The organism is Cupriavidus sp. UGS-1, assembly GCF_021213615.1.
Classification (GTDB): Bacteria; Pseudomonadota; Gammaproteobacteria; order Burkholderiales; family Burkholderiaceae; genus Cupriavidus.
Genome location: NZ_JAJQJF010000025.1, coordinates 1 through 50,014 on the forward strand (window position 1 = coordinate 1; position 50,014 = coordinate 50,014).

39 protein-coding genes and 2 tRNA genes are annotated in these 50,014 nt (G+C 66.8%); 14 read left to right on the plus strand and 27 right to left on the minus strand.

The window, feature by feature from the left end:
• The 6 genes from LRR16_RS22830 to truB all read left to right on the plus strand — a co-directional run.
• Window positions 1-240: hypothetical protein (locus tag LRR16_RS22830; protein ID WP_232207188.1), on the plus strand; the 240-nt coding region annotated here is incomplete at its 5' end.
• Window positions 241-535: 295 nt separating this feature from the next.
• Window positions 536-1,024 carry a ribosome maturation factor RimP gene (rimP, locus tag LRR16_RS22835; protein ID WP_006577323.1) on the plus strand — a complete coding sequence of 163 codons (489 nt, stop codon included), beginning with the start codon at window positions 536-538 and terminating at the stop codon, window positions 1,022-1,024.
• Window positions 1,021-2,496 carry a transcription termination factor NusA gene (nusA, locus tag LRR16_RS22840; RefSeq protein ID WP_006577322.1) on the plus strand — a complete coding sequence of 492 codons (1,476 nt, stop codon included), beginning with the start codon at window positions 1,021-1,023 and terminating at the stop codon, window positions 2,494-2,496. Before rimP ends, nusA begins: the two co-directional genes overlap by 4 nt.
• Before the next feature lie 75 nt (window positions 2,497-2,571).
• Window positions 2,572-5,448, plus strand: a complete 2,877-nt coding sequence (infB, locus tag LRR16_RS22845) for a translation initiation factor IF-2 (protein ID WP_023264588.1) — start codon at window positions 2,572-2,574, stop codon at window positions 5,446-5,448.
• Between the two features lie 107 nt (window positions 5,449-5,555).
• The gene (gene rbfA, locus LRR16_RS22850) at window positions 5,556-5,924 is read left to right on the plus strand and encodes a 30S ribosome-binding factor RbfA (RefSeq protein ID WP_006577321.1); all 369 of its coding nucleotides are present in this window, start codon (window positions 5,556-5,558) and stop codon (window positions 5,922-5,924) included.
• A gap of 74 nt (window positions 5,925-5,998) precedes the next feature.
• Window positions 5,999-6,970 (plus strand): tRNA pseudouridine(55) synthase TruB, encoded by a 972-nt coding sequence (truB, locus tag LRR16_RS22855; protein WP_232207189.1) that lies wholly within the window; start codon window positions 5,999-6,001, stop codon window positions 6,968-6,970.
• A gap of 245 nt (window positions 6,971-7,215) precedes the next feature.
• Here the strand turns inward: truB and LRR16_RS22860 are convergent, their stop codons facing one another.
• The 4 genes from LRR16_RS22860 to LRR16_RS22875 all read right to left on the minus strand — a co-directional run bounded on the left by LRR16_RS22860 (window position 7,216) and on the right by LRR16_RS22875 (window position 12,281).
• Entirely contained in the window at window positions 7,216-8,829 is a 1,614-nt protein-coding gene (locus tag LRR16_RS22860) for a DHA2 family efflux MFS transporter permease subunit (RefSeq protein WP_232207190.1), read from the minus strand.
• 2 nt (window positions 8,830-8,831) lie between these two features.
• Window positions 8,832-10,115 carry an HlyD family efflux transporter periplasmic adaptor subunit gene (locus tag LRR16_RS22865; RefSeq protein ID WP_232207191.1) on the minus strand — a complete coding sequence of 428 codons (1,284 nt, stop codon included), beginning with the start codon at window positions 10,113-10,115 and terminating at the stop codon, window positions 8,832-8,834.
• Between the two features lie 71 nt (window positions 10,116-10,186).
• Window positions 10,187-11,713, minus strand: a complete 1,527-nt coding sequence (locus tag LRR16_RS22870) for an AdeC/AdeK/OprM family multidrug efflux complex outer membrane factor (RefSeq protein WP_232207192.1) — start codon at window positions 11,711-11,713, stop codon at window positions 10,187-10,189.
• A gap of 94 nt (window positions 11,714-11,807) precedes the next feature.
• Window positions 11,808-12,281 (minus strand): MarR family winged helix-turn-helix transcriptional regulator, encoded by a 474-nt coding sequence (locus LRR16_RS22875; RefSeq protein WP_232207193.1) that lies wholly within the window; start codon window positions 12,279-12,281, stop codon window positions 11,808-11,810.
• 209 nt (window positions 12,282-12,490) lie between these two features.
• Here LRR16_RS22875 and typA point away from each other — a divergent pair, with 209 nt between their 5' ends.
• Window positions 12,491-14,311: a translational GTPase TypA gene (gene typA / locus LRR16_RS22880; protein WP_232207194.1), complete on the plus strand. Its 1,821-nt coding sequence runs from the start codon at window positions 12,491-12,493 to the stop codon at window positions 14,309-14,311.
• A gap of 107 nt (window positions 14,312-14,418) precedes the next feature.
• On the opposite strand, the gene LRR16_RS22885 is transcribed toward typA, so the two are convergent.
• The 4 genes from LRR16_RS22885 to LRR16_RS22900 form a co-directional block, all read right to left on the minus strand.
• Window positions 14,419-15,681: an FkbM family methyltransferase gene (locus LRR16_RS22885; RefSeq protein WP_023264593.1), complete on the minus strand. Its 1,263-nt coding sequence runs from the start codon at window positions 15,679-15,681 to the stop codon at window positions 14,419-14,421.
• A gap of 62 nt (window positions 15,682-15,743) precedes the next feature.
• On the minus strand, window positions 15,744-17,810 hold the full coding sequence (locus tag LRR16_RS22890) for a DUF6311 domain-containing protein (RefSeq protein WP_232207195.1): 2,067 nt from the start codon (window positions 17,808-17,810) through the stop codon (window positions 15,744-15,746).
• The gene (locus LRR16_RS22895; protein ID WP_043440379.1) at window positions 17,803-18,204 is read right to left on the minus strand and encodes a GtrA family protein; all 402 of its coding nucleotides are present in this window, start codon (window positions 18,202-18,204) and stop codon (window positions 17,803-17,805) included. The genes LRR16_RS22890 and LRR16_RS22895 overlap by 8 nt, the downstream gene beginning before the upstream one ends.
• On the minus strand, window positions 18,194-19,147 hold the full coding sequence (locus LRR16_RS22900) for a glycosyltransferase family 2 protein (RefSeq protein ID WP_083492640.1): 954 nt from the start codon (window positions 19,145-19,147) through the stop codon (window positions 18,194-18,196). Before LRR16_RS22900 ends, LRR16_RS22895 begins: the two co-directional genes overlap by 11 nt.
• Window positions 19,148-19,569: 422 nt before the next feature.
• On the opposite strand from LRR16_RS22900, the gene LRR16_RS22905 reads away from it, so the two are divergent.
• Window positions 19,570-20,295, plus strand: a complete 726-nt coding sequence (locus LRR16_RS22905; protein WP_006576031.1) for an acetyltransferase (isoleucine patch superfamily)-like protein — start codon at window positions 19,570-19,572, stop codon at window positions 20,293-20,295.
• Between the two features lie 17 nt (window positions 20,296-20,312).
• On the opposite strand, the gene LRR16_RS22910 is transcribed toward LRR16_RS22905, so the two are convergent.
• From LRR16_RS22910 to LRR16_RS22945, 7 genes are all read right to left on the minus strand, one after another.
• On the minus strand, window positions 20,313-20,747 hold the full coding sequence (locus LRR16_RS22910) for a hypothetical protein (protein WP_232207196.1): 435 nt from the start codon (window positions 20,745-20,747) through the stop codon (window positions 20,313-20,315).
• A gap of 33 nt (window positions 20,748-20,780) precedes the next feature.
• Window positions 20,781-21,389: a GNAT family N-acetyltransferase gene (locus LRR16_RS22915; RefSeq protein WP_006576033.1), complete on the minus strand. Its 609-nt coding sequence runs from the start codon at window positions 21,387-21,389 to the stop codon at window positions 20,781-20,783.
• Entirely contained in the window at window positions 21,373-22,005 is a 633-nt protein-coding gene (locus LRR16_RS24435; RefSeq protein ID WP_304524549.1) for a sugar O-acetyltransferase, read from the minus strand. Before LRR16_RS24435 ends, LRR16_RS22915 begins: the two co-directional genes overlap by 17 nt.
• 87 nt (window positions 22,006-22,092) lie before the next feature.
• On the minus strand, window positions 22,093-22,410 hold the full coding sequence (locus LRR16_RS22930; protein WP_232207197.1) for a DUF2188 domain-containing protein: 318 nt from the start codon (window positions 22,408-22,410) through the stop codon (window positions 22,093-22,095).
• A 58-nt stretch (window positions 22,411-22,468) separates the two neighbouring features.
• Complete coding sequence (locus LRR16_RS22935) at window positions 22,469-22,678, minus strand: DUF2188 domain-containing protein (RefSeq protein WP_006576036.1); 210 nt, start codon at window positions 22,676-22,678, stop codon at window positions 22,469-22,471.
• Between the two features lie 76 nt (window positions 22,679-22,754).
• Window positions 22,755-22,979 (minus strand): DUF2188 domain-containing protein, encoded by a 225-nt coding sequence (locus LRR16_RS22940; protein ID WP_023264595.1) that lies wholly within the window; start codon window positions 22,977-22,979, stop codon window positions 22,755-22,757.
• 140 nt (window positions 22,980-23,119) lie between these two features.
• Entirely contained in the window at window positions 23,120-23,500 is a 381-nt protein-coding gene (locus LRR16_RS22945) for a YkvA family protein (RefSeq protein WP_231906246.1), read from the minus strand.
• Between the two features lie 120 nt (window positions 23,501-23,620).
• On the opposite strand from LRR16_RS22945, the gene LRR16_RS22950 reads away from it, so the two are divergent.
• Window positions 23,621-23,899: a hypothetical protein gene (locus LRR16_RS22950; RefSeq protein WP_006576038.1), complete on the plus strand. Its 279-nt coding sequence runs from the start codon at window positions 23,621-23,623 to the stop codon at window positions 23,897-23,899.
• A gap of 49 nt (window positions 23,900-23,948) precedes the next feature.
• Here LRR16_RS22950 and LRR16_RS22955 read toward each other — a convergent pair whose 3' ends face one another.
• From LRR16_RS22955 to LRR16_RS22975, 5 genes are all read right to left on the minus strand, one after another.
• Window positions 23,949-24,938: an aldo/keto reductase gene (locus LRR16_RS22955; protein WP_156526374.1), complete on the minus strand. Its 990-nt coding sequence runs from the start codon at window positions 24,936-24,938 to the stop codon at window positions 23,949-23,951.
• Entirely contained in the window at window positions 24,935-26,743 is a 1,809-nt protein-coding gene (locus LRR16_RS22960; RefSeq protein ID WP_232207198.1) for an FAD-dependent oxidoreductase, read from the minus strand. Before LRR16_RS22960 ends, LRR16_RS22955 begins: the two co-directional genes overlap by 4 nt.
• A 208-nt stretch (window positions 26,744-26,951) precedes the next feature.
• Window positions 26,952-31,811 carry an NAD-glutamate dehydrogenase gene (locus LRR16_RS22965; RefSeq protein WP_232207199.1) on the minus strand — a complete coding sequence of 1,620 codons (4,860 nt, stop codon included), beginning with the start codon at window positions 31,809-31,811 and terminating at the stop codon, window positions 26,952-26,954.
• Window positions 31,812-32,064: 253 nt separating this feature from the next.
• Complete coding sequence (locus LRR16_RS22970; RefSeq protein WP_023263570.1) at window positions 32,065-33,057, minus strand: tripartite tricarboxylate transporter substrate binding protein BugE; 993 nt, start codon at window positions 33,055-33,057, stop codon at window positions 32,065-32,067.
• A gap of 236 nt (window positions 33,058-33,293) precedes the next feature.
• A tRNA-Lys gene (locus LRR16_RS22975) sits at window positions 33,294-33,369 on the minus strand.
• Between the two features lie 155 nt (window positions 33,370-33,524).
• Here LRR16_RS22975 and LRR16_RS22980 point away from each other — a divergent pair.
• Both LRR16_RS22980 and LRR16_RS22985 read left to right on the plus strand, forming a co-directional pair.
• Window positions 33,525-34,436: a LysR family transcriptional regulator gene (locus LRR16_RS22980; RefSeq protein WP_232207200.1), complete on the plus strand. Its 912-nt coding sequence runs from the start codon at window positions 33,525-33,527 to the stop codon at window positions 34,434-34,436.
• 173 nt (window positions 34,437-34,609) lie between these two features.
• Window positions 34,610-35,989, plus strand: coding sequence for an 8-oxoguanine deaminase (locus tag LRR16_RS22985; RefSeq protein WP_232207201.1), 1,380 nt, complete (start codon window positions 34,610-34,612; stop codon window positions 35,987-35,989).
• 101 nt (window positions 35,990-36,090) lie between these two features.
• Here LRR16_RS22985 and LRR16_RS22990 read toward each other — a convergent pair.
• Window positions 36,091-36,166, minus strand: a tRNA-Lys gene (locus tag LRR16_RS22990).
• A 213-nt stretch (window positions 36,167-36,379) separates the two neighbouring features.
• Here LRR16_RS22990 and LRR16_RS22995 point away from each other — a divergent pair.
• Entirely contained in the window at window positions 36,380-36,643 is a 264-nt protein-coding gene (locus tag LRR16_RS22995; protein WP_006579010.1) for a DUF1488 domain-containing protein, read from the plus strand.
• Window positions 36,644-36,734: 91 nt separating this feature from the next.
• Here LRR16_RS22995 and LRR16_RS23000 read toward each other — a convergent pair whose 3' ends face one another.
• The 6 genes from LRR16_RS23000 to LRR16_RS23025 form a co-directional block, all read right to left on the minus strand.
• The gene (locus tag LRR16_RS23000) at window positions 36,735-38,477 is read right to left on the minus strand and encodes a SulP family inorganic anion transporter (protein WP_232207204.1); all 1,743 of its coding nucleotides are present in this window, start codon (window positions 38,475-38,477) and stop codon (window positions 36,735-36,737) included.
• A 336-nt stretch (window positions 38,478-38,813) separates the two neighbouring features.
• Window positions 38,814-39,611, minus strand: a complete 798-nt coding sequence (gene xth, locus LRR16_RS23005; RefSeq protein ID WP_232207205.1) for an exodeoxyribonuclease III — start codon at window positions 39,609-39,611, stop codon at window positions 38,814-38,816.
• A 104-nt stretch (window positions 39,612-39,715) separates the two neighbouring features.
• Window positions 39,716-41,803 carry a M3 family metallopeptidase gene (locus LRR16_RS23010; RefSeq protein ID WP_232207202.1) on the minus strand — a complete coding sequence of 696 codons (2,088 nt, stop codon included), beginning with the start codon at window positions 41,801-41,803 and terminating at the stop codon, window positions 39,716-39,718.
• Window positions 41,804-41,949: 146 nt separating this feature from the next.
• On the minus strand, window positions 41,950-42,801 hold the full coding sequence (folD, locus tag LRR16_RS23015) for a bifunctional methylenetetrahydrofolate dehydrogenase/methenyltetrahydrofolate cyclohydrolase FolD (protein ID WP_006578227.1): 852 nt from the start codon (window positions 42,799-42,801) through the stop codon (window positions 41,950-41,952).
• 253 nt (window positions 42,802-43,054) lie between these two features.
• A complete protein-coding gene (locus tag LRR16_RS23020; RefSeq protein WP_006578226.1) occupies window positions 43,055-43,687 on the minus strand; it encodes a response regulator transcription factor in 633 nt (210 codons plus the stop codon).
• Between the two features lie 123 nt (window positions 43,688-43,810).
• Window positions 43,811-46,444 (minus strand): PAS domain S-box protein, encoded by a 2,634-nt coding sequence (locus LRR16_RS23025; RefSeq protein WP_232207203.1) that lies wholly within the window; start codon window positions 46,442-46,444, stop codon window positions 43,811-43,813.
• A gap of 394 nt (window positions 46,445-46,838) precedes the next feature.
• Here LRR16_RS23025 and aceE point away from each other — a divergent pair, with 394 nt between their 5' ends.
• Both aceE and LRR16_RS23035 read left to right on the plus strand, forming a co-directional pair.
• On the plus strand, window positions 46,839-49,526 hold the full coding sequence (gene aceE / locus LRR16_RS23030) for a pyruvate dehydrogenase (acetyl-transferring), homodimeric type (RefSeq protein WP_006578225.1): 2,688 nt from the start codon (window positions 46,839-46,841) through the stop codon (window positions 49,524-49,526).
• Window positions 49,527-49,702: 176 nt separating this feature from the next.
• On the plus strand, window positions 49,703-50,014 hold a 312-nt coding region (locus tag LRR16_RS23035), incomplete at its 3' end, for a biotin/lipoyl-containing protein (protein ID WP_304524550.1).

The following is a 50,014-nucleotide window of genomic DNA, read 5'->3' on the forward strand; positions in this document are numbered from 1 at the left end:
AAGGTCGGTCCCGCCGCCGACGCGGCGCAGGCGCACGCGTTCGGCGTGCTGCTGCAATACCCGGGCGTCAACGGCGACGTGGCGGACTACCGCGCGATCGCCGATGCGGTCCACGCGGCCGGCGGCCAGGGGCAGGGACGTCCGCAACGGCGCGGTGGCGAGCCCAATGGTAATGTGATGCCCAAGGCTGGCAAGCCGAGCGGCCCCGGGCGCGGACGCCCGCGCGGCGGCAAACGCTGAGGCGCGTGCGCGCCCGGCCGCAGGGTGGCACGGGGCGAGGGCGGGCACAGTCCGTGCCCCCTTCGCTCGGCTTTGCCTTTTGTGGCCCTAGCGCGTATAATGCGAGTCTATTCAAAAAGTCATCCTCCAAGGGGATGGGCGAATGATGGGCGTTCCGCCCATTTTTTTTTGGTTCGTCCGATCGTCCGAACACGCGGAAAATCGCGATGTGGGGCTCCGCCGGAGATGACGGCAGGCAGCCGGCCATTCGCCGCGGCCTCGCCCGGTAGTTTGATGGCCATTTTTCGGAACGACAGTGCATCTGGCAGATTTGATCGAAACCACACTGACCGGCATGGGGTATGAGCTGGTCGAACTCGAACGCGCCCCAGGCGGGTTGCTGCGCGTCTATATCGATCAGCCTGACACCGGCATTGCCATCGAGGATTGCGAAAAGGTCAGCCGCCAGCTGACCCACGTGCTGACCGTCGAGAACGTCGATTACGAACGCCTCGAGGTTTCCTCGCCGGGACTGGACCGTCCGCTGAAAAAACTGGCCGACTATGTTCGCTTTGCCGGCGAGGAGGTGCGCGTGACGCTGCGCCTGCCGATCGACGGCCGCAAGAACTTCGTCGGCATCCTGCAGCCGCCCACCGGGGAGCCCGGCGCCGAGAAGATCGGCCTGGAATTCGAGGGCAAGGATGGCCCGGCGCTGCTGGAATTTACCGTATCCGATGTCGACAAGGCGCGCCTGGTGCCGGTAATCGACTTCAAAGGAAATCAGAGAAAAGGGAACAAGCAATGAGCCGCGAAGTTCTGTTGCTCGTCGATGCGCTTGCGCGCGAGAAGAACGTCGACAAGGATGTGGTATTCGGTGCGCTGGAAGCGGCTCTCGCTTCGGCCACCAAGAAGCGTTTCGAGGAAGACGTCGATATCCGCGTGCACATCGATCGGGAATCCGGCGAGCACGAGACTTTCCGCCGCTGGCTGGTGGTGCCCGACGAGCAGGGCCTGCAGGAGCCGGACAAGCAGATCTTGCTGTTCGAAGCCCGTGAGCAGGATGCCAATATCGAACTGGGCGAATTCGTCGAGGAGCAGATCGAGTCGGTCGAATTCGGCCGCATCGGCGCGCAGGCCGCCAAGCAGGTGATCCTGCAGAAGATCCGCGACGCCGAGCGCGAGCAGATCCTCAACGATTACCTGGAGCGCGGCGAGAAGATCATGACCGGCACGGTCAAGCGCGCCGACAAGAAGGGCCTGATCGTCGAGTCCGGCCGCGTCGAGGCGTTGCTGGGCCGCGACCAGATCATTCCGAAGGAAAATCTGCGTACCGGCGACCGCGTTCGAGCGTATATCCTGAATGTGGACCGCACCGCGCGTGGCCCGCAGATCGAGCTGTCGCGCACCTCGCCGCAGTTCCTGATCAAGCTGTTCGAGAACGAAGTGCCCGAGATGGAACAGGGCCTGCTGGAGATCAAGGCGGCCGCCCGCGACCCGGGCGTGCGCGCGAAGATCGCGGTGGTCGCGCACGACAAGCGCATCGATCCGATCGGCACCTGCGTCGGCGTGCGCGGCACCCGCGTCACCGCGGTGCGCAACGAGATCGGCGGCGAAGCGGTCGACATCGTGCTGTGGTCGGAAGATCCGGCGCAGTTCGTGATCGGCGCGCTGGCGCCCGCGCAAGTGCAGTCGATCGTCGTCGATGAAGAGAAGCACAGCATGGATGTCGTGGTCGACGAGGAAAACCTCGCCGTCGCGATCGGCCGCAGCGGACAGAACGTGCGCCTGGCGTCCGAGCTGACCGGCTGGCAGATCAACATCATGACGCAGGAAGAATCGGCGCAGAAGCAGGCCGAGGAAAGCGAAGTGGTGCGGCGCCTGTTCATGTCCAAGCTGGACGTGGACCAGGAAGTGGCCGACATCCTGATCGAGGAAGGCTTCTCCTCGCTCGAGGAAGTCGCCTATGTGCCGATCAGCGAGATGATGGAGATCGAGGCCTTCGACGAGGACACCGTCAACGAGCTGCGCAATCGCGCCCGCGATGCGCTGCTGACGATGGAGCTGGCCCGCGAAGAGAAGGTCGAGTCGGTGTCGCAGGACCTGCGCTCGCTCGACGGGCTGACGCCGGAGCTGATCGGCAAGCTGGCCGAAGGCGACATCCACACGCGTGACGACCTCGCCGAACTGGCGGTCGACGAACTGGTCGAGATGACCGGGGTCAGCGAAGAAGAAGCCAAGGCGCTGATCATGAAAGCACGGGAACACTGGTTCAACTGAGGGACACGTTCGCATAGAGCGCGCTTTCCGCACAAGACTGTCCCGACGTAGAAACCGAGCATTGAAAGGGTTTGAATGGCAAGCACAACAGTTGCCCAACTGGCCGCAGAACTGAGTCGCAGCGCAGCTGCCCTGCTGGAACAATTGCAGGCAGCTGGGGTGGGCAAGTCCAAGCCTGAGGACGTGGTCACCGAGACCGACAAGGCCAGGTTGCTGGACTACCTGAAGCGTTCGCACGGTCAGGCCGATGACGGCTCGCGCAAGAAGATCACGCTGACCAAGCGCGAAACCTCGGAGATCCGCCAGGCGGATGCGACCGGGAAGACGCGCACGGTGCAGGTCGAGGTGCGCAAGAAGCGCGTGCTGATCAAGCGCGACGAGACGCCCGCCGATGGCGCGGCCGACGGCCAGGAAGTGTCCGAGCCGGTGGTCGACCAGGCCGAGCTGGCGCGCCGCGCCGAAGAGGAACGCCGCCAGGCTGAATTGCTGGCGCGCCAGGAAGCCGAGCTGAAGGCCCGCCAGGAGGCGGCCGAACGCGAGGAAGCCGAGCGCCGCGCACGCCAGGAAGCGCTGGAGGCGGAAGAGCGCCGCCAGGCCGAGCTGGCCGCCCGCAAGGCCGAGGAAGAGGCCGCGGCGACGCGCGCCGCGAGCGAGGCCAACGAGGACGCGGACCGCAAGAAGGCCGAGGACGACAAGACGCGTCTGGCGGCCGAACGCGCCGCCGCGCAGAAGGCCGCCGACGATGCGAAGGCCGCCGCCGACAAGGTGCGCGCCGAGCAGGACGCGGCCCGCAAGCGCCGCGAGGCCGCCGAAGCCGAGGCCCGCGCGATCCAGCAGATGCTCAATGCGCCGGCGCGCGTGCTGAAGGCACCGTCCGAGCGCAAGGCCGAGGAAAAGAAGGCCGAGCAGAGCGGCACGCTGCACAAGCCGGTCAAGCCGGCCGGCACGGTCGAGGCCAAGAAGGACGACAAGAAGCCCGCGGTGGCTGCCACGACGGTCGACAAGAAGACCGGCAAGGTGGTCAAGGGCTCGTCGACCTGGCAGGACGAGGGTTCGCGCAAGAAGGGCGGCGGCCTGAAGACCCGCGGCGATTCGTCGGGCGGTGTCGGCGGCTGGCGCGGCGGCCCGCGCGGCCGTGGCGGCAAGCATCAGCAGGACGACCGCAGCGGCTTCCAGGCGCCGATGGAGCCGGTGGTGCGCGAGGTCCATGTGCCCGAGACGATTTCGGTCGCGGACCTGGCCCACAAGATGGCCGTCAAGGCCTCCGAGGTCATCAAGCAGATGATGAAGCTCGGCCAGATGGTCACCATCAACCAGGTGCTGGACCAGGAGACCGCGATGATCGTGGTCGAGGAAATGGGCCACAAGGCGCTGGCGGCCAAGCTGGACGACCCGGAAGCGCTGCTGATCGAAGGCGGCGAGGACCAGTCGGACGCCGAGCAGCTGCCGCGTCCGCCGGTCGTCACCGTGATGGGTCACGTCGACCACGGCAAGACCTCGCTGCTGGACTACATCCGCCGCACCAAGGTCGCGGCCGGCGAAGCGGGCGGCATTACGCAGCATATCGGTGCCTACCATGTGGAAACCGATCGCGGCGTGATCACCTTCCTCGATACGCCGGGCCACGAGGCCTTCACGGCGATGCGCGCGCGCGGCGCCAAGGCGACCGATATCGTGATCCTGGTGGTGGCCGCCGATGACGGCGTGATGCCGCAGACCAAGGAGGCGATCGCCCACGCCAAGGCGGCCGGTGTGCCGATCGTGGTGGCGATCAACAAGATCGACAAGCCCGAAGCCAACCCGGACCGCGTCAAGCAGGAACTGGTGGCCGAGCAGGTCGTGCCGGAAGAGTACGGCGGCGATTCGCCGTTCGTGCCGGTGTCGGCCAAGACCGGCGCGGGCGTCGAAGAACTGCTGGAGCAGGTGTCGCTGCAGGCCGAAATCCTGGAGCTCAAGGCGCCGGTCGACGCGCCGGCCAAGGGCCTGGTCGTCGAAGCGCAGCTGGACAAGGGCAAGGGCCCGGTGGCAACGGTGCTGGTCAACAGCGGCACGCTCAAGCGCGGCGACGTCGTGCTGGCGGGCAGCGCCTACGGCCGTGTCCGGGCGATGCTCGACGAGAACGGCAAGCCGACCAAGGAAGCCGGCCCGTCGATTCCGGTCGAGATCCAGGGTCTGTCCGAAGTGCCGGCGGCCGGCGAGGAAGTGCTGGTGCTGCCCGACGAGCGCAAGGCGCGCGAAATCGCGCTGTTCCGCCAGGGCAAGTTCCGCGACGTCAAGCTGGCCAAGCAGCAGGCGGCCAAGCTCGAGACCATGCTGGAGCAGATGACCGAAGGCGAAGTGCAGACGCTGCCGTTGATCGTCAAGGCCGACGTGCAGGGTTCGCAGGAAGCGCTGGTGCAGTCGCTGCAGAAGCTGTCGACCGACGAAGTGCGCGTGCAGATCGTGCACGGCGCGGTGGGCGGCATCACCGAGTCGGACGTCAACCTGGCGACGGCATCGAAGGCGGTCATCATCGGCTTCAACGTGCGTGCCGACGCCGGTGCGCGCAAGCTGGCCGAGAGCAACGGCATCGACATCCGCTACTACAACATCATTTACGATGCGGTAGACGAGATCAAGGCGGCGATGTCGGGCATGCTGGCGCCGGAGAAGCGCGAAGTGACGATCGGCCAGGTCGAGGTGCGCCAGGTGTTCCGCGTGCCGAAGATCGGCGCGGTGGCCGGCTGTATGGTCACCGACGGTCTGGTCAAGCGTGGCGCCTTCGTGCGCGTGCTGCGCAACAACGTCGTGGTGTTCTCGGGCGAGCTCGATTCGCTCAAGCGCTTCAAGGACGATGTCAAGGAAGTCAAGCAGGGCTTCGAGTGCGGTCTGTCGATCAAGAACTTCAACGACGTTCAGGAAGGCGACCAGCTCGAAGTGTATGAAATCACCGAGGTCGCGCGCACGCTGTAAGGCGGCGCGCCGCGGCGGCGAACCTTCACCGGTTTGCCGCCGCCGGCCCATCCACGCCGTCGGACCCATCGCCTTAGCCGGCGACGCCGCTGGCAAAGTCGTATCGCATGGCCAAGAAAGGCAATATCTCCTCCCGTAACCTGCGCCTGTCCGATCAGATCCAGAAGGATCTGGCCGAGATGATCCAGCGCGAACTGCGCGATCCGCGCCTGGGCCTGGTCACGCTGCAGTCAGTGGCGCTGACGCCCGACTACGCGCACGCGAAGGTCCACTTCACGGTGCTGGGCGCCGAACCGGCCGACGCCGAGGCGATCCTCAACGAGAAGGCCGGCTACCTGCATTCGCTGCTGTTCAAGCGGCTGCATATCCATACCGTGCCGACGCTGCGCTTCGTGCACGATACCTCGGTCGAACACGCGATCGAGATGTCCAGGCTGATCGACCAGGCCAACGCCACGCGCGCCAAGGACGAGTAAGTCCGCGGCGCCGGTGCGTCCTGCGTCGTCATCGCTCCTCAAGTACGGCACCGCTCCCCGCCGTTTCCTCTCCCATGACCGATTCCAACGCTCCACGTCCGCCGCGGCTGCCGCGCCGCGACGTGCATGGCGTGCTGCTGCTCGACAAGCCGCTCGGGCTGTCGTCGAACGATGCGCTGATCCGCGCCAAGCGGCTGCTGCGCGCCAACAAGGCCGGCCATACCGGCACGCTCGACCCGCTGGCGACCGGGCTGCTGCCGCTGTGCTTCGGCGAGGCGACCAAGTTCTCGCAGGATCTGCTCGATGCCGACAAGACCTATGAGGCGACCGTGCGGCTGGGACAGCGCACGTCGACCGGCGATGCGGAAGGCGAGGTGATCGCCGAGCGTCCGGTTCGCTGCGATGCCGCGGCGCTGAACGAAGCGCTGGCGCGTTTCGTCGGCGCGATCGAGCAGGTTCCGCCGATGCATTCGGCGTTGAAGAAGGACGGCCGCCCGCTGTACGAGTACGCGCGCGCGGGCCAGACCGTCGAGCGCGCGGCGCGCAGCGTGACGATCCACGAGATCGCGTTGCTCCGCTGCGAGCTGCCCGGCGCGCCAGTGTTCGCGATGCGCGTGACCTGCAGCAAGGGCACCTATATCCGGACGCTGGCCGAGGACATCGGCGAGGCGCTCGGCTGCGGCGCGCATCTGACCGCGCTGCGGCGCACCGCGGTCGGCGATCTGACGTTGGACGGCGCGGTCACGCTGGAGCAGCTGGGCGAGCACGACGACGCGGCGCGTCCGGCCTTGCTGGCACCGGTGGACGCGCTGCTGCAACGCTGCGCGCCGGTCACGCTCGATGCCGCCGCGACGCAGCGTTTTCTGCAGGGACAACGCATCGCCGGGCGGGATCTGCCGGCACAGGCGTTCGCAGCGCTTGGATTGCAGCAAGACGCGCTGGCGCGCGTCTATGGCGGCGAACCGCCGCGGCTGCTGGGCGTGGCCAGATGGCGCGAAGGCGCGCTGCGGCCGGAGCGGCTGGTCAGATTGACTCCCGCCGACTGATCCGGGCGGATCTCCCTCTCCCCGGCCCTCTCCCGCAAGCGGGAGAGGGAGAACCCCGTCGGTTCTCTACTGGTGCGAAGAGTCTGGATTGCAGTGGGTTTTCTTCTCCCGCAAACGGGAGAGGGAAAGCACCGTCGGTCCTCTACGCGTGCGAAGCGTCCGGATTGCAGCGTGTTTTCTCCCCTCTCCCGCCTGCGGGACAGGGGCGGGGGAGAGCGCAAGCGGCGTGCGCCATTGCGCGAGCCTCAATGCGCCCCCATCGCATCCGCCGACCCGCCTCCGCCACTCTTCGGCTTCGTCAGCCAGACGAACACGATCAGCGCGAAGAACATCACCCCCGAGATCCAGAAGATATCGTTGGCGCCCAGCATCGACGCCTGTTGGGAGATGGTGCGCTCGATCATGCCGACCGCCTGCAGATGGCTCATGCCCTGCTGCATCAGGTGTTCGACCTGGGCGTTGTAGACCGGGTTGTACGGATTGGCCTGTTCGACCAGGTGCGCATGGTGCATCGCCGAGCGGTTTTCCCACACGGTGGTCGACACCGAGGCGCCGATCGCGCCGAACGTGATCCGCACGAAGTTCGACAGGCCCGAGGCCGCCGGGATCTTGTCGGGCGGCTGTCCCGACAGGATGATCGACGTCAGCGGGATGAAGAACATCGCCATCGCCGCGCCCTGGATCAGCGTCGGAATCATCAGCGTGGTGGTGTCCACGTCGATCGTGAACCGCGAACGCATCAGGCTGACGATGCCGAACGTGACGAAGGCCGCGGTGGCGACCCAGCGCGGGTCCATCTTCGGCAGATTGCGCCCGATCACCGGCGACAGCAGGATCGCAAAGATGCCCACCGGCGCCATCACGATGCCGGCATCGGTCGCGGTATAGCCGACGATGGTCTGCAGCCATAGCGGCAGGATCACCAGATTGCCGAAGAACAGCCCGTAGGCGACCGAGATCGCGACCACGCCCGCGCTGAAGTTGCGGCCGTTGAACAGGCTGATATCGACGATCGGATGCTTCTCGTAGCGCTCCCACGCGAGGAAGAACAGGAAGCCGACCACCGCGACCACCGTCAGCATGACGATCTCGGTCGAATGGAACCAGTCGAGCTCCTTGCCCTTGTCCAGCATCAGCTGCATCGCGCCGACCCAGATCACCAGCAGCGCCAGCCCGATCGTGTCGATCGGCAGCACGCGCTTTGGCGTCTCGCGGTCGCGATAGATGACCCAGGTCGCGTACGCGGCCAGGATGCCGACCGGGATATTGATGTAGAAGATCCACGGCCACGTCATGTTGTCCGAGATCCAGCCGCCCAGCAGCGGGCCCATGATCGGCGCGACCAGCGTGGTCATGCCCCATAGCGCCAGCGCCATCGTACTCTTGTGCGGCGGGTAGCTCGACAGCAGCAGCGACTGCGACAGCGGAATCATCGGACCGGCCACCGCGCCCTGCAGGATCCGCGCGGCCAGCAGCACTTCCAGGTTCGGCGCGACGCCGCACAGCCACGACGACAGCACGAACAGCAGGATCGACGTGACGAACAGCCGCACCGCGCCGAAACGGGTGGTCAGCCAGCCGGTCAGCGGCACCGAGATCGCGTTGGCCACCGCAAACGAGGTGATGACCCAGGTGCCCTGGTTCGGCGACACGCCGAGGTCGCCCGAGATCGCGGGAATCGATACGTTGGCGATCGACGAGTCGAGCACGTTCATGAACGTGGCCAGCGACAGCGCGATCGTGCCGACGATCAGCTTGCCGCCCGACAGCGGCTGCTGGTGCGCCGGGCGGGCTGGCGCAGCAGGGGCCGCCGGGGGCGTGGGTTCGACGCCCTCGCGGGCGGTCAGGGTATCGGCCATGATCAGGCGTGCGTGGTCGCTTTCTTGGCGGTTGCCGTGGAATTCGCGGTCGAGGCGCCGGCGGTCGAAGCGCGCGCCGCCGAGGCCGGAGCCGCCGGCTCGGCGCCCTGGCGGCCGCTGTTGGTCGCGATGATGCGGGCGATCAGCGCATCGGCATCGTGGCCGACCTTGTCATAGACATCGGTCTGCATCGGCTTGCTGGCGGTGGTCGTCGTCATCGCCGCGCCCTCGGTCTTGCGCACGTCGACGGTGACGTTCATCGACAGGCCGATGCGCAGCGGATGGTCCTTCAGCTGCTGCGGATCGAGCGCGATGCGCACGGGCAGGCGCTGCACCACCTTGATCCAGTTGCCGGTCGCGTTCTGCGCCGGCAGCAGCGAGAACGCCGAGCCGGTGCCGGCCGAGAAGCCGGCCACCTTGCCGTGGTATTCGACGTCGGTACCGTAGACGTCCGCATGCAGCGTGACCGGCTGGCCGATCCGCATATGCGTGATCTGGACCTCCTTGAAGTTCGCGTCGACCCAGACCTGGTCGAGCGGCACCACCGCCATCAGCGGGGCGCCGGCGGCCACGCGCTGGCCGACCTGCACCGAGCGCTTGGCGACATAGCCGGTCACCGGCGCCGGCAGCGCCGAGCGCGCATGGCTCAGATAGGCGGCCCGCACGTTGGCGGCGGCGCGCTGCACGTTCGGGTGCTTCTCGACCGTGGTCTGGTCGGTCAGCGCCTTGTTCGACGCGAGCTGTTCGCGCGCCGCCTGCAGCGCCGATTCGGCGGCCTGCAGCGTGGTGCGCGCATGCGCGAGCTCTTCCGACGAGACCGCGCCCGAGCCGGCGATCGCCTGGCGGCGCTTCAGGTCCTCGCGCGCCCGCGCGACATCGGCCTGGCGCAGCGCCACGTTGGCCGCCAGCGAGCCGTTGTTGACGTACAGCGTGCGCACCTCGCGCACCGCCTGTGCCAGCTGGGCCTCGGCCTGGGCCAGCGCGACCTCGCTGTCGGCGCGGTCGAGCTGGATCAGCGGCTGGCCGGCGTTGACCAGCTGCGTGTCGTCGGCGCCGATCGCCACCACGGTGCCGGGCACCAGCGGGGTCACCTGGACCACGTTGCCCGCCACGTAGGCGTCGTCGGTGCTCTCGAAATGCCGCGCATACAGGGCCCAGTAGCCGCCGTAGGCCAGGCCCGCGACCACCACGGCGGCGGTCAGCGAGAGCAGCAGGCGCTTGCGCTTGCCGTTGTTGTTGTCGGAGGGTTGCGTGCGGGTGGCCGCGTTCTGTTGTTGGTCGCTCATGATGTCGGTCGCTTGAACGGTTCGGACGTTGTCGTTGTTCTTCGATGTCGTATGGCTGGTGGTCGGACGCTTCAGCCGTGCGCCGGCGTGGCGGGGCTGGCGGCCTGTGCCGGCCGGGAAGCGCTGGCCTCGTCCGGCTGCTGATAACCGCCGCCGAGCGCCTTGACCAGCGCCATCTGCAGATCCAGCCGCCGTGCCTGCAGATCGGTGGCCAGGCGCCGCTGCTGCAGCACGTTGCTCTCGGCATTCAGCACGGTCAGCTGCGTGCCCAGGCCAGCCTTGTAGCGCGTGGTCGCCAGCGCATAGGCGTGCTCGGCCAGATCCAGCGCCTCGCGCTGCGTCTGGATCTGCTGATCGACGCTGCGGATGCTGGTGACCGTATCGGCGGTCTCGCGCAGCGCATCGACCAGCGTCTGGTTGTAGTTCGCTACGGCCAGGTCGTATTGCGCGTGCTTGCCCTTCAGGTTCGCGCGCAGCCGGCCGCCCTCGAAGATGGGCAGGCGCACCGCCGGGCCGAAGCCGAACTGGCGGCTGATGCCGAGCAGCAGGTTGGACGGATCGAGCGAGGCGAGGCCCGCGAAGGCGCTCAGCGTGACATTGGGCAGAAACTCGGCGCGCGCGACGTCGATGTCCTTCGACGAGGCCTCGACGCGCCAGCGCGCCGCCACCAGGTCGGGCCGGCGGCCGAGCAGGTCGATCGCCAGGTTGTCTGGCAGCGTCGGCGTCGCATGCGCCAGCAGCGTCGGGCGCGCGATGGCCAGCCCGCGATCCGGACCCTTGCCGAGCAGCGCCGCGATCTGGTTGCGCGCCAGCGCGATCTCTTCGTCGATCCGTTGCAGGTCGGTGCGGGCCGACGCCACCGTCGCGCGCGCCTGCGTGGTTTCGACCTGGGTGTCGAGACCGGCCGACAGGCGCTGGCGCGACAGCTCGGTCAGGTCGCCGCGTTGCGCGATCGCGCGCTCGGCCACGTCGCGCTGCGCGAACAGCGCGGCCAGCCGCGCGTAGTTGCGCGCCACTGCGGTGGTCAGCAGCAGCCGCGAGGCCTGGCTTTCGGCTTCGGCGGCGCGGTCGTCCGACAGCGCCGCTTCCAGCGCCGAGCGGTTCCTGCCCCAGAAGTCGAGGTCCCAGGACAGGCCGGCCTGCATGCGCGACAGGTTCTGCCAGGAGCCGGCGCGCGGCGTGCCTTCGTACAGATCGGTCTCGGAGAAGCGCTGGCGCGACAGCGACGCATCGAAGTCGATATGCGGGTACAGCGCGCTGCGGGTGGCATCGGCCATCGCCCGCGAGGCCTGCACCCGCGCCAGCGCTGCCTGCAGATTCGGGCTGCTCTGCACGGCCTCGTCGACCAGCGCGCGCAGTTGAGGATCGCCAAACTGGTCGACCCAGTCCTGCGACGGCCATTGGCCATGCTGGCCGGGCAGCGTCTGCGCCGTCGCGAGTTGCGCGGGCTCGGTCATGACCTGGGTGGTGTGGGAATTGCCGAAGGCGGCGCAGCCGGCCAGTGCGGCGGCGGCCAGCGCAGTCAGCGCGAAGGAGCCGAGGCGGCGGGCCGGTTGCCGTGCCAGGGCACGGCGGGAAGTCGAAAGTTGGTGGTTCATGGGATGGCGACAACGAAAAACGGATGCCGCGGTCCGGTGCCGGATGGCATGGGCCGCCGATGGATTCGGGACGTACGGGACTGCGGCAGCGGCGCTACCCGGAGTTGTTGGCGATCACCCGCTGCAGCATGTCGCGGAACTGCGCCACTTCCGCCTCCGAGAAGCCGCGAAAGCGCCGGTTCAGCACGCGGCAGAAGATCGTGGGCAACTGCTCGACCAGTGCCCAGCCGGCCGGCGTGACCTGCAGATCGACGATGCGCCGATCGGCGTCGCTGCGTTGGCGCTCGACCAGGCCGCGTTTCTCCATGCGGCTGATCAGCCGCGTGACGGAGCCGATATCGGTGTTCAGTTCGCGGCCCAGATCGGTCACCGTGCTGGCGCGGTCATGCGCCAGCATCACCAGGCAAGAAGCCTGGGCGTGCGTGATATCGAGCGCGCCGACCTCCTGCTCGACATCGCGCGACAGCTCGCCCTTGGCGCGTGCCATCAGATAGCCGACGCTGTCGCAGATCCGATAGGAGGCGGGGTCGAAAGGGTAGGTATCGTCGGTGGCGGGCGCGTTCATCATTTGCCTATGCAATCTTTGTCGTGGCAAATATATGCGGCGATTGACGAAACAACAAGAACGTCAATTTGTCATTGCGGATTTCGAAATAGTGCGCCGCAAGGCCTTGCAGCAAGACGAAAGACAGGCCGAGACGCGCCCCGCAGTTTTGCGCCGCAACATGCTAGAATGGCGGGTTAAATTTTGATGCCCAGCTGCAAGCGAGAGCCGCAATGACCCGCGCAATCCGCAATATCGCCATCATCGCCCACGTCGATCATGGCAAGACCACCCTGGTGGACCAACTCCTGCGCCAGGCAGGCACCTTCCGTGAGAACCAGCAGGTTGCGGAGCGGGTGATGGACTCGAACGACCTGGAAAAAGAACGCGGGATCACCATCCTGGCGAAGAACTGCGCGGTCGAGTACAACGGCACCCATATCAATATCGTCGACACCCCGGGCCACGCCGATTTCGGCGGCGAGGTCGAGCGCGTGCTGTCGATGGTCGACGGCGTGCTGCTGCTGGTCGACGCCGTCGAAGGCCCGATGCCGCAGACCCGCTTCGTCACGCGCAAGGCGCTGGCGCTGGGCCTGAAGCCGATCGTCGTGATCAACAAGATCGACCGCCCGGGCGCCCGTCCGGACTGGGTCATCAACCAGACCTTCGACCTGTTCGACAAGCTGGGCGCGACCGACGAACAGCTCGATTTCCCGGTGATCTACGCCTCGGGCCTGAACGGCTACGCCGGCCTGACCGAGGACGTGCGCGACGGCGACATGAAGCCGCTGTTCGAGACCGTGCTCGACAAGGTGCCGGTCCGCAATGACGATCCGGATGGCCCGCTGCAGCTGCAGATCATCTCGCTGGACTACTCGAGCTATGTCGGCAAGATCGGCGTCGGCCGCATCTCGCGCGGCCGTGCCCGTCCGCTGCAGGACGTGGTCGTCAAGTTCGGTCCCGAGGGCAACCCGATCAAGGGCCGCATCAACCAGGTGCTGAAGTTCCGCGGCCTGGAGCGCGAAATCGTGTCCGAGGCCGAGGCCGGCGATATCGTGCTGATCAACGGCATCGAAGAGCTCGGTATCGGCTGCACCGTCTGCGCACCCGACGCGCAGGACGCGCTGCCGATGCTGAAGGTCGACGAGCCCACGCTGACGATGAACTTCTGCGTCAACACCTCGCCGCTGGCCGGCCGCGAAGGCAAGTTCGTCACCAGCCGCCAGCTGCGCGAACGCCTGGACCGCGAACTGAAGTCCAACGTGGCGCTGCGCGTGGCCGAGACCGGCGACGACACGGTGTTCGAAGTGTCGGGCCGCGGCGAACTGCACCTGACCATCCTGCTGGAAAACATGCGCCGCGAAGGCTACGAGCTGGCCGTGTCGCGTCCGCGCGTGGTGTTCAAGGAAATCGACGGCGTCAAGCACGAGCCGTACGAGCTGCTGACCGTGGACGTCGAGGACGGCCACCAGGGTGCCGTGATGGAAGAGCTGGGCCGCCGCAAGGGCGAACTGCTCGACATGGCGTCGGACGGCAAGGGCCGTACCCGTCTGGAATACCGCATTCCGGCGCGCGGCCTGATCGGCTTCCAGGGCGAATTCCTGACGCTGACGCGCGGTACCGGCCTGATCTCGCACATCTTCGACGACTACGCGCCGGTGCGCGAGGGCGGCCTGGGCGAGCGCCACAACGGCGTGCTGATCTCGCAGGACGACGGCGAGGCCGTGGCCTACGCGCTGTGGAAGCTGCAGGATCGCGGCCGCATGTTCGTCAAGCCGGGCGACCCGCTGTACGAAGGCATGATCATCGGCATCCACAGCCGCGACAACGACCTGGTCGTCAACCCGATCAAGGGCAAGCAGCTGACGAACGTGCGCGCCTCGGGCACCGACGAAGCGGTGCGCCTGGTGCCGCCGATCCAGATGACGCTCGAATACGCGGTGGAATTCATCGCCGACGACGAACTGGTCGAGATCACGCCGAAGAGCATCCGCCTGCGCAAGCGATTCCTGAAGGAACACGAGCGCAAGCGCGCGTCGCGCGAAGGCGCATAAGCGCATAAGCGTCAGCGATACGCTGCCCCGGAAGGGGAAGGGCCGAGTCCTGTGGTGAACGGGGCTCGGCTTTTTTTATTGGGGGACGTTCGCGAGCGGGGATCGGCTCAAGCCTGTGCGGCGAGACGTTCGCCCAGACGTTCATAGACGGAGATGTGATGGAGCCCGATGCCCAGATGCCGGGGATCGTCGGATATTCCGAACTGTGAAGGCGAACAGGGCTCGTGAATCATCAGATCGATCACGAGCGCGTTTGCCCGACAAAGCTGCATCGGCACCGTGAATTCGAAGACATCGGCGTCCGACGCGAGGTTGCTGAGCGCGAACGCCAGATTGCCGACCTCTCTTCCATTGACCGAGACCGTGGCCTCGGTTTCAGGATGATGGGCGTTGACATATCCGTGCGCTTCGATGACGAGCAGCAGATCGTTGTCGGGCGGATCCGGCAGCGTCAGGCGCAGGGACGAATGCCAGCCATCGGTCCAGTATCCCCACTGTTCCGGGCTTGAGAATCCTTGCAGAAGGGCAAGAGTCGGGGCGGCCGCAATCGTCAGCGATTGGGACGTGATCAAGGAATACCCATCGGGCCTCGTCGTGTCGTGGGGGCAAAGGCGGGAGAGAAAGACGTCCTCCTTTTCCCGTGGCACCATGAAGTAATCCCAGTAGATACTGTCGACGGCAGCGCCCCAGGCCTGTCGCGAGGCAAGACGGTTCAGAAACATGTCGTACAGCACGTAGTCGTGCGCATGGCAAAACTCGAACAGTGTCCACTTGGTGTTGCCATAGACGCTATAACCTTGCATGCCGTATTCGACGCTGATCAAGGGCCGGTACTTGTCGAGAACGGCCTGTGCGCCCTGCAGGCAATCGATTTCGGCGCCTTCAATATCGATCTTGATGAAGCTCAACCCTTCCAATTGGTCTGCGAAGGCATCGAGGCTTTCGACCGCAACGATGATCGTGCGTGGGCGTGCCGAATCCGGATCGTTGTAGATCCGCTGGCGCAGACCGCTTTCCTGCGGCGAGCCTTCCGCGTATGTGAATTCCGCCGTGCCCGAGCAGTTCGATAGCGCCATATTGTGCAGCTTGGCGTTATGGACATCGAATTGTTTGGCGAGGCTTGCGTATTGATCCGGCAGCGGCTCGAAGCCGAATACGCGGCCCGTATTGGCGACCGAAGTCAGGAAGTGCCGCAGGTGCCTGCCACTATGGGCGCCGATGTCGACCACCACGTCGCCGGGACGCAGCCATTTCTTGTAGTGGGATTCCAGCAGCTTCTCGTAATCGATTGCCACGATGCCGGAAGCGATCAGCTGTCCCAGCGTGGAATACGGTAAGGCGTTGGGCACGGTTGACGTCTCCTTTTTCATATTGTTTCAATACAAAGGTCGGGCGTTGACGCGTGCACGGTGCTACCGCCGACTACCGCTGGCTATCGCCCATGGATCTCCATCGAATCGACGTTCAATGCCAGTACACGCGTATCGTCGCTGATGCCGAGCTCGACCGGCGACCGTGCGTCGGGAAACTCGAGTCTGACGTCCAGGGATCCAGGCGTCGATTTCAGGACCGACGCCGGTACGCGCAATTCTCGGGTCTCGACCTGCTCTCTTGTGAGCCGCCAGCGCTGAATCTCTTTCCCGGCAACAACAACGACAACCTGTTGCTGTTCCTGCCCCGGCTTGATGAACGGAATAAAACGCAGGCGGACGGAGAGTTCTTGCAGGGATTCGTCACCCAGCGGAATCGACAACTCCGCTTCGCGCCCGTCGGTCCAGCGGCCACCTTCGCCGGCCGTCGTCGACCAGCCTCGCTTCAGAAAACGCTCGCTGGCCGCGTCCCTGAAATCGATACGGGCGATTTCGGAGCGGAATGCGCATGTCTGCGTACATCCGCGCCATGCGGGCGCCAGCACGCGGAACCCGTCCACGTACCCCGCAAAACCGTTGCCCCCAAGGGTGCCGCGGGCCTTGTTCCAGTACGCATCCTTGTTGAAGATATAGAGCGTGTCCTCTCTGAAGTTGCCGGTCTGGATGGCGGCCAGCAGCTCGTCTTCCACCGCTTTCAGCTTGTCGAAGTCGACACGGGCGAAATATCCACCGTTGATACTCATTCGCGCATTGGAGGCCAGGAACGCAATGGGAGCGTACCGCTCGCCGCCGTCGAGCGGGAGCACGAATGCAATGCGTTTGTACTGCTTCGGAACGTCGTTCCAGAACGCCGACTTCAGCGGATTGTCCCAACGCTGCGCCCATCGGGCACGAAAGAAGGCGGACGCATTCAACAGGTCGGTGGCCTGAAAAAGCAGGATCACGGCGAGCGCTGGCACCAGCAGCCGTTTTGGCGACAGCCGCAGCAGCAGTACCAGCAGAAGTATCTCCACGGCGTAGAGGACCGGCCAGATAAATCTGCCAGTGGAGCGGAACGTCGATACGACCTTCTCGAAAATGGCCGGTACCTGAAACTGAATCAGTTCGTGCCCGCCGAACGCTATGCGATTGGAGAGCGCATATACATAGAAGATCGCACAGACTGCAACAAGCGGGAACGCTGGACGCCACGCGAACCGGGCATGCCGCCATCGGAACGCCAGCAAGGCCACGACCAGCAGAGCCAGGACGAACATGCCCGCGCCCGGGTAGCTGAAGCCTTCGTAATTGCCGCCGACATATGGCGTTTGCCGCCAGATGGACCAGATGTCGAGCGGATGCAGTGGCGACGTGATGTTGAAGCGGTAGTACCCGTATCCCTCCGACCCGACCCCCCGGACCGCAAAATAGCCCACCGAAATCATCGTGCCGGCCAGCAACAGGAAGGCGAGGCCGATCTCCATCGTCAGCGATTTCCCGGTCACTTCCCGCGCCCTCCAGGCACGCCACCGATCCGCGGTCCAGAGGCCCAGGCTCATTGCCAGCAAATAGGGGTGGACGAGCGCCGCCACGCACAGCAGCACAATCCATTGAAAGGGCGTGGCAAGCCCTCGCAGATACAGATAGAGACCCGCCAGCAGGATCCAGTGGCCGATCAATGCTTCGTGCCCCAGCAGCCGCCACAGCATCGGTGGAGACAGCGTCAGCAGTGCGGCACCGATGGCGCGTACCACAATGCCGTCGGTAAACAGCGACAGGATGCGCCAGGCAAAAAAAGCCTGCAGTGCGAAACACAGGGCAATCCAGATGCCGAAATACTGAAACTGCGGCGTCAGCACGGCGCGGAGGAACTTGAACGGGATCGCCAGCAGCGGGATCGAGTCGGAAAATACGATGGAGCTGCCGATGGCTTCGCCGTACTTGGTGTTCAATCCGATCGGGAATTGCAATAAATCGCCGTAGCGGAAGAAATTCCAGCCGATGTAGTGCTGAATGGGGTCGCCACCGCTTGCCATGATCCAGTCGACATTGGCCGGATTGACGATTTGTCCGCCGCTGAATGCGACAAAGATCGCCAGACCGATCAGTACGGCGATCCAGGAATCTCCGGTTCTTGCGGGCTTAGCCATGTCTTTTTTCTTTGAACGTCCAGGCGGAATTGACGGCGAAGGTGAACAACAGCGTTACGGCGGTGGCGATCAGCTGGTTGACGATATAGAACCAGGTCGCCAGATGCGTCAGTATCGCCATGACGAAGCCGTTCAGCACCACGCCGGCTCCCGCAATGATCAGGAACTTGGGAAGGGTGGACAGGTGGCTGCTGCTGGCTTGAAACGTGAACCTGTAATTCAGGAAGTAGTTAATCAGCGCGCCGACCACGGCGCCGACCGAAGAGGCCGCGACGGGGCTGGCGAGCAGGCCTAGTTCGATCAGGCCGATCAGGACGACATAGTGGGCGACGGTGCCGGCCGCGCCGATAATCGTGTACTTGACCAGCCGTCGCAGCATCGCACTACCGGGCATGCTTGGCCTTTCTGCCGTACTGCGCCCGGATCAGGTACAGCGGGCGCCGTTTCGATTCCATGTAGATGCGTCCGATGTATTCGCCGAGGATGCCGATGCCGATCAGCTGTATGCCGCTGAAAAACAGGATCGAAACGAAGATCGAAGCGTAGCCCGGAACATCGATGCCATGGACAAGGGTGCGGATCACAAGGTACGCCGCATACAGGAAGGACAATGCCGAAACAAGCAGGCCGAAGTAGGTCCAGATGCGTAACGGGAGACTGCTGAAGCTGGTGATGCCTTCCAATGCGAAGTTCCATAGCTTCCAGCCGGAAAATTTGGTCGTGCCGGCCACCCTGCGATCGCGCGAGTACGGTATGACCGCGGTCCGAAATCCGACCCACGCGAACAAGCCTTTCATGAAACGTCGGGATTCCGGAAGGGAGTTGACCGCGTCGGTGACCTCGCGCGTCATCAGCCGGAAGTCGCCGACGTTGTCGGGAATCTTGACATCGGCCAGCTTGTTGTGAAGCCGATAGAAGTTCGAGGCGGAGAAACGCTTGAGGAAGGTATCGGTCGTACGGTCCACCCGTCGCGCCAGTACCACGTCATATCCCTCCCGCCACTTGGCCACCAACTGGCCGATGATTTCCGGCGGATCCTGCAGGTCGGCGTCGAACGGTACGACGATGTCGCCTTGCGCTTCTGCCAGCCCGGCGGACATGGCCGCCTCCTTGCCGAAATTTCGCGACAAGTCGATGACGCGCACGCGCTCATCGGTATCCGCGGCAGAGATCAGGCATTCGAGCGTGCGATCGGTGCTTCCGTCATTGATGCACACAATTTCAAACTCGATATTGTCAATCGCTTCCAGGCACGGAATCACACGGCTAAAGAATTCGGGAATCGCTTCTTCCTCGTTAAAGAATGGCACTACCAATGACAATAAAGGGATCGACATATTCCGAGAATTGACTATTGCGTTGTGCACACTCGCGACTGGCGAGGCCATTTTGCTGCGGTGAAGCCGCCGACGAACGGACTGCTGCGGCCATGCCGCGCGAAGGGTGTTGGAGCCACGGCAGTGACTTTGGATTGCTTTTGGCGAACCTGACTGCCAAAGCGCATATCCGGCTTGTTTTTCCCTCGTTTGAATCAGGCCGTCCGATCGGGCGGATTTTCTTGTGGTTGCCGGTGGATCGTAGCAGAGGAAAAATGCCCCTCGATTTATCGACTGGCACAAAAAAGAGAATTGTGCGTCTTTGTTGGCACCGGTCAACCTACTGCAGTAGGCCGTCGCTTTAATTGTGATTTAGAAGACGTTCAACCGGGTCGAGTACGCGAACGGAGTATCATGTCGGCTACTCAAGACTAGGCCCACGCATGACCGGTATTGACCTCCAGAACAACGGACAAGGCAACAGCATCGAGCATCCCGAGGACGCCATCCTCGATAACGTAAAAATCACATTCATCGGCAATGGAAACACGGTTCGAATTGGACGGTCCTGCCTGAGCAATGTCGTCATCGAGATCCACGGCGACGACAACGTGATCGAGTTCGACGAAGATTGCTGTGTAACGAACGCCATCATCAAGGCCTGGGTCGACCGCGCCGGCCGGAATGCGGTGAAGCTGACGCGGACCCGTATCGGACGAGGCGTTCAATATTCCCAGGGACAGATCATTCTCGGAGGCGACTGCGTCTCCGTGGAAATCGGCGAAGGGACAAACATCATCGAAGCGAAGCTGTTCGCCGTCGAGCGACACAGTCGTATCGAAATCGGTCCGTGGTGCCTGTTCTCGTGGAACATCGAAATCCGCACCAGCGATTGGCATCCGATCTTCGACATCGAAAGCGGGCAGCGGATCAATATGCCGGCACCGGTCAGGCTTGCCGAAAAGGTATGGGTCGGCTCTGACGTCCGTATTCTCAAAGGCGTGACCGTTGGCGCAGGCAGCGTGATCGGCGTGGGTTCGATCGTCACGCGAGATATCCCCGCATCGTGCGTAGCGGTTGGCAACCCGGCACGGGTGGTGAGGACCGGCATCTCCTGGTCCGTCGATGCCTTGTCGCACCTGGACCAGGAACCCGTGATCGCGCCGTAGTCCCGTGGCGCGGGCCCTTACCTGGCGTCTGCGAACGTTGCCTGGAACGCCGTGGCCCGAGCCGTTTCCGCGTCGAGCGCGCAGGTAAACGTGAAATTACGCCAGCCCTTGCGGCCGCGGGCCTGGCCCTTTCCTTCCAGCACGGTATTGCCTTTGAGCGTCAGGCTTTGCGGCGTGTCGTCGCCGAGGAAGACGCGGTCGACCTTGGCGTCGGTGCGCTTCAATTCCTGCAGGGCCAGCGGGCGGCACATCACCTCGGCGACTTTCTTGGCGTCGCTCCATTGGCTCGCGACGTTGCGGTCGGCGGGCGTGCGCAGGGTGCCGATGGCGCGGTCGAGTGCCTGACGTTGGGAGTCGGTCAGCGGGCTGTTGTCCTGCGCGATGGCGGCGCAGGCCGCGGTCGCGAACAGGGCGGCGAGCAGGGCGCGATGCGGTCGGTTCAAGCGTGCCATACGAAGTCTCGTCGGGTTGGAATATCGGCGATTCTACGGCGACGCCGGCACGGCGGCCTCGGTGCCGGAGCGCGGCACGTCCAGCGCCAGCCGCATCGCGCAGCGCAGATGCACGGGCAAGCCGAGTTCGCGTTCGTGCTGCAGTACCGCGGTGAGCCGTTCGTCGAGTGCATCGCCTTCTATCGCGTCGAAGCCCAGCCGGCGGTAGAAGGGCTCGTTCCAGGGCAGGTCGCGGAACGTGGTCAGCGTGACGGCCGCCAGCCGTTGCCGACGGGCATGTTCGATGGCCTGCGAGACCAGCGCGCGGCCGCGGCCCTGGCCTTGCCAATCGCGATGAACGGCAAGCTCCCAGATATGCAGCGCTTGCCCGAAGCGCTCGGCGCTGAGAAAGCCCCGCACCTTGCCGGTGTCGTCGACGGCAACCCAGGCCGTGCCGGCGGCAATGAAGCGCAGGTGGACCTCGGGGGATAGCACCTCGTCGTCGGCGATCCACGCCAATGCCGGCACGCTACGGAACAGTTCGGCGGCGGAGCGTTCGATTTCGGGCAGCGATGCGGCGTCGCTGCGCTCTGCGGGCCGGATCAGCGCCGCCATTGCCGGAACATGCTGCGAGCGCGCGACGCCATCATGCGTCGGCGCCATCGTTCGGCGTCTGCGCGATCTCCCGGATCACGCGCGCCGGATTGCCTACCGCGACCACGTTCGGCGGAATATCGCGCGTGACGACCGCGCCGGCACCGATCACGCTGTTCTCGCCGATCGTGACGCCCGCCAGCACGATGGCGCCGCCGCCGAGCCAGACGTTGTTGCCGATGACGATGGGCTTGGCGGCTTCGTATTTCTGCCGCCGCAGCTCGGGATCGATCGGATGAGTCGGCGTCCGCAATTGGACGTTGGGCCCGATCTGCACGTCTTCGCCGATCGTGATCGGCGCGACGTCGAGCGCCATCAATCCGTAGTTGACGAAGGTCCGCGCGCCGACCGTGATGTATTTGCCGTAGTCGACGTAAAGCGGTGGCTTGATATTGACGTCCGGTCCGACGGCGCCAAGCATTTGATGCAGGACCTGCTGCGCGCTGTCGAGATCGACGGCATAGCGCGTCTCGTATTCGCGAGACAGGCGATACGCGCGGCGCGATGCGGCCTGCAATTCGCGGTCTTCGGCGATATAGAGATCGCCGGCAAGCATTCTTTCCTTCTGGCTGCGATGGTCGATCTTGTCGGAGTCGGCGTCGGTTTCGGTGTCGGTACTCGACATGGGGATGCTGATGGTTCGTTGTCGCGCGGCCGATCATATCAGGACGTCGGTTGCCGGCTCTGCCGGCTCCGCCGAGCAGCAAGCGAGTCAATCGCCGCCGTCCCCACCGCCGCCGTCCCCACCGCCACCGTCCCCACCGCCACCGTCCCCACCGCCACCATCACCGCTGCCGTCCCCCGCATCGCCATCATGGCCGTGGCCATCGCCACCGTCATAGCGCGTGCGCTGTTGGACCTGGCCATCCGGTCCGTGAATCACCAGTTCGACCTGGTCCTTGCTGGCCTTTTCACGTCCGGCCGCGACCGCTTCTTCCTGCGAAGGGTAGTGCGAGGTGGCGCCGTCGGTATCTTCGACGGACACCGCCCAGCCGCGGTCGGACGGCAGCACGTGGACGGTACGGTTCATGGTCGTCTTCCATAGCGGGCAGCGGGCGGCAGCCGCGGGGCCACCGCGCTGCCCATGGTCAAGCCGCGAGGCTTTCCTGTTCGGTCAGCCGGCGGATTTCGCCGTCGGCCTCCTGGACCAGCAGGCCGACGCCACGCCGCCGGGCGGCGGCCATCGCGAGCTGCAGCGCGTCATCGCGGGCGTCGTAGCGCAGGATCGATTGCGCCTGGCCTTCGACGGTCAATTCCCATCCGGTATGGGTGGCTTTCAATACGAAGTTGCGGGGCATGGTCTTCGGTCGAGAGCGGAGGGAACTTGCATCGTAGTGCATCGGGATATCGCCCAGTATGCGAGTTCGTCCTACGTCAGCCCTTCGAGGCCGCGGGATCGTGGCCGAAGCTGTTGCGCATGCGGATCTGCCCATCGCGGCCGTGGACCAGCAGTTCGACGCGGTCGCGCCGCGCCGCGTCGGTAGCGACTTCGATCGCTTCTTCCTGGGTGTCGTGATGCGAGCTGGCGACCGGTTCGCCTTCGCGGCTGACATTCCAGCCGTTGCCGTGCGGCGTCACATGGATATTGCGTCCTGCCATGGTGGCACCTCTTGATCAGGGTTTTCTTTCTTTCTAGAGCGGGGGCGGGGCGCGTGGTATCGGTGGCTGTCCGACAGTGAGCCGGACGCCGGATGGCACAGGCGATCAAGCAGCGTGGATGCCGCGGGTGGCGGCCCGCGTCAGCGCTGCCACCACCGCCACGCGAGCAGCGCTGCCGCCAGCCACAGGGCCACGACGATTGCGGCGCCCCAATAGCTGCGGGGCTTGCCGCGCCGCTGCTCGATCCAGTGTTGGGCCTGCTGGCGGCAGGAGTCGGCCAGCGGCGCCGGCAACGTGCGCAGCGCGCACCAGATCAGCGCGGGCAGCAGTACGATTTCGTCGAGGTAGCCCAGTACCGGCACGAAGTCCGGAATCAGGTCGATGGGGCTGAACGCATAGGCGACGATCAACGCGCACAGGCCGCGAGTCAGCCACGGCGTCGCCGGATGGCGGCAGGCGAACCACAGCGTCAGCACGTCGCGCCGCAGTCGTGCGGCCCACGCGCGCAAGGCGTCGAGCATGGAAGAGATCGCGGACATCGCCGAACTGGCGGGAATCAAGGGCGCTGGAGCGGAGAGCGCACGTTGGCAAGGCAGCGCGCATGCTAGCATGGCCCGATCGAGGTCACGGGAGAGAACATCATGGCCAAGCGCGAACGGCCCGCACGTGCGCTGCAGGACGAAGTCAGCCGGCGTATCCAGCGACTGGACGAGATCGTCGACGAAGGTTTGAAGGTGCGGGTGCCCGTGCCGCAGCCGCATCCGCGCGATGCGCGCGGCCGCAATTGGGACATGCAGGGCTTCGGCCATGTTCGTGGCCATGAGCGCGCGATCCGCGCCGTGGTCGACAAGGTGCGCGACGAGTTCGATCTGTCCGACAACCCCGCGGCGCCGCAGGATCCGTTCGCACCGGCGTCCTGATCGGCGTCGAGTCGGCGCACCGGCGGCTAGCCGGCGCACCATCACCGCCTCATGCCGGCTCGCGCGCCGGCATATCGTTGCAGGGCCCGTTGCGGCAAGGCCGTGGCGAAGCCCCACCGAGGATGGTGGGCGCGAGCGCGCGCCCACGTTCGCCGAGCGCGCGATAGCGCTCGAGCAGCGCCAGGTTCTGGCGGATATGCTGCTCGGAAAACATCGAGGTGATCACGATGCCATGCTCGCCGGCCAGGCTCAGCGCGAAATGCATCGCCAGCTCCTGCTCGCTCAGATCATTGAGCCCGAGCTTGTCGACGGCCTCGCGCACCGGCCGGCTGGCCGCGCCCGCCGCCAGGCTGTCTGGCCCGCCGCCGTAGGGCCGCGACAGGAAGCGCTGCCGCCCGGCGCCGATGCCGGTGTGCAGTCGGTCGAGCACGTTCAGGTTGGCCTCGAACAGCCAGGCCGGCGCCTGTTGCACGAGCGGCGCCGCCATGATCTCCGGCGCATCGATGGTCACGCCCCATTGGCCGATCTTGCCATCGCGCTGCGCGCCATCCAGAAAGCGCTGCAGTTCGTCGGTCAGCACCTCGGGCGAATGCGGTTCGTGGATCAGGTAGTAGTCGATGCGCTCGCTGCGCAATTGGCGCAGCGATTGTTCGAGGCAGCTGCGCGCATAGCCGACCTCATAGTTTCGCTGCGACAGCGCGACGCGCGAGGCGGCATGCACCATTCGACGGCCCCCAGGCATGCGTTTGATCCAGCCCCGCGCGAGGCTCTTGGCTAAACTGAGCGCGCGCGTATTGCGCGGCGGCACCACGCCGAACTTGCTGGTGACGGTGACGTGCTGGCGCTTGCCCGCCAAAAACTCGCCGAGCAGTGCCTCCGCCTCGCCGAAGCCGTAGGAGCGGGCGACGTCGAAATGGCGAATGCCGTTGTCATACGCGATCGACAGCGCGCGCAGCGAGGCCTTCCTTCCCACCCGGCCCAGCATGGGAGCACAACCAAAGCCCAATCGGCCCGACAGTTCCTGGGAATGCTCACTCACCTTGGCGCTCCTGCGGTCGCTACGGCAACGGGCTCGTCGATCGGTTCGACGGACGGGGGCATCCGGTCCGCCACGGGGATGGCGTCGGTCGCCATGTCGTTAGTCATGCGGTCGTCGTTTCGGTTCGCGACATCGTCTGCCAACTGTGCCGCGATGTCGTCGGCAATGCGCGCCGACAGCGCGACGATGGTCAGCGTCGGATTGGCCTGCCCCGAAGAGGGAAAGACCGCGCTGCTGGCGACGTACAGATTGTCGGTGCCGAACACGCGGCAGCGCGGGTCGACCACGCCATCGCGCCAGTGCGCCGCCATGCGCGCGGTGCCGATCTGGTGGAAGCCGTCGGCGGCCTGCGCCAGCACCGCGTCGATGCGCTCGGCTTCCGGCATCCAGTATTCGAGCCGGCCCGCGCCGGTCTTGCGCAGATGCCGGTCCAGCAGCGCATGGCAGCGCACCACCGAATCGGCATCCGCCTGCTGATAGCGCAAGTCGATGCGCAGCCGCCGCATGCCGTGGCAGTCGGTACTGTCGGCCAGCGTCACACGGCTCTCGCGCGAGGGCAGCTGCTCGGCATGGTAATGCAGCGCATAGACATTGTTCGGGCTCGGCAGGAAGAACCCGGGCAGCCGCGGCCGCGCGAAGTAGCGCCGATAGACGAAGGGTGGCACGAAGGTCGCGATCTTGGCGAGGTCCTTGCAGACATTGCGGACATGAGCGCCGCGGTCCTTGCGCGCGCTGGCGTTGGCGACCAGCTTGGCGATCGCGGGCGGCGCCAGAAAGCGGCTGATCACCGGCGTGCACAGCGCGAGGTAGGCGAACGACAGGATGCCGTTGCCGTGCGCGGGATCTGCCGGCGGATGGTTGTCCAGCCACATCGCGGTATTGAGCAGGCGCTGCTCGCGCTGCACGCGCGCGGGCACGGTGAAGCGCCGGCGCGCATAGAAGCCCTGCGCGTCGCGCTCGAAATGATAGATGGTGCGCGCCGCCTCCGAGTCGAACCGCACGCTGGCGATCTTGCCGGAGATGTGGCCCATGTAGTGCCGGCCCAGCAGGCCGCTGCGGTTGCCCAGGCGGTCCGCGCGGCGCGCATTGGCGTTCAGCAGCAGCCGCGTCGCTTCCAGTCCGCCGCATGCGAGCACGAAATGGTCGGCGACGATGCGCGTGCGCGCCGTGCCGCGGGCCACCACGATGCTGCCGACATGCTCGCGGTCGTCTGCGGGTTCGATATCGACGCAGGTTGCGCCCAGCAACAGCTGCACGGTGGGATCGCGCTCGAACCAGTCGCGATAGCGGCGTGCGAAATTCGGTTCGCCGCTCCAGCGCTCCAGATCGGAGGCGATCACGTCGCCCGGCTCGAAGCGTGCGGTGATGGGACGGCCGGCCGATTCGGCGGCGAGGCGATCGAGCGTGAAGGCGGGCTGGCCGCAATTGGTGTACTCGCAGGCGCGCGCGTAGTAGGGCGCCAGCTCTTCGTAACGGATCGGCCAGGCGGTGTCGGGCGCGTAGTCGCGTGCTTCGAAGTCGATCGGATCGAACGGGATGCAGCGCCCGCCCCACAGCCACGAGGTACCGCCGAACGCGCGCCGCACCGCGTCCTGCATCGTCGCATGGCGGCACGCATCGGCGATCTCGGCGTCGCACATCGCCTGTGCTTCGTCCTGGAACGTCTCGCCGCCGCTTTCGACCAGCATCACCGCAATGCCGCGCCGGGCCAGTTCCATCGCGCAGGTGATGCCGGCCGGCCCTGAGCCGACCACGCAGACGGTCGTACGCAAGCTCGCTTGGTGCGAGGGGGGACGCAGTACCATGGGGGTTCTCCGGCAGCCTGGCGATCACGGGATGACGCGGGACGGCCTGCCGCACGCCCGGGTGGGGCGCGAAAGGCATGGACCGGTTCGACACGCCCAATCTAGGGTTCGGGTTCTCGAACGTCCGTGCGTTGCCGCACGCAGTGTTGCGCTGCGCAAGAGAGCGTGCCAGCACGCGAAGCGGTCTTCGCCGCGCTGGTCGATCGCCTCAGGCCGCGTGTTCGAGCATGCCGATCTCGCGCGTGGCGACCGACAGCATCGACAGCCCGGTGGCGCCGGCCGCGCGCTGGTCCGCCAGCATGCGGCCGAAGCGCTCCAGCGGCGCGTGCCGCGCCTCGCGCCAGCGCTCGATCAGGCCATCGGCGCTGTCTTCGCGCACGCTGGGGCCGGCCTGCTGCAGCACGCTGACGGTCAGCGCGCGCTTGAGCCGGTCCAGATCGTCCAGCGTGGTGGTGCGCGCCAGCAGATCCCAATGCGTGTCCGCCGGCAGCGCCTGCGCGCGTTCGCGCAGCCAGCCGAAGCTCAGATGCCGGTCCAGCGCGAAATAGACGTCGGCGACCTGCGCCAGGCTGCGCTCGCAGCCCGAGGCCACCTCGGCGATATCGAGCGCGGCGACCGCGATATCGCCGGCCGCGACCTGCAGTGCCAGCGCGTCGTCGATGCCGAGCGCGGTCAGCGACTCGCGCCGCTGCGTCAGCGCGGTGGCCTCGTGCTCGGCCAGCAGTGTCGGCAGCCGCGGCGCCAGCCAGGCCGCCGCGGCGGCGTAGTCGGGGCGCACGCCGGCCGGCGCGCCGTTGGTCGGGCGTCGGCGCAGCAGCCATAGCGTGGCGCCCTCCAGCAGCCTGGCCAGCCCGCCGAACATGCCGGCCTGCACCTCGTCGGCGACGCGGTTGTCGAGCGCGTCGATGGCGTGCCACAGGCCGGGCAGTCCGAACACGTCGCGCGCGGTCAGGCAGGCGCGCACGATATCGGCGGGCCGCGCATCGGTCTCCTCCATCATCCGGTGCACGAAGGTCGGGCCGACGCGATTGACCAGCGTGTTGGTCAGATAGGTGGCAAGGATCTCGCGCCGCAGCGGGTGCCGCTGCATCGTGTCGGCGTAACGCGCGCGCAGCGGCTGGGGAAAGTAGTCGGCCAGCAGGCCGGCCACCGTCGCGTCTTCCGGCACGTCGGAGGCGAGCAGCGCGTCGTACAGCCACATCTTGCTGTATGCGAGCAGCACCGCGCGCTCGGGCGAGGTCAGTCCCAGCCCGGCGGCCTTGCGTTCGACGATCTCGTCGTCGGGCGGCAGGAATTCGAGCGCGCGATTGAGCCGTCCCGCGCGTTCGAGCGCGCGCATCAGCCGCGCCTCGACATCGAGCAACTCGGCCGCGCGCCGGTTGGCGATCGACAGCGCCTGGGTCTGGTAGTAGTTGTCCTGCAGCACCAGCGCGGCCACTTCGTCGGTCATCTCGGCCAGGAGCTTGTTGCGCTGCTTGTCGGTCATCTCGCCGTCGGCGACCACCAGCCCGAGCAGGATCTTGATGTTGACCTCGTGGTCGGAACAATCGACGCCGGCCGAGTTGTCGATCGCGTCGGTATGGATACGGCCGCCGGCGCGCGCGTATTCGATGCGGCCGAGCTGCGTGAAGCCGAGGTTGCCGCCTTCGCCGACCACCTTGCAGCGCAGCGCCGCGCCATTGACGCGCACCGCGTCGTTGGCGCGGTCGCCGACCTGCTGGTGGGTCTCGTCGGTGGCCTTGACGTAGGTACCGATGCCGCCGTTGTACAGCAGGTCGACCGGCGCGGTCAGGATCGCCTGGATCAGCTCGGCGGGCGTCAGCGCCGTGGCTTCGATGCCGAGCGCCGCGCGCACCTGCGGCGTCAGCGCAATGGTCTTGGCGCTGCGCGGATGGACGCCGCCGCCGGCCGAGATCCTGGCCACATCGTAGTCGGCCCAGCTCGAGCGCGGCAGCGCGAACAGCCGGCGCCGTTCTTCGAGGCTGGCGGCCGGATCCGGGTCCGGGTCCAGGAAGATATGGCGGTGATCGAACGCGGCCAGCAGCCGGATATGGGGCGACAGCAACATGCCGTTGCCGAATACGTCGCCGGACATGTCGCCGATGCCGACGACGGTGAAGTCGGTCGACTGGATGTCGGTGCCGAGCTCGCGGAAATGCCGCTTGACCGATTCCCAGGCGCCGCGCGCGGTGATCGCCATTTTCTTGTGGTCGTAGCCGACCGAACCGCCCGAGGCGAAGGCGTCGCCGAGCCAGAAGCCGTATTCGCCGGAGATCGCGTTCGCATAGTCGGAGAAGCTGGCGGTGCCCTTGTCGGCGGCGACCACCAGATAGGGATCGTCGTCATCGTGGCGTACCACCTGCGGCGGCGGCACCACGGCACCGCCGGCGAGGTTGTCGGTGACGTCGAGCAGCCCGCGCAGGAAGGTCTGATAGCAGGCCACCCCTTCGGCCATCCACGCATCGCGGTCGGTGGGCGAGGGCGGTCGCTTGACGACGAAGCCGCCCTTGGAGCCGACCGGCACGATCACGGTGTTCTTGACCATCTGCGCCTTCATCAGTCCCAGTACCTCGGTGCGGAAGTCCTCCCGGCGATCGGACCAGCGCAAGCCGCCGCGCGCGACGCGGCCGCCGCGCAGATGCACGCCCTCGACGCGCGGCGAGTAGACCCAGATCTCGAACATTGGCCGCGGCTCGGGCAGGCCGGCGATGCGGGCCGGATCGAGCTTGAACGACAGGCAGGGGCGCGGCGTGCCATCCGCGCTCTGGCGGAAGCAGTTGGTGCGCGTGGTGGCCTCGATCACGCCGAGGAACTGGCGCAGGATGCGGTCCTCGTCGAGATTGGGCACCTGGTCCAGCGCGGCGCCGATCGCCTCCAGCAGCTGCGCGCAGCGCGCCTCGCGCGCCGGGGCCGAGCCCGGGTCGATCGCCGGATCGAAGCGCGCGGCGAACAGCGCCACCAGCAGCGCCGCGATGCGCGGATTGCCGGTCAGCGCGCGCTCGATATAGGCGTCGCTGAAGGTCGAGCCGACCTGCCGCAGATACTTGGCGTAGGCGCGCAGGATCGTCACGTCCCGCGCCGGCATCTCGGCCAGCAGCACCAGCCGGTTCAGGTCGTCGTTCTCGATCGCGCCATCCCAGGCGCGGGCGAAGGCGTCCTCGAACAGGTCCTTGGCGCGCGCCATGTCGAGCTCGGCGCCGCCGACCAGTTCGAGGCCGAAGTCATGGACCCACAGCGGCGCGCCCTCGTCGGGCTCGATCCGGTAGGGACGTTCCTCGTGCACGCGCACGCCCAGATGCTCGAGCATCGGCAGGCTGTGCGACAGCGCGATCGGCTCGCCCGCACGGTAGACCTTGAAGCGGAACGCGCCCGGCGGCGCCTCGATCGGCCGGTACAGGTTCATCGACAGGCCGCTGCGCCGGCGCGCCTGCTCCATCAGTTCGATATCGCGGACGGCGGTGCGCGCGGGATAGTCCTCCCGATAGCCGGCCGGAAAGGAGTCGCCGTAACGGCGCAGCAGCCGGTTGCCCTGTTCCTCGCCGGCCTTGTCGAGCAGCGCCACCGAAAGGTCGTCCTGCCATCGGCGCGTCGCCGCGACGATCCGTTCCTCCAGCGCGCGCGTATCGACCTCGGGCATGGTGCCCGGCTCGCCCCGCACGGTCAGGTGGATCCGGGCCAGCGGCGATTCGGACAGCTGCGGCGTGAACTCGCAGCTGGTGCCGCCGAACGCCTGCATCAGCAGCTTCTGGATGCGCTGGCGCAGGTCGGTGTTGTACTTGTCGCGCGGCACGAATACCAGGCAGGAGACGAAGCGGTCGAAACGGTCGCGCCGCACGAACAGCCGGATGCGCTGATGTTCCTGCAGCCGCAGGATGCCCAGCGCGATGTCGAACAGCTCGTCCTCGCTGGCCTGGAACAGTTCGTCGCGCGGGTACTGCTCGAGGATCGTGACCAGCGACTTGTACAGATGGCCGCGCTGCAGGAAGCCGGCGCGCGCCAGGATATGGGCGCACTTGCGGCGCACCAGCGGAATCTCGCTGGTCGACACCATATAGGTCGTCGAGGTATAGAGCCCGAGAAAGCGCCGCTCGCCGAACAGCTTGCCGTCGGCGTCGACCAGCTTGATGCCGATGTAGTCGAGATAGCCTGGCCGGTGCACGGTCGAGCGCGAATTGGCCTTGGTCAAGAAGATCGGCGATTCGCCCTGGATGATTGCGGTCGCGGCAGGAGGCAGCGGCGTCAGCTCTTCGGCTGTGGGCGCGCGCCGGCTCTCGCGCAGGATGCCGGCGCCGGAGCCCGCCACGCCGCGCAGGAAGAATCGTCCGTCCTGCTCGACCAGCTGGTAGTCGCGATGGCCGAGGAAGCAGAAGTGGTCGTCGACCATCCACTGCAGCAGCGCGCAGGCTTCGGCCGTGTCGCCCTCGTTGCTGCCGGGCAGCCGCTGCAGGTCGGCGATGCTGGCGCGCGCGATGTCCAGCATCTTGGGCCAGTCCTCGACCGCGGCGCGCACATCGCCGAGGATGCGGGTGATGCCGGCCCGCAGCCCTTCCAGTTGCGCCGGTTCGCTGCAGCGATCGACCTCGAAGTGGATGAACGATTCGAGCCGCGATTCGGGGTCGGGCGCCTTGTCGCCGCCCAGCGCGATGCGCGCGATGCCGCCGTCCGGTCCGCGCCACACGCGGAACACTGGATGGAAGGCCGAATGCAGCGTCAGCCCATGCCGGTTGATCTCCATCGTCACCGAGTCGACCAGGAACGGCATGTCGTCGTTGACCATCTCGATCACGGTGTGGTCCGAATGCCAGCCGTGCTGTTCGAGATTGGGGTTGTAGACGCGGATCTGGGCGCTGCCCGGCACGAAGCGCTGCGCGGTCTGCCAGTGCGCCATCGCGGCGCCGTACAGATCGGCGATATCGCGCTCGGCCAGGTCCTCGGCATCGGACACGTCGTAGTAGTGCCGCAGCAGCGGCTCGGCGATCGTGAAGGTCGCCTCGGGCAGGCGGGCCCGCGCGAACTCCACCAGATCGGCCAGTCGTTGTTCGACGCGTTCTTCGCTGTCCGCTTGCATGATCTCTCCTCGGGGGAAGCCGCCGCCCGTCGTTTCGGTGCAATGCGCCGCGCCCAGTCGCAGGGCGAAGCGAGTGCCGGTGCCTGCTCTTAATGTAGAGCAAAAACACGGCGGTGGCGGGGAAGCGGAGAGCGGGGGAAGGAAGGAGGGCGCGGGAAGATTGAATCGCGCGGGCGGACCGCCGCCGACTGGGGCGGTCCGCCGATACGTCCAGCTACGTCCGGGTATGCCCGGGTGCTGGAAAGTCCCGGAATTACTCGAGCGTGATCTTCTGCTCCTGCGCAATCTTCTTGCGCAGTTCCAGTTCGCGCTTGATCTGCGCGGCGAACTGCTGCGGCGTGTTGCCGTCCGGGTAGGCGCCGCTCTCGGTCAGCCGGCGCTTGGCGGCCGGGTCCTGCAGGGCCTTGACCGCGGCTTCGTGCAGGCGCGCGACGATCGCGGGCGGCGTGCCGGCCGGCGCGACCAGCCCGTACCAGGCCATATTGTTGTTGTCCTTCATGCCTTCTTCGGCGAAGGTCGGCACATCGGGCAGGCCCTCGACGCGCTTGGGCGCCGCCACCGCCAGCGCGCGCAGCTTGCCGGCCTGGATATGCGGCATCGACGACGGCAGGTTGTCGAACTGGCCGCTGACCTGGCCGGCCAGCGTGTCGTTCAGCGCCGGGCCCGAGCCGCGGTACGGCACGTGAACCATGTCGGTCTTGGTGGTCAGCTTGAACAGCTCGCCGTCCAGATGGGAGATGCTGCCCTTGCCGGCCGACGCGTAGCTGTACTTGCCGGGCTCGGCGCGCAGCAGCGCGATGAACTCCTTCAGGTTCTTGGCCGGGACCTTCGGATTGACCGTCAGCACGTTGGGCACGTTGACCAGATTGGTGATCGGCGCGAAGTCCTTCAGCGGATCGTACGGGTTCTTCGGGTTGGTGGCGGGGTTGGTCGCCATCGTGCTGACCGTGGCGATGCCGATCGTATAGCCGTCGGGCGCGGACTTGGCCAGCGCGTCGGCGCCGATCGCGCCGCCGCCGCCGCCCCGGTTCTCCACCACCACGACCTGGCCCAGCGCGCGGCCCAGTGCATCGGACACGGCGCGGGCGACGATATCGGTCGTGCCGCCGGCGGCGAACGGAACGATCAGCCGCACCGGCTTGTTGGGATAGTTGCCCTGGGCATGCGCGGCGCCATGGGTCAGGCCGAATGCGGCCAGGCAGGCTGCCACGCTGGCGGTCAATGCGGATTTCAAGAATGCCTCCATCTGTTGCGTTGGCCGGCGCGCCGCGCAAAGGCGGGGCGCCGGTCGGGTTCGGGCATGGTTCCGTATTGCGGAACTTGGTTTCGTAATATGCCCGGACCGGCATTCAACCCGGAAAGGCGTGGCGGGGATATCCGTAACAACCCGTAACAGGGCGCGTACCCGGATGGCCGACGAAAGGAAGGAGGCAAACAAAAAGGCCGGGCTGCGATGCAGTCCGGCCTTTCGAGGAATTTCGCTGGTGGGGCGTGAGTGACTCGAACACTCGACCTACGGATTAAGAGTCCGCTGCTCTACCAACTGAGCTAACGCCCCAACGAAGTCCGCTATTCTAGCGTGGACCTTGCGGGTTTGCAAGCACCGAAGCGATGCCGGCGGCGCCTGGCGGGGCCGGCATCGCGCACGCGGCTACAATGCCCCGCTGTCCGCGCGGCCCGCGCCGCGCCGCCGTTCTCCGGAGACCTGGTCCGATGCATGCCCGCGTGTTGCGCTATCTCGATGAAGTGGTCCGCCGCGGTTCCATCCGCAAGGCGGCCGAAGCGCTGCACGTCGCGCCGACCGCGATCAACCGGCAGATTCTCGATCTGGAGGCGGAGCTGGGCGCGCCGCTGTTCGAGCGGATCCAGCGCCGGCTGAGGCTGACGCCGCTGGGCGAGATGGTGCTGGCCCACGTGCGGCAGACGTTGCGCGAGCATGACGCGCTGCGCGAGCGGATCGCGGCGTACAACGCAGGACAGCAAGGCATCGTCACGGTGGCGACTACCGCCGGGCTGGCCGGCTCGCTGCTGCCTACGCTGATTCACGATTTCCGCCGCCGCCATCCCGGCATCGTGGTGCGCGTGCTCGACCTGCCGGTGGCCGAGATCGTTGCCGCGCTGGCCGAGGGCGACGCCGACCTGGGGCTGGGCTACGACCTCGCGCCGACCCCGGCGTTCGCGACGCTCGCCGCGGGCGAATGGCCGATCGGCGCGGTGGTCGCGCCCGGGCACCCGCTGGCCGAGCAGTCGTCGGCGCTGCTCGCCGAGTGCGTCGGCTATCCGCTGATCCTGCCGGTCGCGTCGATGTCGATCCGCGGCCTGCTCGACGACGCCTTCGTCCGTGCGGCGATCCCGGTGCCGCCGGCGGTCGAGGCCGGTTCCACCGTACTGATGCGCCGGCTCGTGATGCTGGGTACCGGCATCGCGCTCCTCAATCCGCTCGACGCGATCGACGAACTGGAGGCCGGCACGCTGCTGTTCGTGCCGCTGCGCGATCCGGCCTTGCCGCTGCAACGGCTCACGCTGTTCGCGCGGGCACGGGGCACGCTCGATTCGGCGGCGGCATTGATGGCCGAGCGGATCGGGGGCGCGCTGAAGGCGTTGTCGGGCGGCGCTCGGCGCTAGCGGGGCCCTCGGTCGCCGATAGCCTCCCTTCGCATTAGCCTCCCTTCGCATTGGCGGGATCGCACCGGTGTGCACGCAATGTGCACACCGTAGGCGCAAATCGGCGCTATCGCGCCACGGCCGCTCGCCGTAGACTGGCGCCCGCTGTCCGACCCGCCAAGGAGACCCCCGCTATGACGCTGATCCTGACCCATGCCGACGTTCTGGTGACGATGGACGCGAACCGCCGCGAGATTGCCGACGGCGCGCTGGTCGCCGACGGGCCGGCAATCCAGTGGGTCGGCGCGACCGCCGATCTGCCGGCCGCCTGGCGCGCACGCATCGACGATGGCAGCGCACAGGTGCTCGACATGCGCGGCCATGTGGTGCTGCCCGGCCTGGTCAATACCCACCACCACATGTACCAGAGCCTGACGCGCGCGGTGCCCGCCGCGCAGGATGCGGAACTGTTCGGCTGGCTCGGCGAGCTGTACATGCGGTGGGCCAACCTGACGCCGCCGATGATTGCCGCGTCGACCCGCACCGCGATGGCCGAGCTGATGCTGTCGGGCTGCACGACCACCAGCGACCATCTCTATCTGTATCCGAATGGTTCGCGGCTGGACGATGCGATCGAGGCGGCGGCACAGATGGGCATGCGCTTCCATGCGGCGCGCGGTTCGATGAGCGTGGGACGCAGCAAGGGCGGGCTGCCTCCGGATGCGGTGGTCGAGCAGGAGGAGGCGATCCTGCGCGACAGCCAGCGGCTGATCGAGCAGTACCACGATGCGTCGCGCCACGCGATGCTGCGCGTGGTGCTGGCCCCGTGCTCGCCGTTCTCGGTATCGCGCGAACTGATGCGCGAGTCGGCGGCGATGGCGCGTCACTATGGCGTGTCGCTGCATACCCATCTGGCCGAGAACGACAACGACGTCGCCTATTCGCTGGAGCGCTTCGGCATGACGCCGGCGCAGTACGCCGAGGACCTGGGCTGGGTCGGACACGATGTCTGGCACGCGCACTGCGTCAAGCTCGACGCGGACGGCATCGCGCTGTTCGCGCGCACCGGTACCGGCATTGCGCACTGTCCCTGCTCGAACATGCGGCTGGCTTCGGGCATTGCGCCAGTGCGCGCGATGCGCGACGCCGGCGTGCCGGTCGGGCTCGGCGTCGACGGCAGCGCATCGAACGACGGCGCGCACATGCTGGGCGAGGCGCGGCAGGCCATGCTGCTGCAACGGGTGGGCTATGGACCGGCGGCGATGGGCGCGCGCGAGGCGCTGGAGATCGCCACGCTGGGCGGCGCCAGGGTGCTGAACCGCGACGATATCGGCGCGCTGGCGCCGGGCATGTCGGCCGACTTCGTCGCCTTCGACATGTCGGCGGTCGGCTATGCCGGCGCCGGGCACGATCCGGTTGCCGCGCTGGTGTTCTGCACGCCGGGAACCGTATCGACCAGCGTGATCAACGGCAGGGTGGTGGTGCGCGACGGTGTGCTGCTGAGCGCCGATCTGCCGACGGTGCTGACCGAGCATCGGCGCATGGCGCGGGAATTGGCGGCGGCGCGGCGCTGAACGCCGGCGCTGGCCGCGGCGACGACATGGCTCCCGCGATTCGCGCCCCAAACAAAAAGGCCGGCGCTGCGAAGCAGCCCGGCCTTTTCTACAATATTCGCTGGTGGGGCGTGAGTGACTCGAACACTCGACCTACGGATTAAGAGTCCGCTGCTCTACCAACTGAGCTAACGCCCCAACGAAGTCCGAGATTCTAGCATCATTTGAAAAGTTGTCAAATGCTGGCACGGAAACTCGCTTCGTTCCCCGTGACGAAATTTGCGCGCGCCGACGGAACTCGGCATGGCGGCGGCAGTCTCGCAGATGACCGATTGCCGCAAAGGACTTTTCTGCGACGTCGGCGGGACCCATGTTAGGATGCCCACTCACTTGCAATGGAGGGCTGTACCGATGGAGATCAAATTCCAGGAGCAAGATCGTTATGACATCAATAACGAAGGCTTGCTGTTTCACGCCATTGTCGACGGCCAGAAGGTGACCTGCGTGGTCACGCGCGAGGCATTGTGGGAAGGCTTCAGCGCCGATCAGGTGCTGTCGCTCGAAGAAGCATTCCGCGCCGGTCGCGATACCATCGAACGCGCCGCAGTCGTGTTGATCGAACAGGGCGTGCCGCAGCCCATCGTGGTCAAGCGCGCGCACGTGGCGCCCGTCTGAGCAGGGGCGCCCGCACCGGGCCGCTACGGTCCGGGCAACAGGGCGCGCTGCGGCTGGACCCAGTCTGGCGCCGGTTTCATGCCGGCGTTTTTCATTTCCGCTTCACCGCTTCCACGGCTTCCATCGCATCCACCGCTTCCACCGCGCCACCCGCGGGATCATGCGGACATTCCTCGAACACCCGCACCGTACACGTCGCGCAAATGCTCGGGTCCAGCGTCGGCACGATGTTGTGCAGGGCGTGCCGCTTGGTGGCAAAGATATGGTCCTCGCCGAGCTTGGCGATAAAGCCGGTCTGCGCCCAGGTCTGCAGCACCTGCGAGCGCGGGCGATGGAAATAGAGATCGCCGCCCAGCGCGCGGCGCTCGGCCAATTCCGCCTCCCACATTTCCGCGCCGGCCAGGTCGATGAAGTTCATGCTCTTGGTCATCGCCAGCAGCCGGGTCTGCGTCGGCATCTGCGCGCGCGCCTCGTGCAGCCGGTCGGTCACGTACTGCACCGCGCCGAAGAAGATCGCGCCTTCCATCCGGATCAGTTTCAGCTGCGGGCATTCGGGCTGGGGGCGGCGCAGTTCGTCCAGCGGCGTGAAGCGGCGGTCGGGATCGTCGGCGTCGGGCACCAGCGTGCGCACGGCGGGCCGCGAGGTGCGGTACAGATAGGCGACCAGCGACAGCACGGTGCCGAGCAGCACCGCCATTTCCAGCCGGATTACCAGCGTGGCGGCGAAGGTGCCGAGCGCGATCGCGAACTCGGTGCGCGAGAGCCGCGCGATGCGGCGCAGGCGGGCGAAATCGAACAGGCCCCAGGCCACCAGTAGCAGCATCGCGGCGATCGCCGCCAGCGGAATCTGCGCCAGCAGCGGCGCGCTGACCGCGACCAGCGCGACCAGCAGCAGGGCGGAGAACACGCTGGCCAGCGGCGTCTGCGCCCCGGCCTCGAAATTCGGCATCGAGCGGTTCAACGAGCCGCAGGAGATATACGCCGAGAAGAAGCCGCCGGCGATATTGGACAGCCCCTGGCCGATGAATTCGCGATTGGCGTCGATGTGCTGGCCCGAGCGCAGCGCGACGGCCTTGGCGATCGAGATCGATTGGCCGAGCGCGACGATGGTCAGCGCCGACGCGATGCCGAGCAGATCGGACAGCCGGTCCCACGGAATATCCGGAATGCGGAAGGGCGGCACCGCGGCGGGAATCGGACCGACCACGTCGACATGGTGGGCGCCGCCCCAGCCGCTGCGATTCAGCAGCCAGGCGCACAGGAAGCCGGCCAGCAGCCCCAGCAGCATGAACGGCAGCCGGCGGGAGACACGCTTGACCGCCAGCGTGACGGCCAGCGTCACCGCGCCGACCGCCGCCGCGCTCCAGTTGATCGTGGCGGCCTGCTCGAACAGGTGACGCACGACGCCGAACGCGCTGGTACCGGTCGGCACCTGCAGTCCGAACAGATCCTTCAGCGCGTATAGCGCGATCAACGACGCCGCGCCGCAGGTAAAACCGAGCAGCACCGACGGCGAGATGAAATTGGCGAGCGAACCGAGCCGCAGCGTGCCGACCGCGAACTGCAGCACGCCAACCAGGATCGTGACGACCAGCGCCAGATTGATGTACTCGGGGCTGCCGGCGAAGGCGATCGGGCTCAGCATCGCGAACAGCGCCAGCGAATTGGCGTTGGTGGGGCCCGACATCACGTGCCAGCTCGAGCCGAACAGCGCGGCAACGATGCAGGGCACCACCGCCGCGTAGATGCCGTATTGCGGCGGCAGTCCGGCCAGCGTGGCGAAGGCCACGCCCTGCGGCAGCACCAGCACCGCGCCGAGCAGGCCTGCCAGCATGTCGGCGCGCAGCGTCGCTGCGCTGACGCGATGGCGCCAGGCCGGCAGCAGCCGTTGCCAGCCGCGGGCGGGGCGGTTCGCCGCCGGCGCGGTCACCGGGTGGTCGCGGGAACGATGTCCCGCGGCAGGTCATGGGCGCCGGCGCCGATCGTCAGGCAGGCGGGAGCAAAGGCGAAGGAAGGGAACGGTTGCACGGCTTGCATGGCGGGCGGGAGGGGCTGCGCACGGGCTCGTGGGCCGGTGCGTCGCTGGTGTCTCTGCCCCGCATGATAAGCGATGCCGCCGCCATTCGAAAAACTTCGCCCGGGGCGGGCGATGTGCCGGAAGCGCTGAAGCTCAGCCCAGCCGCATCGTCGCGACGACCGGCGTATGGTCCGACGGCTGTTCCCATTTGCGCGGCGTGCGGTCGATCGTGCAGTCGGTGCAGCGCTCGCGCAGCGCCGGCGACAGCAGGATATGGTCGATGCGCAGGCCGGCATTGCGGCGGAATGCCAGCATCCGGTAGTCCCACCACGAGAAGCTCTTTTCCGGCTGCTCGAACAGCCGGAAGGCATCGGCGAAGCCCAGTTCGAGCAGCGTCTGGAAGGCGGCGCGCTCCGGCGGCGAGACCAGGTTCTGGCCTTCCCACTTGGCCGGGTCGTGCACGTCGCGATCCTCGGGCGCGATATTGAAGTCGCCCAGCAGCGCGAGCTTCGGATAGCGCTGCAGTTCCTCGCGCAGCCACGCGGTCAGCGCCTCGAGCCAGCGCAGCTTGTAGGCGAACTTGTCGCTGTCGGGCGCCTGCCCGTTGGGGAAGTACGCGCAGACCAGGCGCACGTCGCCATAGGTGCCGGCGACCACGCGCTGCTGCTCGTCCTCGAAGCCCGGGATATTGCGCACCACGTCGGCGGCGGGCGGCATCGTCGTGTTGCGCGCCAGGATCGCCACGCCGTTATAGGTCTTCTGGCCGACGAAGATGCTGTGGAATCCGGCACTCTCCAGTTCCGCCAGCGGGTACTTGTCCTCGGGCAGCTTCAGTTCCTGCAGGCACAGCGCGTCGATCGGCGTATCGGCTTTCTCCTGCGCGATCAGCCAGTCGAGCACCTGCGGCAGCCGGATCTTCAGCGAGTTGACATTCCACGAGGCGATCCGCAGCGTGGACGGTGCGGTGGCGGGCAGCGGCGGCGGCAGCGTGCTGCCGGGCGCGGGCGCCGCCGCGGCGCCGTCGATGCCGGCCAGCAGGTCGTCGGGCGCGCCGCTCATGCCGCCATCCCGCCGTGGCGCAGCAGCGCATCGATCTGCGGCGGCCGGCCGCGGAACGCCGTGAACGACTCCATCGCCGGACGGCTGCCGCCGACCGACAGGATCTCGCGGTGATAGCGCGCGCCGGTCTCGCTGTCGAGCACGCTGCCGGTCAGCTGCGCGGCTTCCTCGAAGGCGGCGTAGACATCGGCGGACAGCACCTCGGCCCACTTGTAGCTGTAGTACCCCGCCGCATAGCCGCCGGCGAAGATATGGCTGAAAGTATTGGGCCAGCGCGACAGCGGGTACTGCGGCACCACGTGGATGCGGTCGTTGATCTCGCGCGACAGCTCGAGTACCGACTTGTCGCCGTCCGGATCGAAGTCCGTGTGCAGATGCATGTCGAACGCCGAGAACACGATCTGGCGCAGCGTCATCATGCCGTTCTGGAAATTCTTTGCCGCCAGCATGCGCTCGAACAGCGCGCGCGGCAGCGGCTCGCCGGTATCGACGTGGCGCGTCATGTCGGCCAGCACCTCGTATTCCCAGCAGAAGTTCTCCATGAACTGCGAGGGCAGCTCGACCGCATCCCATTCGACGCCGTTGATGCCGGACACGCCCAGCTCGCCGACCTGGGTCAGCATATGGTGCAGGCCGTGGCCGAACTCATGGAACAGCGTGATGACCTCGTCGTGCGTGAACAGCGCCGGCTTGTCGCCGACCGGCGCCGAGAAATTGCAGGTCAGGTAGGCGACCGGCGTCTGCACGGTGCCGTCGCCGCGCTCGCGGCGGCCGCGCGCGTCGTCCATCCAGGCGCCGCCGCGCTTGCCTTCGCGCGCGTACAGGTCCAGGTAGAACTGCGCGAGCAGTGCACCGTCCGGGCTGGTCACCCGATAGAAACGCACGTCCTTGTGCCAGGTCTGCGCCTCGTCTGGCGCGATGCGCACCGAGAACAGCTTCTGCACGACGCCGAACAGGCCTTCCAGCACCTTGGGCTCGGGGAAGTATTGCTTGACCTCGTGCTCCGAGAACGCATAGCGCTGCTGGCGCAGCTTCTCGGAGGCATAGGCGACGTCCCACGGCGCGAGCTCGGCCAGGCCCAGCTCCCTGGCGGCGAACTCGCGCAGCTCGGCCCAGTCGCGCTCGGCATAGGGCCGCGCCTTGGCGGCCAGTTCGTCGAGGAAGCGCAGCACCTCCGCCGGCGAATCGGCCATCTTGGGCACCAGCGACACCTCGCCGTACGAGCCGTAGCCCAGCATGCGGGCCTCTTCGCGGCGCAGCGTCAGCTGCTCGCGCATATTGGCGGTATTGTCCCAGTCGGCCTGTCCGGTGCCGTACTGCGGGCTCAGCTCGGAGGCGCGCGTGACGTTGGCCTCGTACAGCGTCTGGCGCAGCGCGCGGTCGTCGGCGTACTGCAGCACCGGGAAATACGACGGGAAATGCAGCGTGAACTTCCAGCCTTCCTTGCCGTCCTTGGCCGCCGCCTCGCGAGCAGCCTCGAGCGTGTCGGGCGGCAGGCCGGCCAGGCGCGCCGGATCCTCGATCACCAGCGAGTAGGCGTTGGTCGCGTCCAGCACGTGGTCGGAGAAGGCCTTGCCCAACTGGGCCTGCTGCTCCTGGATCTCGGCGAAACGCGGCTTCTGGTCCTCCGGCAGCTCGGCGCCGCCGAGGCGGAAGCCGCGCAGCTCGTTGTCGAGCAGCTGCCTGCGAGCCGGGCTCAGCGTCGCGTACTCGGGACTGGCGGCCAGCGCCTTGTACTTTTCGTAGAGCGCCAGATTCTGGCCCAGCGACGACCAGAACTCGGTCATGCGAGGCAGGTTCTCGGCGTGGGCCTGGCGCAGCGCCGGCGTGTCGGCGACCGAGCTCAGGTGGCCCACCACGCCCCAGGCCCGGCCCAGCGGCTCGGTGGCCTGCTCGAGCGTGTCGACGGTCTCGGCCCAGCTGGCGGGCCGGGCCGGGTCCTCGACCAGCGCGACGGCGCGTTGCGCCGCATCCAGCAGCACGTCCAGCGCCGGGCCGATATGCTCGGGGCGGATCTCGGCGAAGCGGGGCAGGTCGCTGAAATCCAGCAACGGGTTGGCGGCGTTGTTGTCGGCTTGATCCATGGCTTTCTCGTTGGCGTGGCGTTGACGTTCGCGTTGACGTTCGGATATTCCGCAACTTGGGGCATATCCGCGATTTTCCAGCGGTTTCCCGACGGCTTGCCGGCAGCGTCCCGGCGCGGTCTGCGCTGAGTGTACCGGCGCTCGCCTCAGCCTGCCGCGCGCTCGGCCGCCTCCAGCGTATTGACCAGCAGCATCGTGATCGTCATCGGGCCGACGCCGCCCGGCACCGGCGTGATATAGCCGGCCACTTCACGCACGCCGGCGAAGTCCACGTCGCCGCACAGCTTGCCGGCGTCGTCACGGTTCATGCCGACATCGATGACCACCGCGCCGGGTTTGACCATGTCGGCCGTGATGATGTTGCGGCGACCGACCGCGGCGACGATCACGTCCGCCTCGCGGGTGTGCGCCGCAAGATCGCGGGTCTTGCTGTTGCAGATCGTTACCGTGGCGCCGGCCTGCAGCAGCAGCATCGCCATCGGCTTGCCAACGATGTTGGAGGCGCCGACGACGACCGCGCGTGCGCCGCGCAGCGGGTACTGGATCGACTCGAGCATCTTCATGCAGCCATAGGGCGTGCAGGGGCGGAACAGCGGCGCCCCGGTCATCAACGCGCCGGCGTTGGCGACGTGGAAGCCGTCGACATCCTTCTCCGGGGCGATCGCCTCCAGCACCTTGTGGCTGTCGATGTGCTTGGGCAGCGGCAGCTGCACCAGGATGCCGTGGATCTTCGGATCGCGATTCAGTTCGTCGATGCGGGCCAGCAGGTCGGTCTCGGACAGATCGGCCGGATAGCGGTCCAGCGACGAGAAGAAGCCGTTGTCCTCGCACGCCTTGACCTTGTTGCGGACATAGACCTGGCTGGCCGGGTCCTCGCCGACCAGGACCACGGCCAGCCCCGGCTGGTGACCGCGTTCGGTCAGGCGGGCGGCGCGCTGGGCGGCTTCGGAACGGATTTGCTTGGCAAGGGCGTTGCCGTCGATCAATTGGGCAGACATGGGCGGGGACGCAGAGCGGCTGGGAGGTGGAAATCAGGAGCGACGCCATCGGCTGGCGCATCGGGACGGGCCGGCCGGGTCGCAGGGGTGACATTATAAGGTGTCGCGCTGCGGCGGCATCCTCGCACGGCGCCACGGGGCGGTGCAAAACGAACTGGCCAGCGCCGGCGAGATGCCGGCCGCTGGCCAGTGGGGTGTCCGGGAAGAGGGGAACGCGGAAGGCGGCAGGCGAGAGCCGATCTGCCGCCGCGGATCAGCTGTTGCGCGACAGCGCCAGCCGCAGCAGGTCGGCCACGGTATTGACGTTCAGCTTTTCCATGATGTTGGCGCGATGCGCCTCGACGGTCTTGATCGAGATGCCGAGGTCGTCGGCGATCTGCTTGTTCAGCCGTCCGGCGACGATGCGCTCGAGCACCTGCTGTTCGCGCGTGGTCAGCTTGCCCAGCAGGTCCTGCGCGGCGCGCTGCTCGCGCGCGGCCGAGTGGTCGGCCCGGGCCTTCTGCAGCATCCGCTCGACCAGCGCGCGCAGCTCGGATTCGTCGAACGGTTTCTCGATGAAGTCGATCGCGCCTTTCTTCATCGTCGATACCGCCATCGGCACGTCGCCGTGGCCGGTGATGAAGACGATCGGCAGATGGATGTTCTCCGCGATCATGCGCTCCTGCAGTTCCGGGCCGCTCATGCCCGGCATCCGCACGTCCAGGATCAGGCAGGAGACCTGGTTGGCATCGTAGGCGGCCAGGAATTGCTCGGCGCTGGCGAAACTGCGAACCTGGTAGCCATTGCCCTCCAGCAGCCAGGTCAGCGAGTCGCGCATCGCTTCATCGTCGTCGACGATGAAGACGGTCTCGCCGCGGTGGGGAGTGGGGTTTGGCGCTACGGTCATGAAGTCTCCTGATGCTGCGTCTGTGCGATTCGGCTAGTGTAACTCCGGCCGCCTGCGCCGCACACCCGCCACGGCGGGGGCAGCGGGGCGGTTGCCTGGCGATCGGCCCTCAACGATCGGCCTTCACTGATCGGCAACCTCCGGCTCCAGCGGCAGCATGATTTTAAACGTACAGCCGATGCCGTCCGCATTGTTTTCGACCCACAGCCGGCCCTGGTGCGACTCGATGATCGAGCGGCAGATATTCAGGCCCATGCCCATGCCGTCGGACTTGGTGCTGAAGAACGGCTCGAACAGCCGCTCCTTGGTGGCCTCGTCCACGCCCGGGCCCTGGTCGATCACGTCGATGCAGACGGTCTGGCCGAGCTCGCCCTGGTCGATGCGGGCGTGCAGCCGCACCACGCCGGCCGCGCGCATCGCCGGCAGGCCCGACATCGCCTCGACCGCGTTCTTCAGCAGATTGACCAGCACCTGCTCGATCAGCACCGGGTCGACATAGAGCGTGACCGGCGGGGGCGGCAGCCGGGTCAGGATCGTCACGCGGCGGCGCGTCGCCTCGATATCGGCCAGGCCCACCGCGTCGGCGACGATATCGTGCAGCGCGGTCTCGCGCCGCTGCGGCTGGCTGCGTTTGACGAAGCCCCGGATGCGGCTGATGATCGTGCCGGCGCGCACGGCCTGGGCCGAGGTCTTCTCCAGGATCGGCATCAGGTCCTCGGGCGTGCTGCGGCCCGAGCGCAGCCGCGCCACCGCGCCCATGCAGTAGTTGTTGATGGCGGCCAGCGGCTGGTTCAGCTCGTGCGCCAGCGACGAGGCCATCTCGCCCATCGTGGTCAGGCGGCTGGTGAACTGCAGCCGTTCCTCGTGCTGGCGCGCCATTTCCTCGGCCGCCTTGCGCACCGTGATGTCGGTGGCGATCTGCATCTGCGCCAGGTGGCCGTCGACCCACTGGATATAGCGGCGCCGCACCTCGAACCACTTCTGCATGTCCGGCACGAAGATCTCGCGCGCGTCCGATGCATAAGGCATCAGCTCCGAGGCGGGCAGCCCGGCATAGGCGTCGACGAAATCGGTGTGGTCGCTGGTGACCTGTTCCTGTTCGACCTCGCCGCCGGCCAGCTTCAGATGGCCCTCGGGCTCCCAGCCGAACAGCTGCCGGTAATAGCGGTTGGCGAACAGCAGTTCCGGCTTGTCGGTGGCGAGCACCGACACCGCCGCGTCGAGACTCTCCAGCACGGTGGTGAAGCGGTCGTGCGCGGCGGCCAGCTCCTCGCGCGCGCGCTTCGGCTCGGTGATATCCGTCATCGAGCTCATCCAGCCGGTATGGCGGCCGCGGCTGTCGATCAGCGGCGACACGTACATGCGGGCGAAGAAGCTGGTGCCGTCGCGGCGCATCACGCGCATCTCGTAGCCGCCGGTCGGCGACTTGCCCTGCAGCGTCAGATCGATCTGGCGCTGCATCTCCTGCTGGTCGTTGGGCGGCCAGTAGGGGAAGGGCGGCACGCGGCCGACCAGGTCGTGCTCCTGCCAGCCGGTCATGCGGCAGAAGGCCGGGTTCACATAGGTGATGCGTCCGTTCAGGTCCAGCGCGCGCAGGCCGATCAGCATCGAGTTTTCCATCGCGCGGCGGAACGAGGTCTCGGCCAGCAGCGCGCGCTGCGCCTCGGAGCGGCGGCTGGTATGCCGCCACATGCTCCACAGGCTCCACAGCAGGAAGCACGACAGCCCGACCACCAGCCACAGCAGCATGTTGTTGGGCAGGTTCGATGCGGGCGGATAGGCATCGGCGCGCAGCGACAGCGAGTGGCCCGGCGGGTCGAGCAGCACCTCGTAGGACAGCGCGGTGGCGGGCACCGGACGCAGCGAGGTGCTGGCGCGCAGCTGGTTGTTCTTGTCGATCAGCGAGAAGCGGTAGCGCTCGGTCAGCTCCGGCGGCAGCAGATGGGTCAGGATGCCGTTGATCGAATAGAGCGCGCCCAGCGTGCCGAGGAACTCGTTGTCGCGCACGATCGGCACCTGCATCAGCATGAAGCTGTCGCCGCGTTCGTTGACCAGCGGGCGCGAATAGACCACGCGCTGGGTCTCGCGCGCGGTATCGAAGGTGTCGAGCACCTCCGGTTCGAGCGGCTGCTCGGGCGTCTCGCGCAGCCGCGCCGCGAACTCCGACGTGGACGGCAGCGACCAGCGGGCGCGGCGCGTCGCGTCCAGCCAGTTGATGAAGACGATTTCCGGGTTCTCGCGCAGCACCTCCTGCGCGGCGGTGCGATAGGCGCGCTGGTCCAGCTGCGCGGCAGCGATGTCGCGCGCCAGCGAGGCGAGCTGATCCTGGTTGCTCAGCAGCGACAGCCGTACGCGCTGTTGCGCCCACGCGGCGTCGCGATACAGCGCGTCGCGCTGCTGCTGGCGCTCGGTCTCGTGCAACGACCACAGGATCACGCCCATCGCGCCCGAGAACAGCACGATCGCGACCAGCGGGATGAACATGAACCAGCTGGTCGCGACCAGGTTGCGCCAGCGCAGCCACCACAGGCCGCGCGGCGGACCGGTGAAGGGACGGCCGTCGGCGGCCTCGTCGGCGGAGCCGAGCCCCTCGAGCGCGTCCAGTGGCGTCAGCGCGCTCAACTGGTCGATCGCGCCGTGGCCGCCACCACTGATTCCGGCACCGCCGGCATCGCGGGAGGCATCGGCGGCGGGGGGAATCATCGGCAGGCGGAGGGCCGGCAGCAGCCGGGCGGCGAAGCGGTGGATGGACAGCATGATGGGATTGACGACTGACCGGGCAGTGTAGCTCGAATGTTGCAGTGCGTCGCTTGGGGAAAGCGCCTATGCGGCACGCGCCGCCGGCCGTTTGCCCGCAGGCCGCATCGTGGCGCGGCTGGCGGTCTCGTGGTGCGTTGCCGCAATATTTCGCATCATGAGAAACGATACCGTAATTTGAAAATTTCCCTTGTGCTGGGAAATCGCCTTCCATAGAATCGGTGCCGACCGAACGATGCGGGAGGAAGGCGGTCGGACCTTGTCCGAGTGCCGGCGACACAGGCCAGCTCATCCGCCCATCCGCGCCTCGCTCCGCACCCCCGTCAGACAGCGCCAGGCCAGCCACCCACGAAAGCGGCCGTTGCTGGCGCACGCATTCCACAGGAGACGATCCATGTCAGCCGTACCAGAGCAGATCCTCGGCGCAGCCGGCGCCAATGACGCCGACCCGCAGGAAACCCAAGAATGGCTCGAGGCCCTGCAGGGCGTGATCGGCGCGGAAGGTAGCGAGCGCGCGGCCTTCCTGATCGACAAGCAGATCGAATATGCGCGCGTGAACGGCGTCACCCAGCCGTTCCACGCCGAGACCCCGTACATCAACACGATTCCGGTCGAGCAACAGGCACGCATTCCTGGCGATCAGGACATCGAGCACCGCATCCGTTCGTACTCGCGCTGGAACGCGATGGCGATGGTGCTGCGGGCCAACAAGCACACCAACGTCGGCGGCCACATTTCGTCCTACGCGTCGGCGGCCACGCTGTACGACGTCGGCTACAACCACTTCTGGCATGCCCCGTCGGACAAGCACGGCGGCGACCTGGTCTTCGTGCAGGGCCACTCGGCGCCGGGCGTCTATTCGCGCGCCTTCCTGCTGGGCCGGCTGACCACCGAGCAGCTCGACAACTTCCGCCAGGAAGTCGATGGCAAGGGCATCTCGTCGTACCCGCACCCGTGGCTGATGCCGGACTTCTGGCAGTTCCCCACGGTGTCGATGGGCCTGGGCCCGATCATGGCGATCTACCAGGCCCGCTTCATGAAGTACCTGCAGAGCCGCGGCCTGGTCAACACGGAAGGCCGCAAGGTCTGGGCCTTCCTGGGCGACGGCGAGACCGACGAGCCGGAATCGCTGGGCGCGATCGGCATGGCCGGCCGCGAGCAGCTGGACAACCTGGTCTTCGTCATCAACTGCAACCTGCAGCGCCTGGACGGTCCGGTGCGCGGCAACGGCAAGATCATCCAGGAACTGGAGTCGGAATTCCGCGGCGCCGGCTGGAACGTGATCAAGGTGGTCTGGGGCAGCCGCTGGGATTCGCTGCTGGCGCGCGACACCAAGGGCCTGCTGATGAAGCGCATGATGGAATGCGTCGACGGCGAGTACCAGACCTTCAAGGCCAAGGACGGCGCCTATGTGCGCGAGCATTTCTTCAATACGCCCGAGCTCAAGGCGATGGTGGCCGACTGGTCCGATGACGACATCTGGCGCCTGAACCGCGGCGGCCACGATCCGCACAAGATCTACGCCGCCTACAAGGCCGCCACCGAGCACAAGGGCCAGCCGACGCTGATCCTGGCCAAGACCATCAAGGGCTACGGCATGGGCGATGCCGGCCAGGCGATGAACATCACCCACCAGCAGAAGAAGATGCCGGTCGAGGCGATCCGCCGCTTCCGCGACCAGTTCAATCTGCCGGTGCCGGACGACAAGCTGGAAGAGGTCCCGTACCTGACCTTCGAGGAAGGCTCGAAGGAACTCGAATACATGCGCGCCCGCCGCATGGAGCTCGGCGGCTATCTGCCGACGCGCCGCCAGAAGGCCGATCCGCTGCCGGTGCCCGACCTGTCGGCGTTCTCGGCGCTGCTCAAGGCCACCGGCGAGGGCCGCGAGGTCTCGACCACGATGGCCTTCGTGCGGATCCTGAACACGCTGCTCAAGGACAAGCAGATCGGCAAGCATGTGGTGCCCATCGTCCCGGACGAGTCGCGCACCTTCGGCATGGAAGGCCTGTTCCGCCAGATCGGCATCTGGAACCAGCAGGGCCAGAAGTACGTGCCGGAAGACCATGACCAGCTGATGTTCTACAAGGAATCGCAGACTGGCCAGGTGCTGCAGGAAGGCATCAACGAAGCCGGCGCGATGTGCGACTGGATCGCGGCCGCCACGTCGTACTCGACGCACGGCGTGCAGATGATCCCGTTCTACATCTACTACTCGATGTTCGGCATCCAGCGGATCGGCGATCTGTGCTGGGCCGCCGCCGACATGCGTTCGCGCGGCTTCCTGCTGGGCGGCACCTCGGGCCGTACCACGCTGAACGGTGAAGGCCTGCAGCACGAAGACGGCCACTCGCACGTGTTCCATGCGGTGATCCCGAACTGCATCTCGTACGACCCGACCTTCCAGTACGAGCTGGCGGTGATCATGCAGGACGGCCTGCGCCGCATGTACGCGGAGCAGGAGGACGTCTACTACTACCTGACGGTGATGAACGAGAACTACGAGCATCCGGAAATGCCGGCTGGCGTAGAGAAGGACATCGTCAAGGGCATGTACGCGTTCCGCAAGGGCGCCGAGAACAGCAACGCGCCGCGCGTGCAGCTGCTGGGCTCCGGCACGATCTTCCGCGAGGTGATCGCCGCCGCCGAGCTGCTGAAGAAGGACTGGGGCGTCGAGTCGGATCTGTGGAGCTGCCCGAGCTTCACCGAGCTGGCGCGCGAAGGCCAGGCCGCCGAGCGCTGGAACCTGCTGCATCCGACCGAGACGCCGCGCGAATCGCACGTGACCCAGTGCCTGAAGTCGGTGCGCGGTCCGGTGATCGCGTCGACCGACTACGTGCGCGCGTTCGCCGAGCAGATCCGCCCGTTCGTGCCGCGCCGCTACGTGGTGCTGGGCACCGACGGCTTCGGCCGCTCGGATACCCGCGAGAAGCTGCGCCACTTCTTCGAAGTGGACCGCCACTGGGTCACGCTGGCCGCCCTGAAGGCGCTCGCCGACGAGGGTGCCATCCCGCGCGACAAGGTCGCCGAGGCCATCAAGAAGTACAACCTCGACCCGAACAAGCCGAACCCGATGACGGTCTGATCCGGCTGTCACTCCCGCGAACCCCCGGGCATGGCCATGCCGTGCCCGGGTCGCCCGGGCCTTGCCTGGGCGTTGCCCAGTAAATGGCCGGGGCGCCGCGGCGTGACAAGGCACGTGCGTCAAAGTAATCTCGACGCTTCGTTGTCACGCGCGCCGTCCTGTCCAGGAGACACTGAATGAGTCAAGCGATTGAAATCAAGGTGCCGGATATCGGCGACTACGACGCCGTTCCCGTCATCGAAGTCCACGTGAAGCCGGGCGACACGATCAACGCCGAGGATGCGCTGGTCACGCTGGAATCGGACAAGGCGACGATGGACGTGCCTTCGCCGCAGGGCGGCACGGTCAAGGAAGTCAAGGTCAAGGTCGGCGACAACGTCGCCGAAGGCTCGGTGCTGGTGATGCTCGAACCCGCGGGCGCCGCCGCTCCCGCACCGGCTCCGGCGGCTGCCGCCCCGGCCGCTGCGCCCGCCGCGGCTCCGGCACCA

Excerpts from the sequence above, each read along its gene's own strand:
- LRR16_RS24435 (WP_304524549.1), bottom strand. The coding sequence starts at position 22,005 with ATGTCGAGTACCGACACCGAAACCGACGCCGACTCCGACAAGATCGAC.
- LRR16_RS22965 (WP_232207199.1), bottom strand. The coding sequence starts at position 31,811 with ATGCAAGCGGACAGCGAAGAACGCGTCGAACAACGACTGGCCGATCTG.
- LRR16_RS22865 (WP_232207191.1), bottom strand. The coding sequence starts at position 10,115 with ATGAGCGACCAACAACAGAACGCGGCCACCCGCACGCAACCCTCCGAC.
- LRR16_RS22870 (WP_232207192.1), bottom strand. The coding sequence starts at position 11,713 with ATGAACCACCAACTTTCGACTTCCCGCCGTGCCCTGGCACGGCAACCG.
- LRR16_RS22935 (WP_006576036.1), bottom strand. The coding sequence starts at position 22,678 with ATGCCCCGCAACTTCGTATTGAAAGCCACCCATACCGGATGGGAATTG.
- LRR16_RS23000 (WP_232207204.1), bottom strand. The coding sequence starts at position 38,477 with ATGCTGGCAGGCCTGCTCGGCGCGGTGCTGGTGCTGCCGCAGGGCGTG.
- LRR16_RS23025 (WP_232207203.1), bottom strand. The coding sequence starts at position 46,444 with ATGCTGTCCATCCACCGCTTCGCCGCCCGGCTGCTGCCGGCCCTCCGC.
- LRR16_RS22910 (WP_232207196.1), bottom strand. The coding sequence starts at position 20,747 with ATGGCACGCTTGAACCGACCGCATCGCGCCCTGCTCGCCGCCCTGTTC.
- LRR16_RS22950 (WP_006576038.1), top strand. The coding sequence starts at position 23,621 with ATGGCCAAGCGCGAACGGCCCGCACGTGCGCTGCAGGACGAAGTCAGC.
- rbfA (WP_006577321.1), top strand. The coding sequence starts at position 5,556 with ATGGCCAAGAAAGGCAATATCTCCTCCCGTAACCTGCGCCTGTCCGAT.
- LRR16_RS22885 (WP_023264593.1), bottom strand. The coding sequence starts at position 15,681 with ATGAAAAAGGAGACGTCAACCGTGCCCAACGCCTTACCGTATTCCACG.
- infB (WP_023264588.1), top strand. The coding sequence starts at position 2,572 with ATGGCAAGCACAACAGTTGCCCAACTGGCCGCAGAACTGAGTCGCAGC.
- LRR16_RS22900 (WP_083492640.1), bottom strand. The coding sequence starts at position 19,147 with ATGTCGATCCCTTTATTGTCATTGGTAGTGCCATTCTTTAACGAGGAA.
- typA (WP_232207194.1), top strand. The coding sequence starts at position 12,491 with ATGACCCGCGCAATCCGCAATATCGCCATCATCGCCCACGTCGATCAT.
- LRR16_RS22895 (WP_043440379.1), bottom strand. The coding sequence starts at position 18,204 with ATGCCCGGTAGTGCGATGCTGCGACGGCTGGTCAAGTACACGATTATC.
- LRR16_RS22985 (WP_232207201.1), top strand. The coding sequence starts at position 34,610 with ATGACGCTGATCCTGACCCATGCCGACGTTCTGGTGACGATGGACGCG.
- LRR16_RS23010 (WP_232207202.1), bottom strand. The coding sequence starts at position 41,803 with ATGGATCAAGCCGACAACAACGCCGCCAACCCGTTGCTGGATTTCAGC.
- LRR16_RS22970 (WP_023263570.1), bottom strand. The coding sequence starts at position 33,057 with ATGGAGGCATTCTTGAAATCCGCATTGACCGCCAGCGTGGCAGCCTGC.
- LRR16_RS22980 (WP_232207200.1), top strand. The coding sequence starts at position 33,525 with ATGCATGCCCGCGTGTTGCGCTATCTCGATGAAGTGGTCCGCCGCGGT.
- LRR16_RS22960 (WP_232207198.1), bottom strand. The coding sequence starts at position 26,743 with ATGGTACTGCGTCCCCCCTCGCACCAAGCGAGCTTGCGTACGACCGTC.
- LRR16_RS22995 (WP_006579010.1), top strand. The coding sequence starts at position 36,380 with ATGGAGATCAAATTCCAGGAGCAAGATCGTTATGACATCAATAACGAA.
- LRR16_RS22905 (WP_006576031.1), top strand. The coding sequence starts at position 19,570 with ATGACCGGTATTGACCTCCAGAACAACGGACAAGGCAACAGCATCGAG.
- LRR16_RS22890 (WP_232207195.1), bottom strand. The coding sequence starts at position 17,810 with ATGGCTAAGCCCGCAAGAACCGGAGATTCCTGGATCGCCGTACTGATC.
- LRR16_RS22945 (WP_231906246.1), bottom strand. The coding sequence starts at position 23,500 with ATGCTCGACGCCTTGCGCGCGTGGGCCGCACGACTGCGGCGCGACGTG.
- LRR16_RS22915 (WP_006576033.1), bottom strand. The coding sequence starts at position 21,389 with ATGGCGCCGACGCATGATGGCGTCGCGCGCTCGCAGCATGTTCCGGCA.
- folD (WP_006578227.1), bottom strand. The coding sequence starts at position 42,801 with ATGTCTGCCCAATTGATCGACGGCAACGCCCTTGCCAAGCAAATCCGT.
- LRR16_RS22860 (WP_232207190.1), bottom strand. The coding sequence starts at position 8,829 with ATGGCCGATACCCTGACCGCCCGCGAGGGCGTCGAACCCACGCCCCCG.
- LRR16_RS22875 (WP_232207193.1), bottom strand. The coding sequence starts at position 12,281 with ATGATGAACGCGCCCGCCACCGACGATACCTACCCTTTCGACCCCGCC.
- truB (WP_232207189.1), top strand. The coding sequence starts at position 5,999 with ATGACCGATTCCAACGCTCCACGTCCGCCGCGGCTGCCGCGCCGCGAC.
- LRR16_RS23020 (WP_006578226.1), bottom strand. The coding sequence starts at position 43,687 with ATGACCGTAGCGCCAAACCCCACTCCCCACCGCGGCGAGACCGTCTTC.
- aceE (WP_006578225.1), top strand. The coding sequence starts at position 46,839 with ATGTCAGCCGTACCAGAGCAGATCCTCGGCGCAGCCGGCGCCAATGAC.
- LRR16_RS22930 (WP_232207197.1), bottom strand. The coding sequence starts at position 22,410 with ATGAACCGTACCGTCCACGTGCTGCCGTCCGACCGCGGCTGGGCGGTG.
- nusA (WP_006577322.1), top strand. The coding sequence starts at position 1,021 with ATGAGCCGCGAAGTTCTGTTGCTCGTCGATGCGCTTGCGCGCGAGAAG.
- LRR16_RS22940 (WP_023264595.1), bottom strand. The coding sequence starts at position 22,979 with ATGGCAGGACGCAATATCCATGTGACGCCGCACGGCAACGGCTGGAAT.